Raw genomic sequence first — 57,671 nt, 5'->3', positions numbered from 1 at the left:
GTTTCACATCGGCTATAAATTATTTTTGTTATTTCTGAGTATTCAGCTATATCTATCACAATGTGCCCCTCCCAGCTATTAATTAGTTGCAGGGCTTCTTCCACATCGCAGGCCAACACATAGATTACACCCTTGTATTTAAAGCCTACATGTCCATCAAAGTTAATCTGTTTATCGCCAACAACTGGTAACAGCTGGCTTCTATTAGCAAGCTCGATATATAAAACTGATTGTTTCAATGCCGAGCCTAAGAAATTTGCTATAGCCAAACACATATGTGTTACACCCATTTTTTTTGACGCGCCGATTACTCCAATTCTTTTTTGTTTTCCAATTATTTTTTTATAGCTCTTTTTTTGCCAATGTTTAAAACTTAATATCCTTTTCATTTTGCAATAATGTTTGAATAATCCTTTCCTCTTCCTTTGATAAATCACCTGAACATTTTGAAGGCGGATACATATAAACCTTCTTTTTCAGTTCCTTTGCCAGCCTTATGGATGCTATCTTTGTAGACATATTCGCTACCAACAAAACAGACTTATCCCGTATCCATTTTGGATAGCGCACCCTTTGCCATGGCGCAGTTCCTGTAATCATAATGATTAAATCGCTATTGATAGCCTGATTTAGGTCTATCCCGCAATCAACAATGTATAATCCAATAGGAGGCATATATTTTTCTACTGCATCTCCATAATTTAAGATGCCCTTGAAATAATCGTGGTATAAAATTCCATCCTTTATTTTTGTGCCAGATAAATTCTCCAAAAGATTATGGACAACATCATCCTTTTCATTTTTGTAATATGCACTTAATCCCCTTTTATTTAGGAACCTGCATATATTTATTGCTATTTTTGTGGTCCCAACAGCATGTGCTGCTCCAACCACTGCTATTCTTTTGCAAAGATGCCTTACTTCCGTTGTGTTCTTAGCTTTATTTCCTTGCAAATCAAGCAAGCCTTGTTTTAATTCACTTATAGACTTTATTCTATTTTCAATATTTTCCTCAGTTGCCTGACTTACTAGCTTTTTTATTCTAAAATCATCTCTTGCATTACTGTTTTTCTGCATAAATTCAATAATCTTGCCGACACCATAAACGTCGCATCGCTCGTCTAAGAAACCGGCCTTAAGTTGCTCTGGTGCAGCCCAATTTATTGTGCCTAGGGGCCTTGCCTTTGCTGCTTCAGACTTCCTTACAGATATGCCAAAATCTATTAGACGAACAGTATTTTCCTGCAATATTACATGCTCAGGCTTCATATCGCGATAAAGAATTGGTCCTCCATCGGCATTATGTAAAGCCTCTATAACATCGCATAGACTAATAGCTATTTTTATCAGTTTTTCTTTTGAGATTATTGTATCTAGCAAATACTCACGCAGAGATTGTCCTTCTACGTATTCCTCAACTAGGTAGTTCATCTCATTTGTATCTTCTACACTAAAAATTGTGGGTACTTGGGATGATTTAATCCCCTGTAAAAGATGTGCTTCGGATAGGATGCTGTGTGCATCAGGATGGGCACTGTGAACCGCCTTTAGAACCCTTAATGCTCCTATCTTTCTGTAATTGACAAGTAATACTGCTGTAGCTGCTGTTTCTTGCAGTATTTGAACTATGTCATACCTGTCTTCTATATCTTCAGGTATCATATTACTCTGCTCCTTCCTTTCGGAAAGGCATCTTGCAGATAAGTTTATATCACATGTAAAATTATATTGCAATACCCAATTTGAAAATAAATATTTTTCTATAACACCAATATTTTATAAAAATTTTATAATTTTATCACGATTTATATGGCTTCTCGCCTTTACTTTCCGATATAATATATATATAATTCGAATAAGAAATTTGCTTTAGTCGCATCTTATTTCGATTCGGGAGGTGATTTTTATGAAGATTGAAAGAATCAACGAGAACCAGATCAGATGCACTCTATCGAGAGAAGATTTAATAAGCCGCCACATCAAGCTTTCAGAGCTTGCTTACGGCTCAGCCAAAGCCAGAGCACTGTTTAAGGAGCTTATGGAACAGGCTGCATACCAGTACGGTTTCGAAGCAGAAGATATTCCGCTTATGATAGAAGCTATACCGCTTTCATCAGAATCTATTATTCTTGTAGTTACAAAGGTTGAAAATCCTGACGAATTAGATACTCGTTTCTCTAGATTTTCAGAGGACGATGATGATTATGATGATGACGATATGGATGCTAACGATGCACCAGCCAAGCCATTCAATGAATCAGCGGCTGATGATATCTTAAATATCTTTAATAGCCTTATTGAAAAGGCACAGGCCGCAATCGCAGCTTCCCCAGAGGAAGCAGCTAAAAAGGGTTTACCTGTAGACATTACCAAAATGTTCGTTTTCGACAATCTGGATGATGTACTTAGATTATCAGGTATCCTGGCTACGTTTTACACTGGAAAGAATTCTCTCTACAAGAGTCCATTTGACGACAAATACTATTTAGTAGTTAGCAAATCAGAAGACTCAGCCGAGACCTACAACAAAGTGTGCAATATTCTTTCAGAATATAGCAACCAGCAGAACTATGTAGTTGGAACAGACCAATATATGGCTGAACACTACGAAATAATGGCTGAAGGCGATGCAATTCAAAAGCTCGCCACAATTTAAGCAACAAAAAAGACCAGCAAAACTGGTCTTTTTTATTTGCTCATTAAGCCTTTGAATCTAAGAATGTATTAATCTCTTCTACAAGATCGTCAGCATCGATACCGTGTACCATAGCTGCCTCCTCAATTGTTTCCATCTGAGATGATGGACATCCGAGACAGTGCATGCCGATATTAAGTAAAATAGGTGCTACGTCAGCATCAATCTGAAGAAGCTCACCAATCATTGTTGCCTTTGATACTCTTGCCATTTCAAATACTTCCTTTCTTTATTTGATTTCAATTGATAATACCATGTATTTCGATTTTTCGCAATTGATTATAAGCATTGTTAATACATACTTAATAAATAGGTTAGTTTGATATTAACTAAGTTGTGTACACAATTTAAACTCATGTTAGCCTAAATCAACAGAAGTTAGTTTATGTGAACCGCTTTATCCCTTGATTTTAGCTATATTTTTAAAAATTTAATTTTGTCCTTGATTTAGACACAATTTAGTTGTATTATAGTCTCATCAACTCGTAATTGATAATTTTTATTAATTATATTTAAGGAGGAATTTTATTATGGCATACGTAATTTCTGATTCATGTGTATCATGTGGTACATGCGAGCCTGAGTGCCCAGTAGGTGCTATCTCTCAGGGAGATTCACAGTTCAACATCGATGCAGGTGCATGTGTTGATTGTGGTACTTGCGCAGGTGTTTGCCCAACAGGAGCTATCTCTCAGGGCTAATCATTAAGTAATAACTTAATCAAGAAAACCGGTTAAGAAGTGTTGCGTTGCAGCACTTCTTTTTTTGCATAAAAAAAAGCCTTCTCCCAATGGGAGAAGGTGGCTGCGAAGCAGACGGATGAGGGTCATTTGTAATTATCCCCTCATCAGTCACCTGCGGTGACAGCTTCTCCACCAGGGAGAAGCCTTACTCATGATTTGATTGGCCACTGTGGTCTCTATTAGCAAATCTTGTGTATTCTGGTAACCAAGTAAGCTCGATGGTTCCGATAGGACCGTTACGTTGCTTAGCTACGATGATTTCAGATACACCCTTAAGCTCTGTATCGTGGTTATAGTAATCATCACGGTAGATGAACATAACCACGTCGGCATCCTGCTCGATGGCACCTGATTCACGAAGGTCAGACATCATTGGACGATGATCTGGACGCTGCTCAACGGCACGGGAAAGCTGCGACAGTGCAATAACTGGTACATTCAGCTCTCTGGCAAGACCTTTTAGTGAACGAGAAATCTCTGAGATTTCCTGCTGTCTACTTTCTGATTTTCCATTACCTGACATCAACTGCAAGTAGTCGATGATGATAATAGAAAGGCCAAATTCCATTTTAAATTTTCTACATTTACTACGAAGCTCTCCGATTGAGATACCTGGTGTATCATCAATAATAAGCTTTGAATTACCGATTTTACCAGCACCTTCGATAAGGTTTTCCCAATCTGCTTCCTGCAGATTACCGGTACGAAGCTTCTGGGCATCTACTCTTGATTCTAGGGCGAATAGACGGTTAACCAGCTGCTCCTTTGACATTTCCAGTGAGAATATGGCTGCGCATAAATGCTCATGGATAGTGATATGCTGTGCCAGGTTAAGAACGAAGGCTGTTTTACCCATTGATGGACGGGCCGCAATAAGAATAAGGTCAGATGGCTGCAAGCCTGCAGTCTGTCTGTCCAAATCAATAAAGCCTGTTGGAATACCAGTAACTACGCCTCGCTGCTTTGATGCCTGCTCAATCTTTGCAATGGCATTCATAACAACCTGCTTGATTGGCACATAATCTGTGTTTCCACGATTCTGCACCAGGGCGAATATGTCATGCTCAGTCTGATTAAGGATGGTATCAACCTCTTCAGAACCTTCAAAGCACATGTTCTCGATATTCTGATTTACCTTAATGATATTTCGAAGTACTGCCTTATCCTTTACGATATTGGCATAGCTTTTTGCATTTACTGTTGTAGGTACACCCAATACCAATTCCTGTATGAACTCAAGGGAAGCGAATTCTGGTGGAACTCCCTTTTCCTTAAGCTTGTTCTGCAAGGTTACCTCATCTACAGGCTCGCCAGCGTTGTAAAGCTCAACGATGGCTTCGAAAAGCATTCCATACTGTTGGTGGTAGAAATCATCCTTAATAAGGATTTCGGAACATTCCACAATAACGTCCCTATCTACAATCATCGAACCAATAACAGACTGCTCTGCCTCTAGAGAATTAGGCATTTGTCGTTTGATTACGTCTTCCATTAATTATTCCCCTAATTTTATTGTTCTGACACGTGAACACGAAGTGTAGCTGTTACCTTTGGATGAAGCTTAACCTTTACCTCGTAAGTGCCAAGACCTCTGATTGGATCATCAAGAACGATTTTCTTTTTATCGATTTCCTTGCCGTACTGCTTCTTTGCAGCTTCAGCTATTTCCTTTGTAGATACTGAACCGAAGGTACGTCCGCCTTCTCCTGTCTTGATTTTGGTCTCAACCTTCCACTCAGCAATTTCCTTTTCAAATGCTAAAGCGGCCTCATAATTTTCCTGAGCCACCTTTTCATCGTGCTTATTCTGAAGCTTAAGGTCGTTAAGTGCTGCGTTTGTAGCCTCTACACCAAGCTTTTTCTTGAAAAGCATGTTTCTAGCATATCCTTCACTTACTTCTACAACCTCACCTTTTTTTCCAAGTGATTTTACATCTGCAAGTAATATTACTTTCATAGTCTAATTTCTCCTTCTTCTAGCATTTTATCTATTGTGGCCTCAAGATCCTCGCGAACCTCTTCTAGGGTTCTGTTTTGAATCTGAGCGCCTGCGATGTTTACATGTCCACCACCACCAAGGCGTGCCATAATACTCTGCACATCAATTTCATCGATTGAACGAGAGCTTATGAATATCTTATCCATAAATTTTGTAAGAACAAAGGAAGCCTTGATTCCTACGATATTAAGAAGCTCATTGGCTGCCTGAGCGCCTACAACTGTAGGACTTTCAAGATTGCCATCTGGCTCACATTCTGCTATAGCAAATGCATCTCTGTAAACTCTAGCGTTTCTAACGATTTCAGCACGTGCCTTGTAGGTTTCCATATTTTCACGAAGCATCTTTCGAACACGAGTAACCTCGGCGCCATTACGGCGAAGGAAAGCTGCTGCTTCAAATGTACGGACACCCGTTTTTGTCATAAAGTTGTTTGTATCGATAAGTATACCTGCGTAAATACAATCAGCCTCTGTTGGGTTGATATTAATCTTATCCGCAAAATACTGTAAAACCTCGGCAATCATCTCACTTGCTGATGATGCATAAGGCTCGATGTATGAAAGAATTGGATTCTCTATTACTTCATCCACCTGCCTGTGGTGGTCAATTACAACAATATTTTTGTTCTTATTAAGTAGGTTTGGACATTCTACATAGCTTGGTCTATTTGTATCAACAACCATTATAAGTGTGTTGTCGTTGCACAGGTTCAGGGCTTGCTCACTGGTAATAAACATATCATCTGGATATTCACCCTTTTCTGTGAAAGACTCTACCACCGGTCTCATTGAGCTGGTGATTGTATCAATTACGATATTTACTGGCTTGCCAATCTCTCGGCCTGCACAGTACACGCCGACAGAAGCGCCAAGGCAATCTGCATCGGAAAGATTGTGTCCCATTACGATGATTCGCTCTCGAGTCTCCATTAGCTCTCGAAGAGCCTGGGCCTTAACTCTCGCTTTAACACGTGTGGTACGCTCTACTTCCTTACCATGTGTACCATAATATGATACGTTCTGGCCATTCTTAACAACTACCTGGCAACCACCGCGGGCAAGTGCAAGATCGATTGCCACATGAGCATACTGTGCCTTTTGCGTATAGCTGTCACTACCTAAGCCAACACCGATACTTACTGTAATATCCTTGTCATTTCCCATCTTAATAGTGGTGATATCTTCCACAATTGAGAATTTATCTTCTTCAAACTGCTTAAGATACTTGTGTTGGAAGATGATTAAATACTTATCCTTTTCCAAACGTCTTACAATGGCATTTCCTTCGCCAAAGTATTTATTAATCTTTCTGTCTAATAGGGCTAAAAGCATTGAGCGTTTAGCATTTTCAACCTGTTCGAATACCTCATCGTAATTATCAACATAAAGAAGGGCCATTACCATCGACTGGTCATTAATCTTTGCCTTTGTAGCCTGAATATCTGTTTCGTCAAAAAGGATTACTGCAACCAGGCCATCTGATGAATCTTCCATATTTATAGAAATATTTCCACCAGAAAGAGGCTCCGACATATCAAGTCTTTGCAAGCAGGCTAAGTATTTTCTATCGTTATATTCAATGTGAATATCGAAATTATCATCCTTAGCGTGGTCAATGCCTTCACGAGTAATCTCTGAAAAGATGCTGGTAATTGACTTGTTATATGTCTTGTTTTTATCCACAAGCTCTCTAAACTCATCATTCATCCAAATAATCTTGCCAGATGAATCCAAAAGCACATAAGGCAAGCGGAAGTTTTTGATGAGCTCCTTTTGTACAGTGCCATAGTGCACTGCGTAATCAATAATGGTATTTTTGAATGATTTCAGATTAGCTCTGTAATATATGAAACAAATAACTCCATACACAAATACAAAGGCAGTCATAATGCCTGCCACTTTTGTATCTACAAAACTAACTGCGATACATCCTATTAAAAAGATAATAAGCATGTATAGAGGGAATCGCAGATAACGATTTAAGCGATTCCTATATTTTGCTGATTCCATAATAACAATCTCCCTAATGTTATTAATATATACACTCCTATGTATTATACCACACTAACCGTTCTTTTATACATATTATATATTGAACTATAGTGTATGTGCTCAATTTAAGACTTATGGTTTTGTGCATTTTTCACATGTGGTTGTCAAAATAACGAAAGGATTTTGTATTTTTTGGTTATTCTAACATTGTTCACAATTTCTCCATTTTTTATAATCGTAGATAGTTAAGGGAGATTCCCAAATAGATTTAAAAAAAAGAGAGGATTTTTACAATGGCAGACATTCAATTAAAAAACATTAATAAGAAATATCCTAACGGTTTCCACGCTGTTAAGGATTTCAATCTTGACATTAAGGATCAGGAATTCATCATCTTCGTAGGACCTTCTGGTTGTGGTAAGTCTACAACACTTCGTATGATTGCTGGTCTTGAAGAGATTTCAGACGGTGAGCTTCTCATCGATGGAAAGCTTATGAACGACGTAGAGCCTAAGGACAGAGATATCGCAATGGTATTCCAGAACTACGCTCTTTACCCACATATGACAGTTTACGATAACATGGCATTTGGTCTTAAGTTACGTAAGGTACCAAAGGACGAAATCGATAAGAAGGTACGTGAGGCAGCTAGAATCCTTGACCTTGAGAAGCTTCTTGACAGAAAGCCAAAGGCTCTTTCAGGTGGTCAGAGACAGCGTGTTGCTATGGGTCGTGCAATCGTTCGTAACCCTAAGGTATTCCTTATGGATGAGCCTCTTTCAAACCTTGATGCAAAGCTTCGTGTTCAGATGAGAACTGAGATTTCTAAGCTTCATGATTCACTTGGAGCAACAATGATCTACGTTACACACGATCAGACAGAGGCTATGACACTTGGTACAAGAATCGTAGTTATGAAGGACGGTGTTGTTCAGCAGATTGATACACCAGCTAACCTTTACCAGAAGCCATGCAACCTCTTCGTTGCTGGATTCATCGGATCACCTCAGATGAACTTCCTTGAGGGAACACTTAATGCTGATTGCTCAGCTATCCAGGTTAACGGTGCTAGCCTTCAGATTCCACCTGCAAAGACAAAGGCTCTTTCAGATGCTGGTTATGCTAACAAGTCTGTAATCCTTGGTATCCGTCCAGAGGATATTCATGATTCACAGATCTTCGTTGATACACAGTCTGCTTCAGTTATCGAAGCTAAGATTTCTGTATACGAGCTTCTTGGTGCAGAAGTTTACTTATACTTCGATTATGCTGGAACTCAGGTTACAGCAAGAGTTGACCCACGTACAACAGCTAGAGGCGGCGACACAGTTAAGTTTGCTCTTGATATGGAGAAGGCTCACTTCTTCGATAAGGATACAGAGCTTACAATTGCTAACTAATACTTAGCCATATAAAAAAAGACTGGATGCACTCGCATCCAGTTTTTTTATGCTATAATGTTGCTATCTTTTTATTGGGGTATTGAAATGAATTTTGAAGAAAAAAAGCAAAAATTATTAGAGCAATTATCAAAGGCTACTGGAATTAATTTTGAAATATCTGATTCTGAACTTTCAGATGATGAAACTATTAATAAGCTTAAGGAAATGGTTGTTAGATTCAATGTTCTTGATTCTAAAAGCTCCTTCTACAGGGCTTTCCTTACCAGAGAGCTTTCTTATTCAGACGCAGCAGCCTACATTCATCGCTTCCATATAGATGAAAACGCTGTTCGCATGGTTTTCTACCTGGAAAGCCAGACTGATTACACAAAGGAAGCTGTATCACTGTTAAAGAGCCTTCTTCCAGATTCGCAGGATGCCTTGGTTCAGATTGATTCTAAGCATATTGCATTGATTGTACACTTTGAAAAGACTCCTGATTCCGAAGAGATTAATCAGTACTGTATGGAATTTTTGGATATGCTTGAGTCCGAAGCCTTCATGTCTTTTAAGGTTTCTTACGATTTACCTACTAACAATTTTACAGACCTGCCTTCTTCCTACAAGGATGTTGTTATTGCTATGCACATCGGCAATATCTTTAACAGTTCAGGTCATATTTATTCATACAATACCCTTGGGCTAGGCCGATTGCTTTACAATATACCTGCCGATGAAGTTGAGACATATTTAAACAACCATATCAATTTCGACATTTTATCTGGTCTTGACGTGGAAACTTTGAACCTTTTAGAGGCATTTTTCGATAATGACTTATCTTTGGCCGAAACCAGCCGTAAGATGTTTATTCACCGAAATACTCTTATCTACCGTCTTGATAAATTTGCTGATTTAACTGGATATGATGTAAGAAAATTCTCAGATGCAATCACCGTAAAGCTCTCGCTCATGCTTTACAATTATATAAGAGCCACCAAATGATGGTGGCTCTTTTTCTACATAAACATCAACATAAATATCGGCATTGAAATTATTTTATCTGATTTGCCAATATTTACAGATGCCATCTTATATCCCTTTTTAAGGTGTGAGCTATTCTCTAGGATGTTCTTTAGAGAATTAGCCTGCTTCCTGCCTGCTTTAATTTCGATTGGGATTATCTCATCTTCTTTCATTATTACAAATTCAATTTCGCTGGTATTTTTTTCATGCTTAAAGAAGAACAGTTTATTGTAGCCCCTTTTGTGAAGCATATCTGCTGCAAGCGCCTCATATAGAGCTCCTTTTGCAGTTCCTAAGATTAATCCACTTGCTTTTTCTTCGATGCTGTTATCTTCAAGCAGAGCCTTTTTTAATCCCTCATCAAACATGCCTACTAGGATGCCTATGTCTGTTGGATATATTCTAAAGTTCGTTTCATCTGCATAAGATTCTAATGGAAATTCTATCCTCTTAAGATTCTGCACCTGCACAGTTAATAGCTGATTATTTAGCCATGCAATACTTGAGCCAAATTTGTTTGCGGTAGCTTTTGACTCCACCTTTGAATATTGAAATTTATGATTTTCCTTTGTCAATTGGTACGGAATAGATTCATAGCATTCCTGCGCCTTAATTCTCATATTTGCATCAGCAAATCTGGCTATATCAGCTTTATAATCTCTTATTAATCGACCTTGCAATTCGTGAACTGCATGTAAATCCTTTGTATCGATGTAAGTAGATACTACTTCTGGCATGCCGCCTATCACCATATACCTGCGAAGATAGCTTGTCATAGTACCTATCAACGAGCCAGGCATTTTTTCTATATTATCAAAATACTTCCTAATACCTTCTATTACAGTTTTATCCATTCCTTCTGCCCAAAGGAATTCTTCAAAGTCTAGGGAGTGCATAGATAAATATTCTACCTTACCTACAGGATATGAAATCTCACTCATGTAGTTCATACCTAATGATGAACCCATACCAATCACATCGTATCTTCCATCCTCTGTCCAAAACTTCAGAGAAGCTATGGCATTTGGACATTCCTGTATCTCATCTAGTAATAACAATGTATTTCCGTCTATAAACTTTGTTCCAGGTCTTCTTGCTGAGATATTAAGCTTTAATGTATCTATATCAAGGTCACCTGAGAATTCTCCTATCATAGATGGTTCTTCAATGAAATTGATATAAATATATGATTCATAGTCCTTTGAAAACATCTGATCCACAACATAAGTCTTTCCTACCTGACGCTGTCCTGTGACTATCAAGCTTTTATGGCCTTTTCTTTTTCTCCACTCTCTCAGACTGTAAAGTATCTTTCTCTCTAGCATAATGATACCTCCTCTGATATTATTCTATAGAAAAATATGTGTTATGTAAATATTTTTCTATAGAATAATATTGATAAGGCGTATATTTTTCCATAGAAAAAAGGCTTCTTCCATGATATGGTAGAAGCCTTTTACTATTTAGAAATCAAATTCGTAATTCATATCGCTATCGCCTGTTTCGATTACTCTGTTATTACCATTTTCCCAAACGACATTTCCATTATCATCCATTTTAATAGCCTTGAATTCGATTCTCTTATTCTTTGGAAGTTTTACATTTACCTCCCATGTTGGATAATTAGGGCACTTTCCTGGTCCTACTGCTTCCTTTGTGTTCCAGTTACCAAACTCGTCGCAATCCCCTACAAGATAAACGTTCTGTCCCCAGTAAGTATCGGCATTCTTAATTTTGAAGGATACCTCTACTGTCTCTTTATCAGGGTTTTCGCCCTTTTCAACTCTATATATCTTATTTGAGTTTCCATTTACTGAAACCTCTACCTTACTGTCCTTAGAAACAGTAACTCTATCGTTAGAATCGAAAACATTTACAAGCACATCACCAGGCTTAATTGAGCTTTCTTTTCTAATCTGCATATTGTTCGTGATTGTGTATCCAGCATTATTGAATGCACAGATGACTTCCTCGCCTTCTCTTTCTCCAGAATCAATTCTTCTAGAGAATGCATAGTAATGCTCTGCTGTCCACATCTCGCGCTGAGTACCATACTGAAGAGCTGGGTTTTCCTGTCGTACCTTGTTAAGCTTTGCAATAAGCTTATATGTATCAGTATCTGTATTAAAGTAATCTGTAATTACATTTCCATTGATGTCCTTCTTTACCATGCTCCATCTATTCCAGGTGTCAGCAATTCCGTTGATAATCTGACCATTTGCATTACCCTTGTTCTGCTCTGTACCCTGGAATACTACAGGAACGCCACGGCATGTAAAGATGAATGTTAATGCATTCTGCATTTTCGCAACATTACCACCTGCTTCTGTAAGGAATCTGTTTCTGTCATGGTTATCAATGAAGGTAACCATATTATTTGCTCTACCTCCATAAACTCCATCACTATCAAATACCTTCTGAATTGAAAGTTCTGATGTATTGTTGAAGTTCTGTCCGTATGCAAAATCATTTACAATTGCCTGGAACAATGGGAAGTCAAGCATTCCATCCTCTGCATTGCTTCCTACCCACTGTGACACAAACTCAGGGCACATATCAAAGTTCTCGCCAAATGATGTTACCCCGCATCTAGACTGAAGCTCATGGATATCTGATGGCTTCATACACTTCGCTGCATCAACGCGAATTGCATCTGCGCCTGTTGTCTTTATCCAATATTCAATAGAATTAAACATTGCGCTTTTAGCTGCATAATTATCTAAATCAACATCATCCAATCCACCTAAATCATGGTCCTCAAGATATGCTGTTTTCCAAGGCTCGTGTGGGTGCTCAAAGCTAAAATCTATGTCACCATTATTATGATAGTAAGAAATGTTATCAAATGGTGCAGCCGGTTTAATCTGTGTACCTTCCTTTAGATTTCCACCTGAAATATAGTGAGCATTTCCACCTGTACCTTGGATGTAATCACCTACATGGTTTGGAACCACATCAATTATTACCTTGAGCCCATTAGCATGGCATACATTTACAAGCTCCTTTAGCTTATTTTCACTTTCCTCGGCATTGCTTGCTCCAAAATATCTACTTGCTCTGTTTGGATCATAAACATTGTAGCCATGATATGCTGTAGGCCACTGCTTTCCTGTTGAATCTGGCATACCCCAAAGCTGTGGGTCTGCAACGGGGCTAATCCAGATTGCTGTATATCCCATTCCCTTTATATAATCAATTTTATCAATGATTCCCTGCCAATCACCGCCGTGCATATATCGGAAATCATCTTCTATATATTCCGCTGTTCTAAATGCTTCCCCTTTAGCATTGTTTGATGGATCTCCATCGTAAAATCTGTCTACCATAATCTGATAAACACTTTCCCCCTGCAGGGAATCTGCTGCTTCTGCCTTAGTATCCTTCACAATTAATCCGCTGGAAACTGTGCAAACACTAAGTAAAATTGCTAATACTCTTTTTGCTTTCATTTCTTCTCCTCTTTTTGCTGTTAACTAGTTCCCTTTTTTAATTAATATCAAAGCTGTTCTTCCCTCAACACCTATTTGTTTTCCTGCTTCCTCCTTCCCTGACAATGCATTTATCCAGCCTTGATCTAAATAATTTGGAATTGATACCTCTTCCGCATTATTTCCCATATTAAAAATGATGAGTGCTGTTTCGTCTTCATATGTCCTTGAAAACATGTACAGCTTCTTTTCATCATCACATAGGACTGTTTTGTAGTTTCCCTTTTGAAGGGCTTTAGTGCTTCGTCGAATTTGCAATAACTGTCTATAATAATCTTCCAGCTCTGTTTCCTTTTCCCATGCCATTGGGCTACGATATTCTGGCTCTGTTGTACCCTCGATTCCCTTTTCATCTCCATAAAATACTGATGGGATACCAACAGCACATACCATGTAGGCAAGGGCCAACTTCAGCCTTTCTTCATCCGAATTGCAGGCCGATTTAAAGCGCTGCACATCATGTGTATCCAAAAAATTCATTTGCGCCAGTGCTACCTGCCTTGGATATCTGCGATTCATCTTATGAATTCTGGCGTCAAAGGTTGATACACTTATTTCTTCTGTTCCGAAGAAATCCTTACAGATATTTGTAAAGGTATAATTCATAGTTGAATCAAACTGGTCACCTTGGAGCCATATAGTAGAATCCTCCCAGATTTCCCCAATTAAAAAGCTTTCTGGATTTTCCTCCTTTATAGCCTTTCTGAAGGCCCTAAAGAAATCATGGTTGATTTCATTGGCTACATCCATTCTCCAGCCATCAATTCCACATTCTTTAATCCAGAATCTGCCCACATCACAGCAGTATTTCTCCACCTCTGGATTTCCTGTATTCAGCTTTGGCATAGCTGCCACGTATGCAAATGCTTCGTAGTTTGGAATAGGCTTTGTCTCGATTGGAAATCTCAGCTTATAAAACCAATCTACATATTTTGATTTCTCTCCATTTTTTAGAACATCCTTAAAGGCAAAGAAATCTGGGCCGCAATGATTGAATACGCCGTCTAATATCACCTTAATATCCTTGCTATGACAGGCTTTTACAAGCTCCTTAAAATCCTCAATTGTGCCAAAACATGGATCAATATCCATATAGTCTACAGTGTCATACTTGTGATATGAATTTGCCTTAAATATAGGATTTATATATATGCAATTTGCTCCTAGTGAAGCAATATAATCTAGATTTTCCTCAATACCCTTAATGGTTCCACCTAAATTTGAGTGATACTGGATATCGCCCTCCTGTATATTTTTTCCTTCACAAGATATACTTCTTTTTCCATCTGCAAAGCTATCTGGAAATATATGATACATAACAATTCCATTTACCCATTCAGGAATTGAAATCATATCCTCCTTTCTTAGATAAGGGAATTGAAAATATTGAGTTCTGTTAGTACTTATGCACTGTGAAAAACCATATTCATCATAAAATAGCTTCTCACCTGCAAAATCTGTAAGCTCAAAGTAATAGCATACCCTTGTATAATCTGTCTTTATCTCACATTCAAAGTAATCGTTTACCATATCTGAAGCTACAAGCTCCATCTCAACTTTGAATACATCTATTGGATCCTTCTGACATACTCTGTCGCCAAAATATAAATCTACTTTTGCTAAATCTCCCTTTTCTGCTTTTATCGATACTACAAGACTATCTTCTGCAACCATGTACGCATCCTTAGATAAAGGTGCATGACTTATACCACTTAATATCAAAATACATATTCCTTTCGCATATATTTTAGGAAACTTTTTCCTTACTCGTTGATTATTTATCTTTCATGACATAGAATTTAATTCACAAGATATGTATTTTCAATGTTTATTAGGATATTTTCTTTTCCTTTTGTAGGAAAACGCTATCCTTATTTTTTTAATTTGTGCATTTTTACGGGAGGTTTTTATGAGTGTAACTATAAAAGATGTTGCAAACGAAGCTGGGGTTTCCATCTCTACTGTTTCGAAAATCATTAATGGGAAGGGTTCTATCTCACAAGATACTATTAACAGAGTGCAAGAAACCATTAGAAGGCTGAACTACACCCCAAATTCCAGGGCTGTGAGTTTTGCAAAACAGAATACTAAAAACATTATTTTTCTTACATCAATGAAGAAAAATGAGCCATATCTTAATCCTCACATGTTTGAAATCATGGATGGCTCCTATAGCGCCTTGTCTGGCCTTGATTACACATTAAGTCTTATGGATATATCAATGAAGGATGGACAGGAATCCCCTGTTATTCAAGCTATACAATCGGGCTGTGCAGATGGAATACTTGTACATGGTTCCGCTGTGACTGAGGAAACTGCTAAATATATCATCGATTCAAATTTTCCTCATGTGATTATCGGTAGTCCAAGCATGGATAATCAGCTGTGTTGGATTGATACAAATCACGTTTTAGCTGGCCAGTGTGCTGCAGAGCATTTGCTTGAATGTGGATACATGAATATTGTTTTCATTGGAGAAAAAAGAACTGATTTTATTTCAAATCAACGCCTAAAGGGTGTTAAGAAAGCATTTATCAACCATGGCTTACATTTGGCGGCCGAAAATATATATAGTATTTCCTCTAATATTTCTAACGCTAGAAGCTTAACCAAAGAAATACTTACGGATAATCCTAAAATACAGGCTATTATATGTGAAAATAACACCATTGCTTTTGGGGTTTCCGCAGGAATTTTAGATTTGAAGCTTGATGTTCCTAATGATATTGCCTTTATCACATTTGATAGCTATCCCTACGCAAATATTATCGAGCCTAAGCCTACTGTAGTCGACATTGATATGTTTGATTTAGGATTCCAAGCCGCTCAAACCCTCATACGTAAAATTGATAATCCCCTGTTACTAGCGCAGGGTTATTCTACCTTACCTATCTTAAAGCAAGGATTGACAACAAAAAAGGGGCTGTAAAAAGCCCCTTTGGTTTATGCAATTCTCTTTGCGCCATCGCCGATATCTACTACGTAGAACTCAGCATCTAAATCAAATTTCTCTTTGTAAGCCTTGCCTACAACTTCTTTAAAGTTCTCAACAGCCTCATCCTTTACGATTGCTACTGTACAGCCTCCGAAGCCGCCGCCTGTGATACGAGCTCCGATTACGCCTGGAACTGACCACTCTGTTTCTACAAGGAAATCTACTTCTTCACATGATACTTCGTAGTCGTCTCGAAGTGAAACGTGGCTAGCGTTCATAAGCTTACCAAATGTTTCAATATCGTTCTTATTAAGAGCATCTACAGCCTTGATTGTACGCTGGTTCTCAGCTACTGCATGCTTTGCTCTGCGGTAGTTAACCTCATCCTTAATAGCACTGCCATACTTTTCGAATTCCTCGTCTGTAAGATCACCAAGAGTGCTGATGCCGCATACTGTCTGAAGATCTGCAAGAGCCTGAGCGCTCTCATTTCTTCTGTCGTTATATGCGCTGTCTACAAGCGAGTGCTTTACCTTAGAATTTGTAATAACAATCTTAGCTCCTTCAAGCTTTACGCTGGCATATTTATAGGATAAATCTGCACAGTCAAGGAAAATGGCGTGGTCTTTTTGTCCCATTGCTACCGCAAATTGGTCCATTATACCACAGTTACATCCATTGAAATTGTTCTCTGAATACTGTCCGATAAGGGCTAAATCAATCATTGTCTTGTCTAAGCCAAACATATCGTTAAGCATTGTGCCTGTAAGTACCTCAAGTGAAGCAGATGATGAAAGGCCTGAACCGTTGGGAATATTGCCCCAAACTACCATTTCAAATCCTGATTTAATTTCTGCACCCTTCTCGATTAAGGCCCAAACAACACCAAGTGGATAGTTTGCCCAGTTGTATTCATCCTTGTTTGTAAGATCATCAAGTGAGCTTTCGATAACGCCTACTCTTTCGATGTTTGCTGAGTAAAGCTTTATTACCTTATCCTCGCGCTTTCTTGCTACTGCGTATGTTCCAATTGTAAGTGCGCATGGAAATACGTGGCCACCATTGTAATCTGTGTGTTCACCGATAAGATTTACTCGGCCTGGAGCGAAATATGTGCGGATATCGCCAGCTTCGCCGAATTTTGATTCGAATATTTGCTTTAGTTCTTGTACGTTCATTTGATTCTCCTTTTACCCTCATCCGTCAGCTACGCTGACACCTTCCCCCAGAGGGGGAAGGCTTTAGAGATATATGTCGTGTTTGTTGTATTTAGCCATTGCTTTGAGCAACTTCTCTGAAGGTGTGAATATTACTTTGAAATCGTTGCCTTTTGCCTCGCTGTGAGCCACTAAGATGTAATCTTTTTGCTCTGAATCATGGGCGCTGCAATCATAAGTTTTAAGCTGTACATGGTCGTATTTAAGTGATTCATTAGTATCTGTTGCTGCAACCATCTTTACTTCGCTCGATTCAACAGTAACAACCTTTTTTCTCTTCTCGTTGTTAATGATTTTAGCAATTTCAAGGCTACCATTTGTGTAGTCATATTCATATTCTATGTTTTTGTTCGAGTATAATATTATCGTATATATAGCCATAGCAATGAGCAAAATCGCCATAATAATTGTCAAAAACCCTCGTGAATAGGTAACAAGACTGACTAATAATATTAAAGTTATTACAGAAGCAGCTGTTTTCTTTGTTTTATCCTGAGCTGTCTCAATTACTTTTACTGCCTCTTCTACGAATGTGTCATTAGATTCAAACATAATTATCCCTCAACTTTCCTTCTAGTTTAAGCAAGTATTTGCTTTTAAAAAATGCCGGCCACACCTTTGCAGCCGACATTCATTATACCATATATATTATGCCTTAAATACCCCTGAAACTAAAGGAAATTGCCATGTCCTTGCTGTTATCAAGCATGAATTCTGGGTGGGTTTTAGCGCCCCATGTATCATCTCCTGCAATGCCCATTTGCTTACCTATTCGCACATGAGTGAAATGCACTGGAGGAAGCTCCGTAGGGTGCATTGCCTCATCAATTTCATGCACTGTGTATGGCAATGCTGAAAATCCATTACCCTCAGCTAAAAACAATACTCCATTTCCTCTTTCATCTGTGAGCTTTGCATAGCGTACATCCTCATGATTTCCGCATTCCTGAGGAACTAAGTATTTGGCCATGTTGTCAGCTACCTTATTTCTAAATATTCCTAGCTTTGCGTGGCATTTATCGTTGTAGGTTTCCTCTGGTCCTCTTCCGTACCATTCCAGGTTTTCTAAGCTGCTATCAAGTGCAAATGCCATTGAAAGCTCTGGTAATTCACCTATTTCTGTTGATATAGGAAGACGCAGTGTACAATCTACCAAACCATCAGCATGAACGATATATTCTACCTGGCATTTACCAGCTGGCCTTGTAGCCAGATGATATGTGTATACCACCTTTACGCTGTCCTCTGAAACCTCTACATGTGGAACCTCATTAATTCCATCATCCATACGGTTTGTAGCGATATATTTGCTGGCTAGCTTCCACTGACCTGCTCTAAAAGGCAGCTGATTAGCTAAATCATTTTCTGTCATTGGGCGCCAGAAGTTTGGCATTACAAAGCGCTTTAATAACTCCCTGCCGTGATATTTATATGAGCTTAAACCCTTTACACCAACGAACAATACCTCAAAATCATCGCCCTTTACACCAAGGTTATGGAAGCCTTGTGTAACAGTCAGCTTCTGAGCCTGTCCGCGCTCAAATGTAAATCTGCCTACTGTGGTCTGCCCAAAAGCTACCTCATGGCCTTTTCTAGCCCACAGAGTATCTTCCTTAAGCACAAACGAAAGTGTAACTATATATTCGTCATCCCTTGGTAAATCAAGCTCTAGAGCATACTCTGTTGTTGTAAGAGGTGGGCAATCGATAGTAAGCTCCTCCTCTGCGATCAAATCTCCAAGACGCTCTACTGTAAGAATAGCTGTATATTCGTTTGTATTTGTAAACAGATTTCTATTTTCAATTATGGCCTTGTTTGCCTCAAAGGTAATCTTGATATTCTGGTAATCGTGTTTTACCTCCTGCATCTTTGGGCTAGGCTCTCTGTTTTTGCTGTAGCAGATGCCATCGCCTGAGAAGCTGCCATCATTTGGTCTATCATCAAAATCACCACCGTAGGCTTCAAATTCTACGCCGTGATTATCCTTGATAGTAATGGCCTGGTCGATATAATCCCAGATAAATCCGCCCTGGAACAATGGCTCTTCGTATGCAAGCTCGGTGTACTTGCTCATTGCGCCACAGCTGTTACCCATTGCATGCATATATTCGCAGTTGATATAAGGCTTATCCTTGTGATTCTTTAACCACTCCTTGATAGCCTTAACTGGTGCGTACATTGTGGATTCCATATCAGAAAGATCCACACGTCTATCATTAAATACTCCCTCATAATGCACCAAACGTGTGCTGTCCCACTCATGAATTTTATCCTGCATCTTGCGAAGATTGGTACCGCCATAGCTTTCATTTCCAAGAGACCATATAAGAATACATGGATGATTCTTATCTCTCTCAAACATACTGTGGGCTCTGTCGATTACATTGTCTGTAAATTCCGGTCTATCGCCAGGAACAGCATAGCTGTCATCCTTTAGCTTCATAATTTGGATTGGTGTCTGCCAGGTTCCATGAGTCTCTAAGTTTGTTTCATCTATAACATATAAACCAAAAATATCGCATAATCTGTAGAAATATGTCTGATTAGGATAGTGGCTTGTACGAATTGCATTTATGTTGTTCTGCTTGATTGTGATTATATCCTTTAAGATATCTTCCTCTGACAGAACACGTCCTGTGGATGAAGAAAATTCGTGGCGATTAACGCCCTTGAAAACGATGCGTTTCCCGTTAATGTGCATCATTCCATCCTTCATCTCAAAGCGTCTAAAGCCAACCTTTTCCTTAATTACCTCTGAAAGTCTTCCAGTTTCGCCAAATACATTTAGCTGTAAATCAAACAGATATGGCTTTTCAGCACTCCAAAGCTCTGGCTCCCTCACATGTACTTCCATGTGATTCATGCCTTCCTCTACTGCAATCTTGTTAAGGATATCTGCATCATCATCGGAAAGTGTCATCTGAACTAGTCCACTTCCCACAACATCCATGTCGATTACTAAGGTTGCATCCTTGTAATCATCATCAAGAAGTGTCTGTATTCGCAAATCTCTAATATGAGTCTTTGGAACTGTATATAGATAAACTTCTCTGAAGATTCCAGAAAATCTGAAGAAATCCTGGTCTTCGCACCAGCTACCAGATGTCCATTTGAACACCTGAACTGCCAACTTGTTTTCTCCCTCCTTAATATAAGGAGTAAGATCAAACTCGCTTGGTGTAAAAGAGTCCTCGCTGTAGCCTACATATTCACCATTGAGCCAAATTGCAAAGCCGCTTTCCACACCCTGAAATGAAATATACACAGGTCCCTCCTTCATAAAAGAAGGGACTGTGAAATACTTTACATAATTACCTACTGGATTTTCCTTTGTAGGAATCTCTCCTGGCTCAATAGCTTCGTGGCCATCCCATGGATACTGGGTATTCACGTACATTATCTTGTCGTAGCCCTCCAGCTGAATATGAGCAGGAACCTTTATATCATCAAAGCTTTTACAATCTCTATCTGCCTTGTAGAAATCCTTATCACACACCTCATAGTTCTTGGCATATTCAAATTTCCAGGTTCCATTTAGAGAATATTTAAAGTTTGACTTTTCCCCGTAGGCATAGGCCTCACTGTCATAATATTCATGGTCTGAGTGAGCCTTTAATCTATTTTGTTCAAATACTTTTGGGTCCTTTACAATTTCATAATTGAAATTTTTCATCTTATTTTACCGATCCTGTAATTCCTTCTGCAAACTGCTTCTGAAGTACGAAGAATACTATCATTGTAGGAAGTGAGCAGAATAATACGCCTAGCATTGTCATACCGTAATCTACTGTGTAACCGCTTGAAATGTTTGCAATGAACATTGGCATTGTCTGAGCACGGTTGTCGCTCATTACTACCTTTGGCCACATATATGCGTTCCAAGCGTTCATAAATGTAATAACTGCAGCTGCTGCATAGATTGATTTCTGAATAGGAACATACATCTTGAAGAAGATTTTCCATTCAGGTAGGCCATCAATACGTGCTGCCTCCATGATGTCAGGTGGGAAATTACGAGAATTCTGTCTGAACATCATAATCATAAATGGTGTTGAAATACCAGGAAGAATGAAAGCCCATACTGTGTTAAGGAGCTTTGCCTTAGAAACAAGCCCGTACAAAGGAACCATTGTTGCTACTGCTGGTACCATCATTGCAAGAAGAAGAACTCCAAATAGTTTATCCTTTCCCTTGTCATGATATAGCTCAAATCCATAGCCTGCTATTGAACATACGAAAAGTGTTACTACTGTCTGCACGATTGAGTAAAGGAAGGAATTTCCCATACTGCTCCAAAGTGTGCCCTGTACTGCTGTTTTCAAATGCTCAAAGTTAATAAACAATTGATTACCAAATCCTATAGAACCTCTTGCTACGTTTATTGAAGCATTTGTTGCTGCTGCAATCATCCAGTAAAGTGGAAATACCGAAATGAATGAGCAAATAATTAAGAAAATGTATGTAGGAATCAGTCTGCGCTGAATCATTGATCTGTTTTTCTTCTTAGTCACGTGTATCACCTACTTTCAGATTGATAAATGCAAGTATTGCAACCATTATAAATACTACAAATGACATTGCTGATGTGTAGCCTAGGTTTCCTACACCCTGTCCAAATGCCTGGTTGTAAATGTAGTGAGACATTGTGATTGTTGAGTTTGCAGGTCCACCACTTGTTAAGTTTACTGACTCATCGAAGAGCTGTAATGTACCGTTTATAGACATGATAGCTGTCATAACGATTGTTGGCTTAAGAAGTGGCACTGTGATGTACCAGAATGTCTTCCATCCGTTTGCACCATCGATTTTAGCTGCTTCATATACTGAATATTCAATGTTCTGAAGACCAGCAAGGTAAAATACCATGTTATATCCTGTCCATCTCCAGATAAGGGCAATGATGATGATTGCTCTTGCTGTTGATGCTGTTCCAAGGAAATTGATATTCTCATGTGTAAGACCAATGTTCTGAAGAACTGTGTTGATAAGGCCCTGTGTAGCAAACATTGACTTGAAAATCAATGAGTATGATACAAGAGATGTTGCACATGGTAAGAATATGCATGTTCTAAAAATACCTTTAAACTTAAGGTCCTTGTTGTTAAGAAGCTGAGCTAATAAGATAGCCAAAATTAACATCACAGGAACCTCTACTATTAAATAAAGGAATGTATTTTTCATTGATGTTTTGAAAATTACATCCTGTAGCATTCGTTGATAATTGTATGTTAGTGGATCTGCGAACTTGATGTTTACGCCCTTTCCACTCTTAAATGATGTGATAAAAGCCTGTACGATTGGATAAAAACTCATTATAAAAATAAGTATTGTAGCTGGTGTAAGGAACAACCAGCCAGCTGCTAATTGCTTTTTTGCAAGTGTCATTCCCTTTTTCTTCTTCTCCACGATGTCTACCCTTTCTTTTAAAAATGGGAAGTGGGGTGAACCACTTCCCATTAAATACATTATCTAATTGAATTAAAGTCCCATATCAAATTTAAGATTTGATTCAGCCTCCTCAAGAGCCTGCTCTGTTGTGTATCCGTTATCAAGAACGTTCTGAAGTGCAGTACCAAGGTGTGTTCTTGCCTGATAGTGGTAATCTGACTGCTCTACTGTTGCTACGTTCTGTGTGTACTCTACGATGTCAGCGTAGATTGGCTGTCCGTTGAAGAAATCAACGCCCTGCTGATATACATCTGACTCTGCAGCTGCTGCACATGTTCCGATAACACCACCGTTAAGAAGTGCCTCATCGTATGTTGTAGACTGTCCGTCTTCAGCTGAACGACCACCAAATGTGTAAGCTAAGAAATCCTTAGCAAGGTCTGCCTTCTTGCAGTTAGCTGTGATATAGAGTGAAGAACCACCGTTTGAAGCGTATCCTGGCTTACCTGTAAGTGTTGGAGCTGGAACGATTTCCCACTTTCCTGAGTTCTCAGAAACCTGCTTCATTGTTGGGATAATCCAGTTACCATTGAATACACCAGCAACCATGTCGCCCTGAATTGCCTGATCTGTGTAATCAGACCAATCATTTGCAAGGTAAAGAACGTTATCCTTTGCAAGTGTTGCAACAACATCAAATACCTTTACAAGTGTTTCGTTATCCTTGATGTATGGCTTTCCGTCCTTGAACTGTGAAACGCCTTCCTCCTGAAGCATCATGTAGAATAAATCGTTTCCTGATCCATCCATGCAAAGGAGGTACTTACCTGTCTTAGCCTGAACATCTTTACCAATCTTATCGAATTCGTCCCAAGTAATACCTGTTACATCATCAATTGTGTAGCCTGCCTGCTCAAGAAGGTCTGTTCTGTAAGCGAAGATTGCTGTACCTGCATCTACAGGGAAACCATAGTGCTTGCCATCGATTGTAGAGTATGAAAGCTTTTCAGCTCCAAGTCCGTTCCAATCGCAATCAGCATCGCTAGCATCCTGCCATGCATCTGGATAGTTTGTAACGTACTGCTGGAAATAGTGATCCTGGAAAAGCACGATATCTGGTAATGTGCTATAGTCACCAGCTTCTGCTGCAAGTGTTACTGCCTGCTCAACATCTGAAGACTGTGACTGTGTAATAACCTCGAGCTTGAAATCTGGATTAACATCCTGATAATCCTTTTCAGCCGCCTTAAGTGCTGGAATGTTGAAGTTTTCATCCCAAGCATAAACTGTTAATGTGTTCTCGTCATCTGACTGAACTGCTTCTGTAGCAGCTCCATCTGTTGTTGCATCTGTTGATGCGTTGTCTGTTGTGTCAGCACTGCTTCCGCAAGCTACCATTGATGCAGCCATTGTGCCAACAAGCATGAGTGAAAGTAACTTTCTCTTCATTCTCCATTCTCCTTATTGTTTGTAAAAATTTTCGCGGGTGTATTGTGCATCTTGCACAACAATATGTTTTATACCCGCCCCTCATATGGTCATAATACTAGTTTTGCGCAACAGTTAGTCCTATATATTTGCGCTAGAAATGTGCAAATTCAACTATTTGAGATTGTTAAATAATTGTTTTTCTACGTAAATTTGACGAAAATATGAAAAAAGGATGATAATTTGCTGTAGCAAATTACCATCCTTTTTTTGCACTAATTTGATAATTCTTTTTTGAAATTCCTAAGATATTTTCTTCCTTCTTCCACTGATATGGAGTCTTTCCAGTCAGCTTTTTAAAGTTTCTGTTGAAGGTAGATGGAGTCTGATAACCCACTCTAAATCCAACCTCTTCCATGGCATAATCCTTATTTTGTATTATCTCGCAGGCCTTATCGATACGTACCATATTAAGATAATCCAAAGGCTTCATGCTCATGCTTTCCTCAAAAATACGTCTAAAATGACTTTCAGAAAGACCACATTCATCTGCAACATCTGACATTTTTATTTCTTCAGCATAATGCTCCGCAATGTAATTAACGCTTCTTTCAATGTAGCTGTTAAGTCTCTTTTCTTCCAGCGTCAAGGATGAGCTCATATCCTCGTTAATTCGAAGCAGCTCTACCACAAATGCCCTTAAATAGCCCTTTACCGCCTCTTTGTAATAAGGCTTAGCCTCTCGATATTCCTCGATTATATTTCTAACAATCGTGGTCATTACTTTATTCTGATTCCACTGAATTACATAGCCATGATTATTAAGACGCTTTATTACCTCCTCAGGAAGCATTCGCTTAAACTGCATCTCATTTCTAATAAAGCTGTCTATATCGATATACAGATACTCCCACTTACAAACACCATGATTATGACTTTTAGTCTCATGTGGGATGTTCTCTGGAATAATTGTAATTAAGCCACCTTTATAGGGCACATTAGACTCCTCGATGGTAAGCTGACCATTGCCCCAGTAGCAATAGCCAATCTCCATGTAGTTGTGAAAGTGCAAAAGATTTTCCTGTTCTGCACCATAACTACGTACCCAGGTCTCACCTAAAAGGGCCATTACATAATGTCCATCTGGTATCTCATAATATCTATATTCAATCTGTTTCTTTTGTTTTGCCATAAATCTTCCTAGTGTCTACGATCTTTACTATCCTGATAATACTGTGCTTTATCGTCATACATTAATTGGTCTGCCATATTGATTAATTCTTCGATGCTTGAGAATCTATCCTTCCAAATTGAACCTATAGCCATAGGTATCTTTTTTCTTTTTTTGCGAAGCTTCTCTGTAAGCTCTACAAATACTTCCTTCTCAATCTGAGGAATTATTGCTATAAATTCATCTCCACCAATTCTATAACAATACTTTTTCTTGAACACAGATGCCACAGCACTTGACACTTCTTTGATCAGAATATCACCTGCTTCATGTCCCTTTGTATCATTAACCTCTTTAAGGCCATTAATATCCACAAAGCACACGCCTACCGGTAATTTCATGCCATCTAATAGATTAAGTGTAGTGTTGAATGCCTGTCTGTTTCCTAAATCTGTTAGCACATCATGTGTGCTCATATATATCATCTCTTTAGCCATGTTGAAGTTTCTAAGCTCCTCAGCTAAAAAGATGGCAACTGTCTCCATTACCTCTCTTAGATTCACGTCTAAGTTCAGTGTGTAATTATCCACAATAAGGTAACCTATTGTTTCTGTCCTATCGTGCAATGCGGCGATTGCATAACGAGATACCCTACCAACAAGTACATTTTCATAAACCTCTTTGTTTATATTTCTTATTACTGCAGTATCGTCTACGATTATTACCTTGTTATCTGCAAGGTGTCTCTCCCACATTGTGAAAAAATCATATTTTTCAAAGTCCTTTTTGGATGGCAAGCCTCTACCACTCTTTCTATCCATCCATTCATAAATCTCACCTGGCTCACCGTGCTTGGCCTCGACTATATATACTCTATCAGCCTTAAGCTCATTTCCCAGGATTTTTAGAGCTGCCTTTACTCCCTTTTTGAAATCATTAGTAGATAAAACCTTAGCGCAATCGATTATAAGATTATTTGAATTGCTGATAATTTCTCTAGTCTCTTCCTTGCGCTTTTCGGCTGTTACATCATGGATTATGAATGCGCAATATCCCTTCTTATAAACTGGTACAGCCCAAAATTCAAACCATTTACTGAATTGGGTGTTAAAGGTCCTATTGATAACAGACTGACGCATAAATGCAGCCTGATATGTAAGTCTAATCCAGTCCTCATCCCTGTTGCTTACAGTAGTGTAGTAGGTTGCTCCTATCAACTCTGCTGATGGCTTACCTACCAACGATGAGTATTTCTCATTAACAAACAAAAACTGCATATCATTTACTGTCCCAAAAGGATCAGTCACAACCTTAAATACACAGCATGCATCTGGTAACTCCTTTAGCATCTGTAGAATTTCCCCAGCGGAAAAATCCTTAAACTCCTCAATCCTTGTGCCCATTTGCTTGTCTGCCAAAACTAACTCCTCCCATACTTTAAAATTTCCCCTAAATATAATATATTCTTTAGAGCCTATTTTTACAAGGTTTTAGGGTGGTATAACTAGGAAATAATCATTGCTCTCACAAATCCTGCCAAGCCATAATCACGCTTGCCGCTTCCCATGCCTACCTTCTCGATTAAAAACTCCTTTGGAAGCTTATCTTCAGTCCTGAGTGCAGCCACTGTAGCTGCTCCTGTTGGGGTTACAAGCTCCCCCTTTACATCTATTATCTCCAAGCTGATTTGATGGTCAGCCACGATATTTGTCACTGCCGGAACTGGTACTGGCAGAATTCCATGCTGGCATCTAACGGTACCATGGCCCTCGTATAGCTTTGGTACGATTACTTTATCAATATCAAGATTATCTATGCACACTGCAATTGCTATTACATCAACTATGGAATCCACTGCACCCACCTCGTGGAAATGAACCTCTTCAACTGGCACACCATGAGCCTTGGATTCTGCATCTGCAAGGATTTTAAAGATTCGCTTTGCTATATCCTTTGCCCTATCAGTCATTTTCGCGTTATCTATGATTTCAGTAATCTCCTTCAAGCCTCTATGTGCGTGATGATGCTCATGTTCATGATTTCCATGATGGTGATGATGCTCGTGGCTATCCTCATGCTCATGAAGATGACCATACAGATATTCCATATCGTGGTCATGACCATCATGCTCTTTGTCTAATACCACATCAAAATCCTGGCAATCCAAACCAGAGCGTTTTACTCTACTGTATTTTATTTCAAAGCCTTCCGCCTGAACTGTTTTTAGCACAGCATCTAATACATCCCTGTCTGCGCCTAAATCAAGCAATGCTCCAACCGTCATATCCCCGCTTATTCCCGAATTGCATTCCAGATACAGTGTCTTTCCCATCTTGTTCTCCTATATTTATCCTAGATTAGTTGCTATATGTTTAATATAGCCAATTAATCAATTTTGCACAATACAATTATATAAGTAAAAGGCTGATTTCTCAGCCTTTTAATCTTCATCAATATTAATTTGTATACTTAAATCAATAGGTGTTGATTTAAGCTTATCTTTATTAATGTTCCTCTGAGCTTCATGAAGAATATCCCGGATTTTTTCCAAATCTTCTATAGCATCCTCAGATGAATATGGCTTACTCTCATCATCATAATTAAAATCCATAATGCTACCTCTTCCGCTGTATGGGTAGTCTACCAAATCATTTTGAAGAATTAATGAAGCAATGTGGAACAATTATTTAATTATTTTTTTCCATAAGATTGTTCATAATCTTTGTTAATGGCTCATCGTTATCAAAGGAGAATACATAGCCATGAAGAGACTTAGCTTTTTGCATCAAATTCTTTGAATTTGCCCAAACAAAAATTGCTGAACGGCCCTTTCCGTTTTTAGCTTCCTGAATAAGGTTAGCTGCAGCACTATTACCATCAAAAGCTACCACTGCTGAAGGTCTACGCTCGAAAATCTCGTAATTTATACTCTTGTAGATAGCCATTCCCTCTGTTTCTATTGAAACTCTAACCTTTACATTTGATGACTTGATTTTATCTATTTCCTTCTTGCTCATAAGTGCTGGAACAAAGGAGTAGATTCTAAAGCCCTTTTTATTATTGGCAAGCAGATATTTTTCATAGCCACTAAGCTTATGACCAATTACAAAACACACTTCCTCTGGATTTAGGAATTCCATTAATTCATCCAGCTGCTTAGTAGCATTTTCGCTGACCTTAGTTGTTCTGTTTTCTGTGTTAAAGCTTCCACCCAGCAATACAACTGGCAGTCTATCCCATGTGATTTCTTCTATCTGGTCCTTTAATTCTGTATTAGCATCAAGCTTCGCTTTAGTGCTACCCATGCTGTTTGTTATTTTTACAGCCTGCATCTTCTCTAGGAGCACCTCTTCCATATCCCTGGTTCCCAGAAGCTTTGAAAAGGCTGCTTTCTTCTTTGAATATGCAATCTGACTTTCCTCAATGATTTTTGCCTCAGCCTCACGCATTTGCTTCAACTCTTCATCTGTAAGACCTAGCATCTTGGCAAGTGAAAGCTGCTCATCTATTGAGTTTGTTCCGTAAAGAGCAGCGCCATCTGTTCCCTGCACACATCGAATTCCCTGCTTCAAATATTGCTTTAAAGGGTGATTTTCAAGGGTGTTCAAATTGTTAAGGCGCACGTTACTGGTAATCTGGAATTCCAATACAATATTGTTATCCTTCAGCTCCTTAAGAGCTTCCTTACCCTTCTTCGATGTAGGGCTGTAGGTATAAAGACCATGTCCTAGTCGCATCTTTGGCATCTTCTGACCAGGCTCTAAGGATTCCTTAACACAGGCAATGGAATGTGCAATATTATCCTTTTGGCTATCATTTTCACCTGCATGTACACGAATCACAAAGCTTGGATCAGCCTTTGCAATCTTTACAATCTCCTTAAATGCAGGCTTTAGAGTGATAATATCGTTTATCTCCTCGCCTACGAAATCGCAACCCGCCACATATGGGTCTAATGCGGTTGCCTTTAGCACCTCTAGATTCTGCTCTAGGTAATTGGCTGGTGTAACTGCATCCTTTACAATAGTAAGAGGGATTCGACGCATTGCAGCCAAAAATCTTATCATTACGCCAGTTTCATTGTATATGTGAGGCATAACCTCATGCACCTGGCGAAGCATTTCGATAGATTCATACTTCTTTACAAGGGTGGTATCACTGATTTCTGCGTAAGATACGCCCTGCTTCTTATAGCTTCTTGCAATCCAAAGCAGCTTATCTTGGAAGATTGTGTTATTACAATAAGCTGGATTCTCTCTATCCCTTAGCATCTGACGAAGTGTTAATCGCACATCTTCATCTGGGATTGAATCCACCTTAGATAAATCTATCTTATCTTCACTTTCCTTGCCCTTGCAAAAGACATATCTGTACAGATATACCTTTTCAAGATTAGTGAAAACAGCCTGGCCATCCTTGATTACTGCCAGGGAATTTCTAATTTTGACAATGTTAAGCTCAGCATTGTCCAGGTTGTTTAAGATTAAATCAGCAAAATTTATGAAGGTATTGTCGTTGATTCTTCTGTCCAGGTACTTTCCCTTCAGGTCAGAAGATATAAACTGGCGGGCTACCTTCTCTCTTTGGGCGTTAACCAGCTTCCACTGCTCCTCAGTAAGCTCCAATTCCAGCTTTTTTACATAATACAATGGGTATCTAATCTGATGAGCTATTCCTAAAGCAATCAGCACATCTCCTGTAAGATTACCGTTCATGTGAGTGTGCAAATCTGCCTTAAACTTCAACTCTTTGCGTATGAAGGTTTTGAATATAGTCTTTTCAGATTCCAGCTTGAAATCCTTTGTCTGGCTCATAAGAGTTTTTGCTATGGCTGGAATAGTTGCCTTTACATCTACAGCACCATTAGGACTTATGCTGGCTATTTCAGTATCGCCAAGCATAAATATATAGCTTTCCTGATTATTTCCATCTATAAAACATGGCACTTCTCCATTTATAATCAGCATACCATTCTCATCTTCTGATAATGGCAATTGGCATGTTTTAGCAATATTACGTATCAGATTACCTGTACTGTGATTTGGTGTTTTCAGCACATAAAACAGCCTATCCAAATCCTTGTATAGGTTTACGATGATGTCTTTTTCGTTATCTAAAAAGAAACAGGTTAAATATGTCATTACATCTCCTTAACTGGCGTTTTTACTATATTACTTACTTTCTAAATCTATTACTCATTTTTATCGGCAAGAAGCAATGCCAATATGTGAGAAGCTTGTGGGAATTCCCCTGATGATATCATATTATCAATCTCTTCTCTAGTATAAAGATGAACATTCAAAAATTCTGTCTCATCTAAGCTTTGTCCGCTAACCTTCCTACAGTTTTTTGCTACGAAGATATTAGCGTAGTTATCAGCCATTGTTGCATTGGATGGAACTGATAAAAGGAATTTCCAATCATCACTTTCATAGCCTGTTTCTTCCATAAGCTCGCGCTTTGCAGCTTCTAGGGCATCCTCGGCACTGGCTACATCACTACGGTTTCCATATTCCTTACCATCGCTTCTTTCAATTCCACCTGCGCAAAATTCTGTTGTAACTCGCTTGATGCCATGACGATATTGCCTTACACAGATATAATTGCCTGCCTCATCTGTGGCCACAATAACAACATAATCCCTACGGCTATAGCTGTAATATGGCTCAAATTCTCTTCCATCTGGAAATCTGTATTTGCTCTTTCTAAAATCAATCCATTCATCATTTATTATGTGCTCGCATGAGATTTCTTCCCATTCTAGCTTTTCATTCTCGCCCATCAATCCGTCTCCTTTTGCCTAACCAATTATCCACATTCTATACACTAACACCAAATGCAAAATTAAAATACCTGGCATTCCAAGCACAAAATACCAATGCTTTGTCTTATGATGAAACGTGTACATTCCTGCCCATGTTCCTATGCTTCCACCCACAAGGCTGCATAAGAATAAAGTTTTCTCAGGTATTCGCCACATTCCTTTAATGGCTCTTCTTTTGTCCTCGCCCATTATTAAGAAGCCTACTATATTAGCTATTATCAAATATATTAAAAGAAATCTATCCATTATCCACCCTTTAACAAAAAGACGCCAAGTTATCCACCTGACGCCCTTTACATCCATGTCTTTTACACAATTTCTATTATTTTTGCGTACTTTATTTACATAATTCAGCAACAATCATGTTGATAGCCTTACCATCAGCCTTGCCCTTAAGTGCAGGCATAACCTCTTTCATGATTGCACCCTTATTCTTTGTTGCTATTACCTCTGCAAAATTCTCATTTAAGAATGCTCTGATTTCATCATCAGACATCATTGCAGGAGCGTACTCCTTAATTACATCATATCTGAACTGATACTCCTCTTTAAGATCTGTTCTATCAGCTGGGCAAGTATCAAGCTGCTCCTTAGCTGTCTTAAGCGATTTAAGGATAACCTGATCTACCAATTCATCAGCGATGTTATCGCGTGTGCCAGCATCAATTGCTGCCTTCTTTACATCTGATACAAGTGATGAAATAGCGTCCTTTCTAGCCTTGTCTCTAGCCTTCATTGCTGCAACCATATCTTTTTGTAATGTTTCAAATTGCATTATAATACCCTTCTTTCCATAATCATTCTGAAAATATTTTACCACATTCTATGTGTACTGCATCTAATTTATAATTTCTAATAAATCTTTTTCTACATGGCATTGCAAAAATAGTACTTCTACTCCTGCATCCCTTGCCTCATTAAGGGCTATGCCGAATTCAGGATGAGTCTCTATATTAGGGCGAACTTCTGTAACTCCATCAACCTGAATTACAAAAGCTATCATGGCCTTATACCCTAGTTTTGTGGCCTTTGCCAGCTCTCTTAAGTGCTTCACACCTCGCTCAGTTGGAGCATCTGGGAAATAGCCTACCCCATCCTTTATCAGGGTGCAGCCTTTTACCTCCAGCAAATACTCTTCTTCATCCTTTTTCATGAAAAAATCTATTCTGGAGTCTCCGTATTTATGCTCAGGGTCGATATAATCATAATCCTGCTTTTCAAGCCACTCCTTCACCACTGCATTTGGCGCCTGAGAATCTATATTGATTATTCCTATTGGCGTGTCTACTGCTATCAGGTCATAAGGTGTCTTTCGGTCTGGATTTGTTGCTTTTTCTAGGTATACCGTTCTTCCTGTTAGAAGTAGTTCCTTGCAACGACCAGTATTTTTCACGTGCACAGTTACTGCCTGCCCATCAATTTCCACCTGCGCTATAAAGCGATTAGGCCTGGATATGAATTTAGCTTCTACAATATTGCTATATCTCATAGGACAATTAATCCTCTCCAACTAATGTAACTATCCTTGGTTCGTAGCCTACCGCTGGAAGATACACATCAAAAATATCTTTTGCTGATATCTTCATGCTTGATGTATTTACGCATGGATGACAGCCAATAAACTCGCTGTTTTTCACATCTTCATCTACTAGAAGCTGCACCACATGGTCTTTATCATTCATCAGCCCCATTACACTTACAGAACCTGGCTCGATATCCAAATACTTGAGCATATCCTCTGGGTCAGCAAATGACAGCCTTGCTGAATTTATCTGCTTTGAAAGCTCCTTAGTTTTGAACTTTTTATCTCCTGGAATCATCAATAAATAAAAGTTTGTCTTCTGTCTGTTACACAAAAATAGATTTTTGCAGATTAATGCACCAAGGGATTTATCTATCTCGGCGCAAACTTCCATTGTGTCTGCGGGTGCATGGTCTATACGCTTGTACTCTATTCCAAGGTTATCCAAATAGTCGTATACTCTGACTTCCCTGTCTAATCGTCCTGTTGTGTCCGCTGGTCTTCCTGTTTGTAATTCTGTCATGTTTTTCCTCGCAATTTGTTATTAAACTAGATTCTTGCTTTTAAGATACAGCTTCAAAGAAGCAGCAATTTCCTCATGATTATTCCACTCAGTTTTCTCGACTTCATCAAGATACTTTTGTGCCTCTTCATAATTTCCTTCTGCTATATCTATCTCTGCTTTCAGCAAATAGTATTCTAAGCATCCGCTCTTATCGCAGAACCAACATACAGGGTTCATCATCATTAGCAATAATGTGTTTTTTGCATCCTCGATTTTACCCATGTATAGATATGCTGTTCCAAGGGCAGCAATATCAATTCGATTACTGATTCTTGCTACCTTACATGCTTCATCAAAACTTACCTTTTTATCTATGCAATACTTTTTATCATTTATCAAATTGAGATACGATTTTGCATAAGCCTTTGATTCATTATCCTTTTGCATAAATGCACAAATGCGCATGAGATTTTTGTAGTACATATCACGATAGTATTCTGTTGCATTTGCAAACATCTTCTTCATAAATTTCGAGTTGATAATTTTATATAATCTCTCGTAATCAGTAGTAATTGCTGGTGAATAATGAATTGCATGGCCAACAAAAGGAATCATTACATCCATTTCATCCAGATTTAATTCAACTACTTTTTCTATAAACTCGAGAAGGTCATTTATTGACTTTTCTCTCTCCTCCTGAGTGAATATTTCTGGAATTTCTACTAAGGTTACCAGCACATCTCTCAATCTATCCACCTCAGGATTAATATTGATGCGTTTGAATTCATTTAGATTTTCTGCTGTAACCATCTTGTCAGATTCGTAATCATGATACTGACTAAGGTCGATTGATTTTATATCCTTTAAGATACACTCTCTAGCCTTTGCATAATCTTTTTTCGAAACATATAAACGGCCTGTCAGGCGATTTATAGTGTCAGAAAGCGCTTCCTTTGTATCCTCATCCATTTTTGATTCAGCTTCAGTCAAAAACTGAATTCCCTCATCATATTCCCCAAGAAGCCTATAGCAAGTATAAAGGTTTTCCAATGTACAACCTTGCGTATCCAACTCATTTCTTGCCATAGATTCTTCAAATGTCTGCTTCAAGTTTTCAGCTGCCTCTCTTGTCTTTTCTTTATCTAGTGGCATACAGAAATGATCTTCTCGCTTCAAAAGCATATTTTTTCCAATAAGCCATTTAAATACAAGATCTGGATTCATTGCCGCATCGTCTTCATCCAACTCTACATCTTTTAGTTTCTCGATTGCTTCCTCGGCAACCTTGATTGCATTATCGTTGTCACCAATATACATTCTCATATTGATATCACGATATTCCATTCTCCAATCAAACTCACCAAGACTTCTTGCTTTTTCAGCATATTCAATAGATTTGGTTGCATCTTCCATTCCACCATGGCCATCATCTGTAACCAAATCATAATAGAGCTTTTCAAGATCCTTATTTAAAACAGGATACTTGTCTACAACTTCTTCTAGACAGTCGATTGCATCCCGATATTGATTATACAAAGCATATGCCCTTGCATTTCTTGCATAAACCTCAGGATTATCTGTATTTAAATCGATTGCAGCATATCCTATTCCAACAACATCCTTATACCACTCAAGATACTCGCATGCTTCCTGCCAGATTTCTAATACCTTTACATTCTGATTATCCTTCTCATAATAGTTGTGGCAAAGTTCCGCTACTGTATAATAATCCTCACGGTTAAACCAGATATAGATTTCATACAAATCCCAATCCATAAAATTAGGATCCATTTCGCGCCCTGTCTCCATGTAGCCCAAAGCTTCGTCATAATTTGCAGCCTTAAGTGCAACCTCAGCTAGTGTAAAATAATAGCCTGCATTTTTTTCCATTGTTAAAACTCCCTTATATAACTAATTTTAGCTCCTATTATACAACTTCATGCTTTAGACGTACATTAGTGTTATTATCTAATCCTTATCAAAAAAACAGAAAGGAAGCCGATGCTGGCCTCCTCTCTAGCTCCATTCTTCATAAAAAGTTCTCATATATCTTTAATTACCACATTTTCTATTTTTATTCTGAACTTGATAATAAAGATTCCAGTAGCTCAACGTATTCTTTAAACTGTTTTCTTCCAAATTCAGTAAGTGTATAAGTGGTTTGGGGTTTATTATTTACAAATGCTTTTTCAATCGTTAAATATTCCATTTCACTTAATTTATTAAGCTGTATACCTAAGTTTCCGTCAGTGGCTGAGGTTATAGTTTTCAATTCTTTGAAACTCTTTGTACCAGTCAGCAGAGCAGATAAGACCGCTAATCTAAGCTTCGTTTGAAAAGCTTCTGGTATTGTATTTATTTCCATGATTCTTTGCTCCTATCCTAAAAAACAGCCCTAATGCAACCATTCCGAAAATCATTACTACCCTGATACTAAAGCTACTAACTGAAATCAAAGTACCTTTTCCACCTATTGTCCCGAAAGGCATCTCTTTCATACTCATAAACAAAATCAGATACAATACACTATAGCATGCTGCGCAAATTGTTATTAGTTTTCTTTGTGTAAGTATACCTGTCATAAATAAGGCAAATATAATCGGCAAAATCTCTAATAATTCTTTACATCTCCATAGAGTAACAATTTGATCATTATTGCCCATAGGAATCAAATTCATATACAAGATAATAAATACGTATGAACCAATCAAAAAAATTCCCCATATTTTTAGCATACCATTGCTGATTTCGTTATTTGTGATTTTTAGTTTTCGTGAAAAGTAAAGAAAAAGAATAATATATCCTATAATTTTAATCAAATAATAGCCCACTCCAAATATCCGAACTAGGCTTGAACCATATCCAATAGTATTTCTACAAAAATACATCAATTGTTCTACAATGGCTGCGATTCCATTAATCATCCCCACGCCTATAAAGAAAGGTGCGATTTTAGAAAAATCTTGTTGTGTACGTTCAATTACTGTTTTGATTAGTGAAATATCATCTAATGCAAGTGCTACATTCTTATCCATAATTACCCTCCTAATTTATACTTTATATTATAGAGTTCTCTATGAACTGATAATATAACATATAAATTCTTTTTGCAACTATAGAATATAAAACCTTCACAAATAAAAAAGCACTACTATCACAATAGCAATGCTTTTAATATTCTAGAAAACAAATATATATCTATAATAGAAAATTCTAGAAATACCGTTTCTCAAATCTCAAAATTGTTGATTTTCAGGCAATTCTCACATCAAAAATTCTAGAAATGATATTTCTAGAATCATAAAAAATTCTAGAAATAATAATTATCCTTCCTCTAAAGCTCCCTCTACGAGTTTCCTTAATTCTGCCTCATCAGGTAAATATAATTCGTATTTAGAAACAAATAAATTAGTATCCATCCCATAGGTAGCATACTTTACCATCAGTTCATCTTTTTCACGCGCCAAAATGAGTCCAATCGGTGGATTATCATCTGGTTCGTTTATTTCTTCAGCAAAATAACCCATATACATGTTCATTTGGCCTATATCTCTGTGTTCTACCTCGTCTATCTTCAAATCAACTAAGAAAAAACACTTTAAAATCCTATGATAAAATACCAAATCACATTTATATGTTTTATTATTAATACGCAACGGATACTGTTCTCCTACGAACGTAAACCCTTTTCCCAATTCTAAAAAGAAGTAGCCTAACTGTTTCATAAGTCGAGCTTCTAAATCACTTTCATCTTTGAGTGAATCTGAAGATATATTCAAAAAATCTAGTGTGTAAACATCTTTTACAACATCTTCTGGTTTTTCTATAGAAATACCATTTTTCGCTAGTTTTAATATTTCATTTTTATCTTTATTTGCAGCAAGTCTTAAAAATAGTGCACTCTTCTTTTGTCTTTTTAAGGAAGTAACATCCCATTTCTCTTCTATACATTGCCTCTGATAAAATTCTCTTTCTAGTGGATTATCAATTCTCATTAAAATGCATACATGAGACCATGTTAATGACAATAGCTCTTCGTATCCATTGTTGTATACTTGATAAAACTGTCTCATATTGTATAAATTTGGAACACTGTATCCTTTTCCATATCGCAAGGTTAAGTCCTTTGATAATGATTTTAATAACTGTTCTCCATATTCTGCATGAGCTTGACCATCCTGTTCATATTCGACAATATACTGCCCCATATCCCAATAAGTACCAAGCATGCTTTTTATCAAAGCCGAAGCAATCTCTTTCTTACCTTTAGAAATTCGTTGCTCGATTCTATATAACAGTTTCTCATATTCTTTATTTTTACTTTTAATTAGATTTTCCATATAATCCTCCGAAATGCCGCCTATTATTTGAATACACAAATTTAAAGACGTTATATTTAATTTTATTAGAAAGCTCATATTTAAGCAAATCTTTTCATAAATTTCCTAGACACTCTACTTTATTCACCATTACTAGAGATTTAATCTGCTCTAATGCCACTTTCTACAATTCTGGCGATAATCCTTCCATTATCTGTACCACCTGATTAATAGTTTCATTCTCTTCCTTCTCTCCATTTAATAGGTAATCAATTGAAGTTTCCAATACTCTAGCCATTTCACTAAGGATATCTTCAGATGGCATTCTAATGTTATTCTCATAGGAAGATGTTGTAGCTTTATTTTCAGTATCTTTGCAGCCTTATCGATTGTGATTTCCTGACGATGTGCTTCATAAAAGCTTTTCCTTTTGTAAATGACAAATAAAAAAGACACCATTCGGATTTGAATCCAAATAGTGTCATGAGATGATGCTCTGATAAAACATTGCCCAGCTCATTCTTAAAATGAAACCGCTCATTCCATCTTATTCATTTTTCCTCCCATGTAACTCCTGTAATTAATTACAAGGTTATTATATTGAATAAATTTTTAGTTCCAAGATGGTAAATCTTTAAGAATTGATTAAGAATCTCTCGCACAGGTAAATAAATGCTGGTAAGGTCAAAAGCATGATAATCGTATTTTGCATAATTGTTGTGGTAGCATATTTTACATCTGCATCATACTTGCGTCCTATGATTACATTAAGTGAGCCTGATGGCATTGCTGTCAACAGAACCATTGTCATAGCAAGTGACTTTTCCACATGTAAAAAAAACAAAACCACAAGTGTAATAGCTGGCACCAAAATCATTCTAAAGAAGGATGTAATGTAAGCCACCTTATCTTTTAGTACTTCGTCAGGCTTAATAGTATAAAGCTCCGCACCAATAATCATCATTGAAACAGGAAGCATACATCCGCCTAACACATCTACTGTCTCTGTTAAAACCACTGGGAAACGATATGGAATCACATAAAGAATAATTGCAGCGATAGCAATCCATATGATTACATTCTTCATGATAGCGTAAATAGAAATCTTTTCCTTCTCGCTCTGCAAAAGCATTACGCCTATAGAAAAATACACTACATCAAAAATGCAATTATATACTGCTGCATATAAAAGACCCGAGCCAGCCACAGTTTCTCTAATAATAGACATGCCAATAAAGCCAGTATTGGCAAATGCGATAAGCAAAGCAAACATTCCACTTTTGGTTTTATCCTTAAAGAAAGGGCGACTGCCTAAATAACATAATGAAATAACAATAGCATAGTACACTAGCGTAAATACGATAGTATAACCAATTCCTATCATCTGCCTAATAGAAAAATCTGCCTGCGATGATACAAACAAATTAGCTGGAAGAAAGATGTATATCAACATTTCTGATAATCCTTTCTTCACAGCCTCATCCATAATTTTAAAATGTGCAGCAAAAAATCCTGCCGCCATCAAAACAAAAATTTTTAATGTAATTGAAACTAATACACTCATCTTACCTAACTAATTCAGTAATCTCCTCATTTTTTCCAGCAAGGAAATATCCGAGATTCGCCCCACTGATTCTTTGTAGTTTCTCGATAGACTCCTGACTGTAGAACGCACTGTGAGGTGTTATGATTACATTTTTTCGGCGAAGCAAACTACATATATTTAAATCTGGATTCTCTTCTTCAAGAACATCTATGCCCGCGCCTCTAATCAATCCCCTATTCAGAGCATTTACAAGAGCCTGTTCATCAACGCTGCCTCCACGCCCTACATTAATAAATATCGGTCTACGCTTCATTTTAACAAAAGCATCCTCATTAAAAAAGTGTCTGTTTTCCTCGGTAAGATTCATATGATTAGTAATAATGTCAGCTCTGGAGAATGCCTCCTTTTTGTTCACAAACTCCACTCCAGCCACATCATACTCACTGGCAGCGTTTGGATCCACCGCCAAAACCTTCATTCCAAGGGCAATAGCTATTGTTGCCACACGTCTGCCAATTTTCCCAAATCCAAATATAGCCAGTGTCTGACTGCATAAATTGGGATTTCCATCTATGGAATAATACTTCCACTCCCTCTTATCATTGATTTGTCTGTCATAGAATTTCAGATTACGATTCAGGGCACACATCAGTGCAATGGCATGTTCTGCCACCTCCTGCGTACAATATTCCTGAATATGGCACACTGCCACATTGTTCTGCTTAGCGCTCTCAAGATTGATATTTGAATATCCCACACCACTAACTGAAATACATTTTAAGCTTGGACATGCGGCCAGTATCTCTTCATCAGTCTCAATAAATCCAGTGACCAGCCCATCTGCATCCTGCAATACCTTGATAAAATCATCCTTGTCCTTATAGGCATGCACTACCGTATCAACTGGCTCTCCAAGTGCCTCTTCAATGCTTTCAATTGTGATGGAATAATCCTCTTCCAGTGCGCTTTCATAATCCGCAATTACGATTTTTTTCAAACCTTTACCTCCGCTAAAATCTCCTTGATTGCAATAAGTACAACAGCCATTTCCTGTTCTGTTCCAATGGTGATTCGAAGATATTTATCTAGTTTTTTATCAGCAAAGTGACGAGTGAGAATCCCTTCTTCTTTCAGCTTCTCACAAAGCTCCGATGAAGAAATTGCATCATGATAACAAAATACAAAGTTTGCCTTTGATGGAATAACATGAAATCCCAGCTTCTCCAAATCTGATTTGAACTGCTCTCGATTGGTTACAATTCTGTTAATGCATTTATCCAGATAATAAGTATCCTTCACTGCTGCAATTCCAGCTGCCATAGTAACAGAATTAAGATTAAATGGATTAAAAGAAAACTTTATGCTATTCATATCAGCAATAATTTCTTTTGACGCTATGGCAAAACCAATATGTGTTCCCGCCATATTTCTAGATTTTGAGAAGGTACGAACAACAACAAGATTTGGATATTTTGTAGCGAGCGGCAAACATGTCTCCCCCCAGTAATCTGCATATGCCTCATCCACTATTACCATTCTCTTAGGATTCTTTTTAACAAGCTTTTCAATATCCGTTATTGGAATTGCTTTTCCCGTAGGATTATTAGGATTTGCAAAAATAATATCTCCTTCCAAATCCATGTAATCATTTATGTCGATTGAAAAGTCATCCTTAACTGGAATCTCCTCCATATCAAGTCCATAGGTCTTTGCATAGGTACGATAGAAACCGTATGTAATATCTGGGAAATAAATCTTCATTCCTCTTCTGAAGAAGCTCATAAGTACAAAGGATAGTACCTCATCTGCTCCGTTACCTACAAAAACCTCTTCTTCTGTCACTCCATATACAGATGCAACTGCTTTACGAAATTCATGACAATGTGGATCGGCATAATAGCTCATATTCCAAATTTCACTTTTTGAAATTGCCTCAAATACCTTCGGTGAAGGTGGCAGCGAGGTCTCATTTGCATTTAATTTAATGTATAACTTATCCTTTGGCTGTTCCCCTGGAACATAAGGCTCCATCTCTTTATATTCATCTACTAAAAAAATACTCATTACTATAGTGTCCCTTCATAATTATTTATATACGCACAAGCGGAAATGTCATGCAGTGTGGTCCGCCGCCTGCCTTTAAAATTTCGGTAATGTCCATCTCTATTACCTTCATGCCTCTTTTTACCAATTCCTCATTAACCTTTTTATTCTGCTTAAGCGATAGTACGGTATGATTCCCAAGAGCCTGTAAATTACAGCCATGTAAAAAGATTGCCTCCTCGGGAACAGGTATTAATTCCACTCCTCTTTCTTTCAAAAGCTCCTTGAAATCCTCTGGCAAGCCATCTACATATGCCACAGCCAAATGATCATCTACCAAGTTAAAACACATATCTAAATGTAAATATTCTTTCTTAAGAGGAACTCCAGTCACTTCATATCCAAGCGGCTCCAATATAGCTTTCAGCTCCTTTAGACCTTCCTCATCCGTTCTGTCAGCCATACCTACCGCTACCCATTTTTCACTCATAAACATGAAGTCGCCCCCCTCAAAGAGTCCCTTCTTCACTTCTCCTATTTTGGGAATACCAAGCTCAGCCATACGCTTCTCATAATCAACATGTTCCTTGTAGCGCATGTCCAGCTTGAAGTTTCCAAGGATATATCCTTCCTTTACACACCCACCAAAATCTCTTGCAAACACTGAGTTTGGGCGCTCATCATCTGCGTCTAGAAACTCCACCTCAATACCAGCATCCTCATAGCTTTTTACAAGCTCCTCATGTTCACGAAGCATAACCTCCACATCCATAGTGGTATCCTTCCACTTTTTAGCTATTTCATTTATTGGCGCTGGCTTTAAATACTCAGGTCTTGAAACCAAAACCTTCTTTAATTCCCCCGTACCATTTTTAACAAACATTTAAAAATACCTCCGTAGTTTTCATAATCAGATTTGGTAACACTCCAAAGCTATATGGTATCTGTAATCTTTCTGTGCTTTTATGAGCATCTTTTCCGTAGACTCCAAAATTAACAGCTTTAATATTCAGCTTTTTAATCTGTTCCAAAGGCAATGGATATAGCTGCTGCATCTGTGGAAAATTTTGTTTAAGTGTAGCAATTGATTCCATGGAATCATCCAGTGATAAATAGCTGCTATCTGACAGACTCGGAAAAAATCCATCCATCTTATATGTGATGTTATATTCTTTTTCCACAGTCTTAAGAATTTCTCCAAGCTTATCCACTGTTTCATCATCCTTTTTCAAGGTATTATGTGGACAATAAGGAGTTGCATAGTAAAGCACTACAACTGGATGATAAATATTTGCCCTTGCAAGCAAAATTTGTATATACGATACAGGAATCTCCCTTTTATCCACTCCAGCCTCCTGTAACTTTACAGTCTCCTCAGCAAGAATTTTATCTATGTATTCATCCTGATTCTTTACCATCTGATATAGATCTTCATATGACATAACAGACCAGCTGTTTTTTATCTGCTGAAAATCTTTTCCCGACTTTTCACAATAGGCTTTGTACTTAATATTCAAATCTGCTGTAGCTCTTCTAACAGCCTTATCACCAGCAGTCACAAGCTTTTTAGTTATGTCACGAACATCTGAATTCAAAACAAAATAATTAAAATATACCAAAGCTTCCTTGGCTGTCTGCACATTATACCAGCCCTTCAAATCCTTACTTTTCAAAAGTGTAGGAGGCAGAGCATATTCCCCCTCGTAGGAATCCGAATACTCAGGATTCAAATTTAATTCCTTTATTAACTCCGCCATTACTGTGGTAGGATCATAACCTTCGAAGCACTGTCCCACATGTGTTTCACGTCCCTGAATATAAAAGCATGGAAGAAGCTTTCCGCCTACACCAGTGTATATATAATGATGCTTGTCCCCTGGATACATAGGGCAAGTGTAGTCATTATTTATCGCCAATATGTACTCTAAGTCATATTCTTTTTTCAGATTTTCAATTACTTCTATTCCCTCAATAATTCCAGTATGAAGATTTTCTTCAACAGGATTCAAGGAAAGAAGAATATTACCAGACAAATTATCTACATGCTCAGATAGTTCCTTAAGCAAAATCATGAATACTGCATCACCGCTTTTCATGTCACAGGCACCGCGACCAAATAAATATTCACCTGACTCCAAATCCTTTTTGGCTTCTTCTGACAATTCAATCTGCTTTAACTGTTCTGCCAAACCATCACAATCAAAGGCATATCCAGAAAGCGCTCCATAATCTTCCACCCCAACGGTATCTGTGTGACCATGGAAAATTATGGTTTTACTATTTTTATCCTTCTGGCCAAGCAACAGTGCAAACACATTTCTTCGTTCCAACTTATCGTTCTTAAGTGTCTGCACAATAACCTGCTTAGGATGTTCTTTAAAATATGGTATTGCTCTTAAATATTCTTCAATGAAGAGCCCTATATCCTTTTCTCCCTTTGTAGTATTTACACTACTTACAGCTACCATATCTTTTGTCAGCTGTAACATTTCTTCATTTATTTTCAACATTTTTCCAAAATAAAAAGGCACTACATCACTATGAATGTAAAGCGCCTTTGCTTTCTCCTATATTACTTTGTCTAAAAATGTTTTAAGTCTTTCTGACTGTGGATGCTCAAAAATCTGCTCTGGTGTTCCCTGCTCAATCAACTGACCTGCATCCATGAAAACTACCTTGTCTGCTACTTCCCTTGCAAAGCCCATCTCATGGGTAACAACCACCATGCTCATTCCCTGTGCAGCCAGCTCCTTCATTACATCTAAAACCTCTCCTACCATTTCTGGATCGAGGGCTGATGTGGGCTCATCAAATAACATAATCTTAGGATTCATGCAAAGGGCTCTGACAATTGCGATACGTTGCTTTTGACCACCTGACAGTTGGCTTGGGAAAGCCGTCGCCCTATCCGCCAAACCTACTCTTTCCAAAAGCTCCATTGCATATTCCGTTGCCTCGTCATTTGACTTTCCCAAAAGTCTTGTTGGTGCAATTGTAAGGTTCTTCAAGATATTCATGTTAGGGAATAGATTAAAATGCTGGAACACCATTCCCATTTTTTGACGATGCTTGTTGATATCTGTCTTAGGGTCTGTAATTAAAACATCATCTACAAATATATTTCCCTCTGTTGGAATCTCTAAGAGGTTCAGCGAGCGTAAAAGTGTTGATTTTCCCGAACCAGAAGGTCCGATAATTACAACAACCTCTCCCTCATCTACATTAATTGAAATATTATCAAGAGCCTTTATGGTTCCACCCTTATAATATTTCTTCAGGTTTTCCACTCGAATGATTTTGTTATCTTTCATTAGCACGTAACCTCCTTTCCAGTTTTCCAACAAGATATGTCAATACAAGTACTAAAAGAAGGTAGATAGCTGCCACTCCAAACAGCGGAAGGAATGCCGAAAATGTACGTCCTCGAATTAAATCTCCTGCCTTTGTTAAATCCGTAATTCCGATATAACCTGCAATTGATGTTTCCTTTATCAGCACAATGAACTCATTACAAAGAGCAGGTAAAACATTCTTTACCATCTGCGGAATGATTATATGAAACATTGTCTGAAGGTAATTAAATCCAAGTGAGCGACCTGCCTCAAACTGTCCCTCTGGCACTGCCATAATTCCTGCTCGAATTATTTCTGCCACATATGCACCTGAGTTAATTCCAAAGGCAAACACTGCTATCTGAACATCATTGTTTGATGTAGCAAATACTATGAAATAGGCAATTAACAGCTGTACTACTGTTGGCGTACCTCTAATTACTGTTAGATATATTTTGCAAATTACATTGCAAACACATAATACGTAGTATCCTAAATTTTTTCTTTTCTTCAGACTTTCAATGTTCTTATCATAGGTTGAACGAATGGATGCCACTACAGTACCAAGAGCTATACCAATCAACACTGCAAACAATGTGATTTCCAGTGTTACAAATAATCCTTCGATGATTAGCTTATATCGTTCGCTCTCTAAAAAAACAAATTTGAAATCTGAAATAAAATTACTGAGCCACATCATCTTTAATCCTCAGCAGAAATATATTTGCTAACAATCTCATCTATAGTTCCATCTGATTTAAGCTTAGTCAAAGCTGTATTAATCTTTTCAAGAAGCTCATCGTTTCCCTTTGCTACACAGATTGCATACTCCTCCTCTGCATATGCTGACTCAAGCAACTCGAGTCCATCATTTGCTGCCACATAAGCCTTTGCTGGCTCCTTATCGATGATTACGCAATCAACTTTGCCTGACGCCAAAGCCTGAACGGCATCTGGACCTGCCTTGTAACGAACAATTGCTTCATCGCCATAATCGTCTGTAGCATAGATATCACCTGTTGTATCCTGCTGCACACCAATCTTTGTATCAGCTGAAATATCATCAATGGATTTGATATCAGAACCTGCTGGTACTATAACTGACTGAACTGCTACCGCATATGTCTCAGAAAAGTTTACACTCTCTTTTCTCTCATCTGTGACTGTCATTCCAGCCATTCCCATATCGTATTTACCACTCTCAACACCTGCTATGATAGAACCAAACTCCACGTCCTCAATAACAAGCTCAAGATTTAATTCCTCTGCTATCTTTCCTGCTATTTCAACATCTATTCCCTCATACTCACCATTCTCAACAAACTCGTATGGAGGGAATGTCGCGTTAGTAGCCATAATCAGCTCTCCCTCATATTCTCCTTTTTTTGAGCTTGAGCTGGCACCACAACCTGTAATCATAGCCATGGCAACAACCATTGTCATAATAAGTGCTACTAATTTTTTTCGTTCCATCATACCATTACCTTCCTTTTCCTTTATTAACGTAAATGCGCTTTTGAATATAAAAAAAGAGGCACATGTCAATCGACATATGCCCCTTTGCACATTCACGCTTTATTTATGTGCAAAATTATATCCATCCTTTATTTTGTTTGTCAACAAGAATGTTTATAACACAATTATGCATATTTATACTATATTAAAAATCTATTGCGGGCAAATAAATAAGGTCTAGTCCACCAATCCATTTTGAAATCTTGATAAGTGTTCAAATGGTAAAATCTGTCGTCCCCTAAATAACCCACAGCCATCATTTATCAAGCTGTTATTTACTGCAGTAAACATATTTACATCAAGCTTTGCCAAATCTAAATTTTCCAAGGATACAACCCTCTCATAAGCCTCATCAAAGAATACACATTCCCCTTCCGGTATCTCTAATCTTCTGTTTTTCTGCTGCTCCTGAGACTCCACATATCTCAGATGATTAGACTCTCCAATTTCAGCACTATCATCCATAGATTTCGTTCTAAGCTGCACCTCAACGTGGCACCTTGCCTGATCATCAAACAAGGTTAAATGTAAGGATCTATATCCAACACTGGTTGGATTATGAACATAATCTCTATAGGTATCCCACAAACTTTTATCCAACAATTCCGAGCATTCACGCCCTTCCAAATTTGCCTTAACAACTGTAAACCCCTGGGATTCCAAGAACACAGGCATTTTATTTGCTATTTCATATAAAAGCTTAATCTCTTCCTCTTCTAAATCCTGTCCCTTTTTTAAATGACACTTAGGTAAAGAGATAACGATTCGATAGGCGAGTACATCCCTAAAACAACTTAATTTTTCCTTTATCTCCTGGGTTGCCGGGAAATGATGGTACTTCTGATAGTATTCATATATGAAGTCCACAATATATCTATTAAACTTTTCTTCCGCCCGGATAATAGATTTAATTCGCCCCTTAAAGGTGAATGCCAAATATGGATATGCTACTACCATATATTTATAGAACTCACGAATTCTTTGAGACTGAGAGGTTAAAAATTCGTTGTGCTCTAAAAGCTCATATATAGTGTCAAGAAATGCGCAGTGCACTAAGTCCACCTGATTATGAGTTGATAATGCGTTTTCCTCCAGATCATCTATATATTTCTGTAATATCCTAAAAATTGTCTCTCCATCATACAAATAATCGTTTAGTTTTACCATGATATCTTCCACCCCCTAACATTTATCTGCTTATTAAATTATCTCAATTTCTTTCATCCAAAGATTTACAGCCGCATCACTTGGCATTCTAAAATCTCCTCTTGGAGATAAGGTTACTGTACCAACCTTGGGACCATCTGGCATACAGCTTCTCTTGAACTGCTGAGTGAAGAATCTCCAGTAGAACTTCTTCAACCATTTAAGGATTTCTTCACGACTGTAGTCACCATCAAAGGATTTTTGTGCCAGCCTGAATATCTTTGATGGTGAAAATCCAAAACGGAGCATGTAATACAAAAAGTAATCGTGAAGCTCGTATGGTCCCACCAAGTCTTCTGTCCTCTGTGAAATCTTTCCATCCTCATCAGGTGGAAGAAGCTCTGGACTGACTGGTGTGTCAAAAATATCTTTAAGTGTACTGCTGAGAATTCCATCTGTACGGTTTGCCTCATATTCCACAAGCCATCTTACAAGGGTCTTTGGAATAGACGAATTAACAGCATACATTGACATATGGTCCCCATTATAGGTAGCCCATCCCAGGGCAAGCTCCGATAAATCACCCGTACCAATTACAATTCCACCAAGCATGTTTGCCTTATCCATAAGAATCTGGGTGCGCTCTCTTGCCTGACCATTCTCGTAGGTAACATCATGATTGTTACTATCCTGACCAATGTCTTCAAAGTGCTGGCTGACACTAGCCTTAATATTAATCTCCTCAAGGGTTGTGCCATATGCTTCTGCCAGTCTGCAGGCATTGGTGTAGGTTCTGTCGGTAGTACCAAAGCATGGCATTGTAATGCAGTGAATTCCCTTTTTATCGAGCCCCAGTCGGTCATAGGCATGAACTGTAACAATAAGAGCAAGTGTAGAATCAAGGCCTCCGGACAAACCAATAACCACATTCTTGCAACCAATATATCTGATTCTTGTCATGAGCCCTACTGCCTGCATGGTAAGAATTTCCTCACATCTACTATCCAAATCATATTTTACAGTAGGAACGAATGGTGTCTTTGTTGGAGCAAATGTTATCTTTGTCTCCACTGGCTTTAATGAAAACTCTGACTGATGACTTTCACAATCCGTATTAACGATAAATGTATTCATGCGTCTACGTTCGTGAACTAGTCTGTCCACATCTACATCTGCTATTATCATCTCATTATCAAAGATTTTGGATTCCGCATATACGGTGCCATTTTCTGCAATGATATTATGACCTGCAAAAACCATATCCTGTGTGGACTCTCCTACACCTGCATCTGCATAAGCATAGGCGCAAAGAAGACTTCCTGATTTTGCCTTAATTAGATTTCTTCTGTAATCAGCCTTTCCAATCACCTCATCACTGGCTGAAAGGTTGAAAATAATAGTAGCCCCGCTTTTTGCCAATTTTACTGATGGAGTATCTGCTACCCAAAGATCCTCGCAAATCTCTATACCAAATTTCAGATTGGCTATTTCTTTGCAGGCGAATACGTGATTGCTACAAAGCATTGCAGATCCTGCAGCGCCAAAGCTAATTTCTTCCATAAGGCTGTCATCTGCAGGAGTGAAATGTCTCAGCTCATAAAACTCACTGTAGTTTGGAATGTTCTTTTTAGCTGTAGCTCCAATCACCTTCCCGCCTTTAATCACTGCTGCAATATTATAAAGCTTACCTTTTACCTGATATGGCAATCCAACAATAGCTACTATATCCAAACCTGCAGTGGCACCAGCAATATCTGTCACGGCATTCACTGCTCCTTTTAGCAGTACGTCCTGCAAGAATAAATCTCCGCAGGTGTATCCGGTTATACCTAATTCTGGGAAACAAATAATCTTTACACCTTTCCCATTTGCTTCCCTGATTAATCTAATTATCTCATCTGCATTATGCTCAGTATCAGCCACCTTAATATCAGGTGTAGCACAAGCAATTTTTATAAATCCGTCTTTCACTTTAGTGTTCCTTCCCGAAAAAAAATAAAAGACGCCCGCTAAAAAGCAGACGTCTTTGTCTTTTCAAATTTTAAATCTTTTTATCGGATTTGGCAACATTGCGATATGCTGGCAAACGGAATTCTATTTAGATGTTTAAACATAAAAAAAAGCACTCTCTAGGTTTCCCTAGAAAGTGCTTTGTAATCATTTCAAGAATTAATCCTGTACGTATGGCATAAGTGCAACGTGACGAGCACGCTTGATAGCTACTGTAAGAGCTCTCTGGTGCTTAGCACATGTGCCTGTGATACGACGTGGAAGAATCTTTCCACGCTCAGAAATGTACTTCTTAAGCTTTGCTGTATCCTTGTAGTCGATAACGTTATCTTTACCACAGAAAACACAGACTTTCTTTCTTCTATGCATTGGTCTTCTTCTCTGCTGACCATCGCTTGTCTTATTAAAAGCCATGATTTAACCTCCTATAGATGTTAGTCAAAGCTTTCGTTGCCTTGACTTAGTTGAACGGTAATTCCTCGTCAATTCCATCAGGGATGTTCATAAATCCGTCGCCTGCATCAGAGCTTGGTGCGAAGTTGCTGCCACCGTCAAAGCCACCGCTTACTGCACCACCATTACTCTGAGAATTCTTGCTCTCTGCGAACTCGACATTCTCGCAAACTACATCAGTAGTGTAAACCTTCTGACCTTCCTTGTTTGTATAGCTGCCTGTCTGAATACGACCTTCAACTACAAACTTTGTGCCCTTGCGAGCATACTTCTCAAGGAACTCAGCTGTCTTGCCAAATGCAACACAGTTAATAAAATCAGCTGTCTGCTCATCTCCATCACGCTTGAATCTACGATCTACAGCAAGTGAAAATCTTGCAACAGCGCTGTTGTTTGCTCCACCGTAACGAACCTCTGGGTCTCTTGTGAGACGTCCCATAAGAATAACTTTATTCATAATTAATCTCCTTGTCTTACACTATTAAGCCTCGTCAGCTCTAACGCATAAGAAACGAAGAACGTTGTCCATGATGCGAACATTCTCTTCGATCTGTGCAGGTACGCCTGCTTCAGCATCGAAATGGATGAAGTAATAGAAACCTTCATTCATCTTCTGAATATCGTAAGCAAGTCTCTTCTTGCCCCAATCATCGACGTCTGTAATCTGTCCACCAAAGCGAGTGATGTACTCCTTTGCCTTTTCAACTGTGGCAGTTCTTGCATCGTCTTCGATCTTCGCATTAACAACGAGTGCTAATTCATACTTATTCATGCTTTCTACCTCCTTTTGGTCTATTGGCCAAGCTATTATTTGAAATAGCCTAGCAAGGATATAATAAATTTTATACCACGAATTAAGATAATAGCATGAACGGTTGCGTTTTTCAAGGCTTTAATAGTATTTCTTTAATATTTTTCTTCTAAACTAAGGTATTTCCTACAATTCTATCCCTTGTAGCTTGGCAAGCTCCGTGAATACTTCACCGATTCTCTCTCGAATAATCAATGTGTTTTCTGCCTTTCTAACGGCTAAATCACTTTGATTAATGATTACCAAATACTTGCCTCTGAAATAATTAACAAATGATGCCGCAGGATACACAGTAAGTGATGTGCCACCGATTATCATCATATCAGCAGATGAAATAGCACTGATTGCACCTTCCACCTGATCCTCTGGCAATCCCTCTTCATATAATGTAATGTCTGCACGAACTGTGCCGCCACAATAATCACATTTTGGGATTTCATCTTCAGAATCAAAAATATAATCCACAGGGTAGCTGGTTCCACAATTCATACAGTAATTTCTAAGTGCACTACCGTGAATCTCATAAACCTTTTTGCTGCCAGCCTTTTGGTGTAAACCATCGATATTTTGTGTAACCACACCTATCAGCTTTCCCATCTCTTCAAGCTTTGCCAGATACTTATGAGCATTGTTGGGCTCAATATTTCTGGTGTCCATCTTCTGACGATGGAATTCGAAATAAACCTTTGGCTCACGCATCAAACAAGAATGGCTAAGCAAATACTCTGGCTGATACATATCAAACCTTACGTCATGCTGGTTATAAAGACCATCTTTACTACGAAAATCTGGAATTCCACTTTCAGTAGATACTCCAGCCCCGCCAAAAAACACTATTTTGGACGATTCATCAATCATCTCTTTTAATGCTTTTATGCTTTCCATATTTTCCAATACTTTTCCCCCTTTCCTTCGCTTAAGCAAATCATTTATCTATAACCACTACTAGAATGGTAAATGATACACAACAACAGCACATACTATTCCAAGCACCATTCCTGCAACAAGCTCTGGAATTGTGTGACCAAGCTTCTCCTTGAATTTGATAATATCAAGAGGCTGCTTGCCCTCTTCCTGACGTTCATCATTAAGATTGTTCAAGGCCTTACCCTGGCGCTGAGTCTCGTAGCGAACGCCTCGCGCATCATATATAACAATAAAAGCAAAAAACAGAGCCATTGTAAATTCAAAGGATGCACCACCATACAAAATTGCTGTTATAACAACAAGGCCTGTAACTGTAGCAGCATGTGAGCTTGGCATTCCGCCGCCACCGATTAAACGCTCCTTGCAAAAGCCTGATTTTACAGTATCAATAACCACTTTTAATATCTGTGCTAAGAACCAAGCCGATGCTGGTGCAAGAAAAATCTTGTTAGTAAACAAATCTGTAATAAAATACATTTTTTCTCCTTTAATCTAAAAGCGCGTTATAAATATCACGCTTGCTAACTCCCCTATCCTTTGCAACTGCCTTCATAGCTTCTTTTTTATCCATGCCCTGGTCTAAGTACATCTGCATGTGTTCCTCTATGGACATTTCATCAAAAGCTGCTCTGGCTTCTTCTATTACCTCGGCCTTTGATTTGCCAGCAATAACAAGCACATATTCGCCTCTTGGCTCTTTAGTTTCGTAAGACTTAAGTGCTCCGCCGATTGTAGTCTTTTCTTTTTCCTCATGCTTTTTGGTGAGCTCTCTACAAAGGGTGATTCCTCTATCCTCACCAAGTACATCTCTAAGCTCCTTTAGGGTACCAATCAAATGATGTGGTGCCTCATAAATGATAATTGTTCTAGTTTCATTTTTTGTCTCTTCTAAGACTCTTCGACGCTCTTTTTTGTCTTTTGGTAAAAATGCCTCAAATGCAAAGCGTCTGCAGGCCTGTCCCGACATTGTTACCGCAGTGATACATGCAGCTGGGCCAGGAACCGATGTGACCTCAATTCCTTCCTCGTAGCACATCTTTACCAACTCTTCGCCTGGGTCAGATATGCCTGGTGTTCCGGCATCCGTAATGACCGCAATGTTTTGTCCCTCTTTAAGCTTTTCAATAAGAGTGATTGCTTTATCTACCTTATTGAATTCATGATAGCTGGTCATTGGTGTATCTATCTCAAAATGATTTAATAGCTTTATTGAATTTCTAGTATCTTCTGCCGCAATCAAATCAACCTCTTTAAGGATTCGTACTGCACGAAAGGTCATATCCTCAAGGTTTCCGATTGGAGTTGCAACTAAATATAATATTCCACTCATTTACACCTCATCCACCGCTCTCGCGGTCCCCCTTCCCCTCAAGGGGAAGGCTTCTTATTTCATTCCATATATTTCTAATATTTCCTCAGTGTACTTGCCTGGTGCATCGTACACAATAAGTGGCGCTTCAACTGTTAGCTGTGGTCCGCCACCTCTAACGCCTTCCACAAGCACCATGTTTGGCTCTTTATCCACGTATGGATATACAAGCCTCATTCTCTTTGGCTCAAGCTTATACTTTCGCATAGCTTCGAATATCTCTACCAATCTTGATGGTCTATGCACAAAATAAGCTCTTCCTCTAGGCTTCAACACAGCTGACGACTCTCTGACTACATCATCTAATGAACATAGCAGTTCATGTCTCGCTATCGCCTTTGCATCATTTGGGTTTTTAAGCCCGTGGTGATTTGTCATGTATGGAGGATTGCTTGTAACCACATCCATTGAAGCCTTTCCAAATATCTTACTGGCCTCTTTAATATCACCTTCTATTATATCAATTCTGTCCTGCAAATCGTTATACAAAACTGAACGTCTTGCCATTTCAGCGCTTTCAGGCTGAATTTCCAATCCAGTATAGTGCTCACCTGAATTTTTTGCCTCAAGTAATATTGGCAGTATTCCTGTTCCAGTGCCTAAATCTAAAGCCTTCTCACCTTCATTTACTGAAGCAAATCCTGATAGCAAGACAGCATCCATGCCAAAACAGAATTTGTCAGGATGCTGTATAATTTTATATCCTTTTATTTGCAAGTCATCTAGACGCTCATCTGCGTGTATCCGACTATCCATTAATCTCTATCCTCCAAGTCAGCAAGCTCTTTAGCCTCTTCCTTAGACACCTGTACCTTACGCTTTCTAGGCTTGAACTTAAGCTCTGTAGTAGGATAATCCTTAACTTCCTTTAAGTCTCCATCCTCAAAAAGCACGCGCACAGTCTGACGAAGTACATTTACAGACTGTACTATTCCCTTGATTCCTTCAGGTGTAATTACTGTATCGTTTATTCCAGGCAAGCGACTGTTAAGGTATTCATAAGTCTCCTGCTCATTCTTAAGGCAGCACATAAGTCTGCCACAAAGACCTGATATTTTGGTTGGGTTAAGTGAAAGATTTTGCTCCTTAGCCATCTTAATTGATACTGGAACGAAATCTCCAAGCCAACTCTTACAGCAAAGCTCTCTTCCACAGATTCCAATACCACCCATGAGCTTTGTCTCGTCTCTAACGCCAATCTGACGAAGCTCGATACGTGTGTGGAATACAGCTGCAAGGTCCTTAACTAGCTCTCTAAAATCGATTCTTCCATCAGCTGTAAAATAAAATATAAGCTTATTGTTATCAAATGTGTATTCTGCCCCAACAAGCTTCATTTCTAGCTCTCTCTTTGCGATTTTTTCCTCGCAAATCTTCATGGCCTCTTTTTCTTTTTCGATATTTTTCTCGGCCTTCTTAATGTCATCCTCTGTAGCCTTACGGATGATTTTCTTGATTGGACCTGGAACCTCATCATCTGAGATTTCCTTATCAACAAGTAAAACTGTTCCGATTTCAACACCGCGAACTGTTTCAACTATAACCTGATCGTCACGTTTGAATTCAACTTCGTTTGGATCAAAATAATATACTTTTCCGCCCCCTCTGAAGCGTACTCCAATAACCTTTATCATTTAGTGTTCTCCTTAATTGCATTTATAAGAAGCATAATAGTCAATTCGAAATTGACATTAGCATTTAGTCTGGCTCTAGTTTCTGATATTGCTTCTATTATCTCATTTAAGCCGTGGTAAGAGCAGTTATTTGCTTGCTCATGTATATCAAACGAATCCTCTTTAAAAAGCATAAGATTATCATTCAATGTCGCTTTATATAATAGCACATCTTTAAACCAAAGGGTGATTAAATCTAGCATTTGGTCCATAAATCCTTCAAATTTTTCAGGATTATCATTCTTTTTATCAGACTCATTTTCTTCCTTTATGGCTTTTACCTCATCGGCAATTTGGGCCTCTTCCATTCTTCCTGCCTTCTTACACAAGGCTACTGCACGATTTTTCACATCGTTAAAGCTTGAATCTGTAGCAAGAGCTATGGCTTTTCCCACATTGCCTTGTGCAAAAGATGCTACCATATTAGCCTGGTAATCCACAGTTTCATATCTGTTTTTTAGAATACTTTTTATGCTGTCAGTATCCACGGATTTCATCTGAATAAGAACGCATCTTGAAAGAATTGTTTGCAAGAACGCATTATGATTTGCAGTAAGCAGAATGATTATCGCATATTCCGGTGGCTCCTCAATTGTCTTCAAGATAGCATTCTGGGCCTGCTGATTCATTCGTTCTGCTTCATCGACAATATAGATTTTATATTTATTGCTATAGGGCTTAATGTCCACATCATTTACGATTCTTTCACGCACTACATCTACGCTGATGTTGGCCTTTCCCTCTTCTCTTCTAACATAGATTATATCTGGGTTGTTTCTGGAAATAGATTGCTTACAAGAATGGCACTGCAGACACGCATCATCAGCTGGATTTTCACACTGAAGCATGGTTGCGAACGCCTCTGCTAGCATCATTTTGCCAGAGCCCTTTTCTCCGCTGAAAATATAGGCATGACTATGATTTCCTGATTTTACTGCATTCTTCAGGAGGTTCTTAGCATCCTCCTGCCCTATAATTTCTGCAAAGCTCATCTAACAAAATTCTCCTAATCTAGGTGATGATATCTAATAGTAATCCTCTGATTTCATCTACCTTGTTTAAAATATCTAAATGGTCTTTCTCATCCTGCACTAAAGCTGAGGCTAGCTCATCCATTTGCTCATCCACAAGCTTTATCATGCCATAAACTCTGTGACGACCACGTCTGTCGAGGAAGTTTTCTCTGGAAAACTTATGGCTACGATTTACTACTTCATTTAGGAAATCCTTTACCAGTCCTCTGTAACGCTTCATATCTCTGATATCCATATGCTCAGACAGAAGCTTTCCCTGGGTTGTTATATCATTCAATAGATTGGTAAGCTTTTCCTGCAAATCTGCATCATTTACTGCCGCTGCAAGTGTAAATTTAAAAGTATCATCCACAGGAGCAGTTTGCTTTGCACCTTCTGTTGGTTGAACCTGACTTACATCACTTACTCGTATATCCATGCTAACCCCTTCTCTTTTTTATAAACTCAGCGATTTTTTCACTAGTCTTTATGCTGTCATCATCATTGTTGAAACGATTTGACACCCTTGCTGCCTTCAGCTTTTCCTCTGAAAAATCCTGCTGGTCAGCTAAAAATCGCCTACACATCTCCTCGTATTTTGGACTTGATTGCTGCCTTTCTCGCTCTAATGCTCGTGAAAGTCTTAAGCCATCATCTACTTCTATATATATCGGCAAAACAACGTCCTCACCGTAGTAATCCCTAATTTTTACGAAGCTTTCAACTGTCCCGATAAGAAGATAATCATTGTTTTGTAAATCGATTTTTCCATCATCTACAGTGAAATAGAACCATGGTCCATGTACTGTATCGTATTTTCTGATTTCAATCACTTTTCCCTCTTCTATGAGGCTATCCTTTTTTTCGATTGAAACGTAATTATATTCTTCACCAGGCTTTTCATTATCTCTGATTGGCCTTGTTGTATAAGAAACGATTCGCTTTAATTGTAAATCGTCCCTTCCAAGCAAAAGCTTAAATATTGTGTCCTTACCTGATGAGCTTTTGCCCATTATGCAATAAATACTTCCCATATCGTCCTCTTTATAATTTACTAATTCAAGTATAATTCACGCAGTGCTAATTGACAACGCAGATTCTTCCTTTATTCAATCCTGTCACGTGTATTCCTGTTTTCAATGCGTTGTTGATTATTTCTATAGATTGATTTGATATTTCTTCACCTGGCACTATCACAGGAGCGCCTGGTGGATATAGACATACCATAGTACTACTTATTCTACCAAGAGCCTCTTCCAAAGGTATTTCAATAACGGCTGATGTTTTTGCCTCCCATAGCTCCATCTTTTTATTTGGAGTTACAGCATTTAATATAGGCACCTTTATTTCGCCAACTGTGATAGCTTTATCTATTTCCAGTAAAGCTTCCTTTAATCGTTCAAATCCCTCTTTTGTATCCATAAAGCTAGTCATTGCCAACACGTAGGAAAAGCTTGATAATTCTGTTTCGATTTCGTATTTTTCTCTTAAGATTTTGGCCAGCTCAACCCCAGATAGTTTTGTGTGTTTTGTGGATATTACAAGCTTTCCAATATCCTTTTTATCAGCTTCTTCACTAATAACTTCTAAGTGTTTCAATTTTCCACGGATCTTATAGAAATCATTTAGGTTATCCACATATTTATCATAGTAATCCCTGTTATCCTCCATTACATCTATGCACTGACTAATGGAATTCATCAGCACATAGCTTGGAGAGCTTGTTTCAAATATATCTAGCGCCTCTCTAAAGCCTGTGATATCCACTCTATTTGTAGATATCAACAGTGCTGCCGTTTGTGTTAGACATGGTAATGTCTTATGCAGACTTGTAATTACTACATCTGCCTTGCCAGCTGCCTGATGAGGAAAACTCTCATGAAATCCTAAATGTGCTCCATGTGCTTCATCAACAATCAAAATTATATTTTCACTTCTGCAATATTCTGCAATCTTTTCTATATTGCAATAATATCCCTCATAGGTTGGAGATGTGATTACTATTGCCTTTGGTTTTGTTTTAGCAGCTGCCACGCTCTCCTTAATTTCCTCTAAGGTTGCAGCTTTATATATTCCATTTTCATCCAACTTTGGGTTTATGTATCCTACCTTTAAATGCCTAATGGTCGCGCCATTATAGACGCTTTTATGTGAATTTCTTTGTATTAAAACATAATCGTTTTCCATTAAGCAGGCATAGA

56 protein-coding genes and 1 pseudogene (2 of these 57 cut by a window edge) are annotated in these 57,671 nt (G+C 38.3%); 5 read left to right on the top strand and 52 right to left on the bottom strand.

Features of this window, described 5'->3' with window-relative positions:
• A protein-coding gene (locus BM097_RS06490) for a hypothetical protein (protein ID WP_090547135.1) crosses the window boundary here: on the bottom strand, positions 1–389 show its 5' portion. It extends 244 nt beyond the left edge of the window; 389 of the gene's 633 nt are visible here — the first part of the coding sequence; the start codon lies at positions 387–389; its stop codon lies beyond the left edge, outside the window.
• Positions 367–1,662, bottom strand: a complete 1,296-nt coding sequence (locus BM097_RS06485; RefSeq protein ID WP_090547133.1) for a serine/threonine-protein kinase — start codon at positions 1,660–1,662, stop codon at positions 367–369. The genes BM097_RS06490 and BM097_RS06485 overlap by 23 nt, the downstream gene beginning before the upstream one ends.
• Positions 1,663–1,906: 244 nt before the next feature.
• Here BM097_RS06485 and BM097_RS06480 point away from each other — a divergent pair, with 244 nt between their 5' ends.
• Positions 1,907–2,656 carry an adaptor protein MecA gene (locus BM097_RS06480; RefSeq protein ID WP_090547130.1) on the top strand — a complete coding sequence of 250 codons (750 nt, stop codon included), beginning with the start codon at positions 1,907–1,909 and terminating at the stop codon, positions 2,654–2,656.
• 43 nt (positions 2,657–2,699) lie between these two features.
• Here BM097_RS06480 and BM097_RS06475 read toward each other — a convergent pair whose 3' ends face one another.
• Positions 2,700–2,906: a DUF1858 domain-containing protein gene (locus BM097_RS06475; RefSeq protein ID WP_015550586.1), complete on the bottom strand. Its 207-nt coding sequence runs from the start codon at positions 2,904–2,906 to the stop codon at positions 2,700–2,702.
• A gap of 319 nt (positions 2,907–3,225) precedes the next feature.
• Here BM097_RS06475 and BM097_RS06470 point away from each other — a divergent pair, with 319 nt between their 5' ends.
• Positions 3,226–3,396 carry a DUF362 domain-containing protein gene (locus BM097_RS06470; protein ID WP_090153072.1) on the top strand — a complete coding sequence of 57 codons (171 nt, stop codon included), beginning with the start codon at positions 3,226–3,228 and terminating at the stop codon, positions 3,394–3,396.
• Between the two features lie 187 nt (positions 3,397–3,583).
• Here BM097_RS06470 and dnaB read toward each other — a convergent pair whose 3' ends face one another.
• The 3 genes from dnaB to BM097_RS06455 are packed head-to-tail and all read right to left on the bottom strand — an operon-like array spanning position 3,584 to position 7,448.
• A complete protein-coding gene (dnaB, locus tag BM097_RS06465; protein ID WP_090547127.1) occupies positions 3,584–4,930 on the bottom strand; it encodes a replicative DNA helicase in 1,347 nt (448 codons plus the stop codon).
• Between the two features lie 17 nt (positions 4,931–4,947).
• Positions 4,948–5,394 carry a 50S ribosomal protein L9 gene (gene rplI, locus BM097_RS06460; RefSeq protein ID WP_090547126.1) on the bottom strand — a complete coding sequence of 149 codons (447 nt, stop codon included), beginning with the start codon at positions 5,392–5,394 and terminating at the stop codon, positions 4,948–4,950.
• A complete protein-coding gene (locus BM097_RS06455; RefSeq protein WP_090547124.1) occupies positions 5,391–7,448 on the bottom strand; it encodes a GGDEF domain-containing protein in 2,058 nt (685 codons plus the stop codon). Before BM097_RS06455 ends, rplI begins: the two co-directional genes overlap by 4 nt.
• Positions 7,449–7,723: 275 nt before the next feature.
• On the opposite strand from BM097_RS06455, the gene BM097_RS06450 reads away from it, so the two are divergent.
• Positions 7,724–8,830 (top strand): ABC transporter ATP-binding protein, encoded by a 1,107-nt coding sequence (locus tag BM097_RS06450; RefSeq protein ID WP_090547122.1) that lies wholly within the window; start codon positions 7,724–7,726, stop codon positions 8,828–8,830.
• 87 nt (positions 8,831–8,917) lie between these two features.
• Complete coding sequence (locus tag BM097_RS06445; protein WP_177197392.1) at positions 8,918–9,814, top strand: PucR family transcriptional regulator; 897 nt, start codon at positions 8,918–8,920, stop codon at positions 9,812–9,814.
• A 14-nt stretch (positions 9,815–9,828) separates the two neighbouring features.
• Here BM097_RS06445 and BM097_RS06440 read toward each other — a convergent pair whose 3' ends face one another.
• From BM097_RS06440 to BM097_RS06430, 3 genes are all read right to left on the bottom strand, one after another.
• The gene (locus BM097_RS06440; RefSeq protein WP_090547117.1) at positions 9,829–11,160 is read right to left on the bottom strand and encodes an ATP-binding protein; all 1,332 of its coding nucleotides are present in this window, start codon (positions 11,158–11,160) and stop codon (positions 9,829–9,831) included.
• 138 nt (positions 11,161–11,298) lie between these two features.
• Positions 11,299–13,284: an alpha-amylase family glycosyl hydrolase gene (locus tag BM097_RS06435; RefSeq protein ID WP_090547114.1), complete on the bottom strand. Its 1,986-nt coding sequence runs from the start codon at positions 13,282–13,284 to the stop codon at positions 11,299–11,301.
• Between the two features lie 24 nt (positions 13,285–13,308).
• Positions 13,309–15,045, bottom strand: coding sequence for a glycoside hydrolase family 13 protein (locus BM097_RS06430; protein WP_255406627.1), 1,737 nt, complete (start codon positions 15,043–15,045; stop codon positions 13,309–13,311).
• Positions 15,046–15,232: 187 nt separating this feature from the next.
• Between BM097_RS06430 and BM097_RS06425 the strand changes: the two genes are divergently transcribed.
• Positions 15,233–16,252 (top strand): LacI family DNA-binding transcriptional regulator, encoded by a 1,020-nt coding sequence (locus BM097_RS06425; protein ID WP_090547109.1) that lies wholly within the window; start codon positions 15,233–15,235, stop codon positions 16,250–16,252.
• Between the two features lie 14 nt (positions 16,253–16,266).
• On the opposite strand, the gene BM097_RS06420 is transcribed toward BM097_RS06425, so the two are convergent.
• The 43 genes and pseudogenes from BM097_RS06420 to BM097_RS06220 form a co-directional block, all read right to left on the bottom strand.
• The gene (locus BM097_RS06420; RefSeq protein ID WP_090547107.1) at positions 16,267–17,436 is read right to left on the bottom strand and encodes a galactokinase; all 1,170 of its coding nucleotides are present in this window, start codon (positions 17,434–17,436) and stop codon (positions 16,267–16,269) included.
• Between the two features lie 63 nt (positions 17,437–17,499).
• On the bottom strand, positions 17,500–18,027 hold the full coding sequence (locus tag BM097_RS06415; protein WP_090547104.1) for a DUF6106 family protein: 528 nt from the start codon (positions 18,025–18,027) through the stop codon (positions 17,500–17,502).
• A 103-nt stretch (positions 18,028–18,130) separates the two neighbouring features.
• A complete protein-coding gene (locus tag BM097_RS06410; protein ID WP_090547101.1) occupies positions 18,131–21,148 on the bottom strand; it encodes a beta-galactosidase, LacZ type in 3,018 nt (1,005 codons plus the stop codon).
• 1 nt (position 21,149) lies between these two features.
• Positions 21,150–21,962 carry a carbohydrate ABC transporter permease gene (locus tag BM097_RS06405; protein WP_090547156.1) on the bottom strand — a complete coding sequence of 271 codons (813 nt, stop codon included), beginning with the start codon at positions 21,960–21,962 and terminating at the stop codon, positions 21,150–21,152.
• 16 nt (positions 21,963–21,978) lie between these two features.
• Positions 21,979–22,860: a carbohydrate ABC transporter permease gene (locus BM097_RS06400; protein ID WP_036948720.1), complete on the bottom strand. Its 882-nt coding sequence runs from the start codon at positions 22,858–22,860 to the stop codon at positions 21,979–21,981.
• A gap of 93 nt (positions 22,861–22,953) precedes the next feature.
• Entirely contained in the window at positions 22,954–24,312 is a 1,359-nt protein-coding gene (locus BM097_RS06395; RefSeq protein WP_090547099.1) for an ABC transporter substrate-binding protein, read from the bottom strand.
• 235 nt (positions 24,313–24,547) lie between these two features.
• On the bottom strand, positions 24,548–25,483 hold the full coding sequence (locus tag BM097_RS06390; protein WP_090547097.1) for an AraC family transcriptional regulator: 936 nt from the start codon (positions 25,481–25,483) through the stop codon (positions 24,548–24,550).
• Between the two features lie 8 nt (positions 25,484–25,491).
• Positions 25,492–26,880: a sensor domain-containing diguanylate cyclase gene (locus tag BM097_RS06385; protein ID WP_242944670.1), complete on the bottom strand. Its 1,389-nt coding sequence runs from the start codon at positions 26,878–26,880 to the stop codon at positions 25,492–25,494.
• Between the two features lie 86 nt (positions 26,881–26,966).
• The gene (locus BM097_RS06380; protein ID WP_090547093.1) at positions 26,967–27,794 is read right to left on the bottom strand and encodes a nickel pincer cofactor biosynthesis protein LarC; all 828 of its coding nucleotides are present in this window, start codon (positions 27,792–27,794) and stop codon (positions 26,967–26,969) included.
• A gap of 108 nt (positions 27,795–27,902) precedes the next feature.
• Complete coding sequence (locus BM097_RS16320; protein ID WP_177197391.1) at positions 27,903–28,073, bottom strand: hypothetical protein; 171 nt, start codon at positions 28,071–28,073, stop codon at positions 27,903–27,905.
• A 76-nt stretch (positions 28,074–28,149) separates the two neighbouring features.
• A complete protein-coding gene (locus BM097_RS06375; RefSeq protein WP_090547090.1) occupies positions 28,150–30,603 on the bottom strand; it encodes an amidohydrolase family protein in 2,454 nt (817 codons plus the stop codon).
• A gap of 50 nt (positions 30,604–30,653) precedes the next feature.
• Positions 30,654–31,244, bottom strand: coding sequence for an NUDIX hydrolase (locus tag BM097_RS06370; protein ID WP_090547088.1), 591 nt, complete (start codon positions 31,242–31,244; stop codon positions 30,654–30,656).
• 18 nt (positions 31,245–31,262) lie between these two features.
• Entirely contained in the window at positions 31,263–31,532 is a 270-nt protein-coding gene (locus BM097_RS06365; protein ID WP_090547154.1) for a DUF1294 domain-containing protein, read from the bottom strand.
• A 91-nt stretch (positions 31,533–31,623) separates the two neighbouring features.
• Positions 31,624–32,061 carry a GatB/YqeY domain-containing protein gene (locus BM097_RS06360; protein WP_028243164.1) on the bottom strand — a complete coding sequence of 146 codons (438 nt, stop codon included), beginning with the start codon at positions 32,059–32,061 and terminating at the stop codon, positions 31,624–31,626.
• A gap of 63 nt (positions 32,062–32,124) precedes the next feature.
• Positions 32,125–32,775, bottom strand: a complete 651-nt coding sequence (gene sfsA / locus BM097_RS06355) for a DNA/RNA nuclease SfsA (protein WP_090547085.1) — start codon at positions 32,773–32,775, stop codon at positions 32,125–32,127.
• 7 nt (positions 32,776–32,782) lie between these two features.
• Positions 32,783–33,331 carry a prolyl-tRNA synthetase associated domain-containing protein gene (locus BM097_RS06350; RefSeq protein WP_090547083.1) on the bottom strand — a complete coding sequence of 183 codons (549 nt, stop codon included), beginning with the start codon at positions 33,329–33,331 and terminating at the stop codon, positions 32,783–32,785.
• A 21-nt stretch (positions 33,332–33,352) separates the two neighbouring features.
• Positions 33,353–35,203, bottom strand: coding sequence for a tetratricopeptide repeat protein (locus tag BM097_RS06345; protein ID WP_090547080.1), 1,851 nt, complete (start codon positions 35,201–35,203; stop codon positions 33,353–33,355).
• Positions 35,204–35,387: 184 nt separating this feature from the next.
• Complete coding sequence (locus BM097_RS06340) at positions 35,388–35,678, bottom strand: transcriptional regulator (protein ID WP_090547077.1); 291 nt, start codon at positions 35,676–35,678, stop codon at positions 35,388–35,390.
• The gene (locus tag BM097_RS06335) at positions 35,635–36,348 is read right to left on the bottom strand and encodes a hypothetical protein (protein ID WP_090547074.1); all 714 of its coding nucleotides are present in this window, start codon (positions 36,346–36,348) and stop codon (positions 35,635–35,637) included. Before BM097_RS06335 ends, BM097_RS06340 begins: the two co-directional genes overlap by 44 nt.
• A gap of 288 nt (positions 36,349–36,636) precedes the next feature.
• Complete coding sequence (locus BM097_RS06330) at positions 36,637–37,653, bottom strand: PDDEXK nuclease domain-containing protein (protein WP_090547072.1); 1,017 nt, start codon at positions 37,651–37,653, stop codon at positions 36,637–36,639.
• 163 nt (positions 37,654–37,816) lie between these two features.
• Positions 37,817–37,969 (bottom strand): annotated as a pseudogene (locus BM097_RS16050) (hypothetical protein); the annotation flags it as partial.
• 297 nt (positions 37,970–38,266) lie between these two features.
• Positions 38,267–39,196: an AEC family transporter gene (locus BM097_RS06325; RefSeq protein WP_090547069.1), complete on the bottom strand. Its 930-nt coding sequence runs from the start codon at positions 39,194–39,196 to the stop codon at positions 38,267–38,269.
• Between the two features lies 1 nt (position 39,197).
• Positions 39,198–40,175 (bottom strand): NAD(P)-dependent oxidoreductase, encoded by a 978-nt coding sequence (locus tag BM097_RS06320; protein ID WP_177197390.1) that lies wholly within the window; start codon positions 40,173–40,175, stop codon positions 39,198–39,200.
• Entirely contained in the window at positions 40,172–41,242 is a 1,071-nt protein-coding gene (gene hisC / locus BM097_RS06315) for a histidinol-phosphate transaminase (RefSeq protein WP_090547065.1), read from the bottom strand. Before hisC ends, BM097_RS06320 begins: the two co-directional genes overlap by 4 nt.
• 25 nt (positions 41,243–41,267) lie before the next feature.
• Positions 41,268–42,104 (bottom strand): dimethylarginine dimethylaminohydrolase family protein, encoded by an 837-nt coding sequence (locus BM097_RS06310; RefSeq protein ID WP_090547063.1) that lies wholly within the window; start codon positions 42,102–42,104, stop codon positions 41,268–41,270.
• Positions 42,094–43,731: a M20/M25/M40 family metallo-hydrolase gene (locus BM097_RS06305; RefSeq protein WP_242944669.1), complete on the bottom strand. Its 1,638-nt coding sequence runs from the start codon at positions 43,729–43,731 to the stop codon at positions 42,094–42,096. Before BM097_RS06305 ends, BM097_RS06310 begins: the two co-directional genes overlap by 11 nt.
• A 57-nt stretch (positions 43,732–43,788) precedes the next feature.
• Positions 43,789–44,532: an amino acid ABC transporter ATP-binding protein gene (locus tag BM097_RS06300; protein WP_090531040.1), complete on the bottom strand. Its 744-nt coding sequence runs from the start codon at positions 44,530–44,532 to the stop codon at positions 43,789–43,791.
• The gene (locus BM097_RS06295; RefSeq protein WP_090547152.1) at positions 44,522–45,250 is read right to left on the bottom strand and encodes an amino acid ABC transporter permease; all 729 of its coding nucleotides are present in this window, start codon (positions 45,248–45,250) and stop codon (positions 44,522–44,524) included. Before BM097_RS06295 ends, BM097_RS06300 begins: the two co-directional genes overlap by 11 nt.
• A gap of 5 nt (positions 45,251–45,255) precedes the next feature.
• Positions 45,256–46,029 (bottom strand): transporter substrate-binding domain-containing protein, encoded by a 774-nt coding sequence (locus BM097_RS06290; protein ID WP_330389578.1) that lies wholly within the window; start codon positions 46,027–46,029, stop codon positions 45,256–45,258.
• 216 nt (positions 46,030–46,245) lie between these two features.
• Positions 46,246–47,235 carry a nucleotidyltransferase family protein gene (locus BM097_RS06285; protein WP_090547060.1) on the bottom strand — a complete coding sequence of 330 codons (990 nt, stop codon included), beginning with the start codon at positions 47,233–47,235 and terminating at the stop codon, positions 46,246–46,248.
• Between the two features lie 33 nt (positions 47,236–47,268).
• Positions 47,269–49,185: an NAD(+) synthase gene (locus BM097_RS06280; protein ID WP_090547058.1), complete on the bottom strand. Its 1,917-nt coding sequence runs from the start codon at positions 49,183–49,185 to the stop codon at positions 47,269–47,271.
• A gap of 198 nt (positions 49,186–49,383) precedes the next feature.
• Positions 49,384–49,638: a 30S ribosomal protein S18 gene (gene rpsR, locus BM097_RS06275; protein ID WP_028243161.1), complete on the bottom strand. Its 255-nt coding sequence runs from the start codon at positions 49,636–49,638 to the stop codon at positions 49,384–49,386.
• Between the two features lie 46 nt (positions 49,639–49,684).
• A complete protein-coding gene (locus BM097_RS06270; protein ID WP_090547056.1) occupies positions 49,685–50,134 on the bottom strand; it encodes a single-stranded DNA-binding protein in 450 nt (149 codons plus the stop codon).
• 24 nt (positions 50,135–50,158) lie between these two features.
• The gene (gene rpsF / locus BM097_RS06265; protein WP_028234188.1) at positions 50,159–50,449 is read right to left on the bottom strand and encodes a 30S ribosomal protein S6; all 291 of its coding nucleotides are present in this window, start codon (positions 50,447–50,449) and stop codon (positions 50,159–50,161) included.
• A 165-nt stretch (positions 50,450–50,614) separates the two neighbouring features.
• The gene (locus tag BM097_RS06260; RefSeq protein WP_090547147.1) at positions 50,615–51,373 is read right to left on the bottom strand and encodes an NAD-dependent protein deacylase; all 759 of its coding nucleotides are present in this window, start codon (positions 51,371–51,373) and stop codon (positions 50,615–50,617) included.
• Between the two features lie 60 nt (positions 51,374–51,433).
• On the bottom strand, positions 51,434–51,892 hold the full coding sequence (locus BM097_RS06255) for a divergent PAP2 family protein (protein WP_090547054.1): 459 nt from the start codon (positions 51,890–51,892) through the stop codon (positions 51,434–51,436).
• 10 nt (positions 51,893–51,902) lie between these two features.
• Positions 51,903–52,745 carry a 16S rRNA (cytidine(1402)-2'-O)-methyltransferase gene (gene rsmI, locus BM097_RS06250; RefSeq protein ID WP_090547051.1) on the bottom strand — a complete coding sequence of 281 codons (843 nt, stop codon included), beginning with the start codon at positions 52,743–52,745 and terminating at the stop codon, positions 51,903–51,905.
• Between the two features lie 54 nt (positions 52,746–52,799).
• Positions 52,800–53,540 carry a tRNA1(Val) (adenine(37)-N6)-methyltransferase gene (locus tag BM097_RS06245; protein WP_090547049.1) on the bottom strand — a complete coding sequence of 247 codons (741 nt, stop codon included), beginning with the start codon at positions 53,538–53,540 and terminating at the stop codon, positions 52,800–52,802.
• On the bottom strand, positions 53,540–54,418 hold the full coding sequence (locus BM097_RS06240; protein WP_090547048.1) for a PSP1 domain-containing protein: 879 nt from the start codon (positions 54,416–54,418) through the stop codon (positions 53,540–53,542). Before BM097_RS06240 ends, BM097_RS06245 begins: the two co-directional genes overlap by 1 nt.
• Positions 54,415–55,449, bottom strand: coding sequence for a DNA polymerase III subunit (locus BM097_RS06235; protein ID WP_090547045.1), 1,035 nt, complete (start codon positions 55,447–55,449; stop codon positions 54,415–54,417). Before BM097_RS06235 ends, BM097_RS06240 begins: the two co-directional genes overlap by 4 nt.
• A gap of 19 nt (positions 55,450–55,468) precedes the next feature.
• Positions 55,469–55,909: a YaaR family protein gene (locus tag BM097_RS06230; RefSeq protein WP_090547043.1), complete on the bottom strand. Its 441-nt coding sequence runs from the start codon at positions 55,907–55,909 to the stop codon at positions 55,469–55,471.
• A 1-nt stretch (position 55,910) separates the two neighbouring features.
• Positions 55,911–56,504 (bottom strand): nucleoside/nucleotide kinase family protein, encoded by a 594-nt coding sequence (locus tag BM097_RS06225; protein ID WP_090547041.1) that lies wholly within the window; start codon positions 56,502–56,504, stop codon positions 55,911–55,913.
• Between the two features lie 46 nt (positions 56,505–56,550).
• Positions 56,551–57,671, bottom strand: partial view of an aminotransferase class I/II-fold pyridoxal phosphate-dependent enzyme gene (locus tag BM097_RS06220; protein WP_177197389.1) — the 3' portion only. Its footprint extends 244 nt past the window's final position; only the last 1,121 of its 1,365 coding nucleotides appear in the window; its start codon lies off the right edge, out of view; the stop codon is at positions 56,551–56,553.

This window comes from Pseudobutyrivibrio sp. OR37, from assembly GCF_900113655.1.
Classification (GTDB): domain Bacteria; phylum Bacillota; class Clostridia; order Lachnospirales; family Lachnospiraceae; genus Pseudobutyrivibrio.
This window is presented reverse-complemented; position numbering and strand designations above follow the sequence as displayed.

Excerpts from the sequence above, each read along its gene's own strand:
- BM097_RS06485 (WP_090547133.1), bottom strand. The coding sequence starts at position 1,662 with ATGATACCTGAAGATATAGAAGACAGGTATGACATAGTTCAAATACTG.
- BM097_RS06480 (WP_090547130.1), top strand. The coding sequence starts at position 1,907 with ATGAAGATTGAAAGAATCAACGAGAACCAGATCAGATGCACTCTATCG.
- BM097_RS06475 (WP_015550586.1), bottom strand. The coding sequence starts at position 2,906 with ATGGCAAGAGTATCAAAGGCAACAATGATTGGTGAGCTTCTTCAGATT.
- BM097_RS06470 (WP_090153072.1), top strand. The coding sequence starts at position 3,226 with ATGGCATACGTAATTTCTGATTCATGTGTATCATGTGGTACATGCGAG.
- dnaB (WP_090547127.1), bottom strand. The coding sequence starts at position 4,930 with ATGGAAGACGTAATCAAACGACAAATGCCTAATTCTCTAGAGGCAGAG.
- rplI (WP_090547126.1), bottom strand. The coding sequence starts at position 5,394 with ATGAAAGTAATATTACTTGCAGATGTAAAATCACTTGGAAAAAAAGGT.
- BM097_RS06455 (WP_090547124.1), bottom strand. The coding sequence starts at position 7,448 with ATGGAATCAGCAAAATATAGGAATCGCTTAAATCGTTATCTGCGATTC.
- BM097_RS06450 (WP_090547122.1), top strand. The coding sequence starts at position 7,724 with ATGGCAGACATTCAATTAAAAAACATTAATAAGAAATATCCTAACGGT.
- BM097_RS06445 (WP_177197392.1), top strand. The coding sequence starts at position 8,918 with ATGAATTTTGAAGAAAAAAAGCAAAAATTATTAGAGCAATTATCAAAG.
- BM097_RS06440 (WP_090547117.1), bottom strand. The coding sequence starts at position 11,160 with ATGCTAGAGAGAAAGATACTTTACAGTCTGAGAGAGTGGAGAAAAAGA.
- BM097_RS06435 (WP_090547114.1), bottom strand. The coding sequence starts at position 13,284 with ATGAAAGCAAAAAGAGTATTAGCAATTTTACTTAGTGTTTGCACAGTT.
- BM097_RS06425 (WP_090547109.1), top strand. The coding sequence starts at position 15,233 with ATGAGTGTAACTATAAAAGATGTTGCAAACGAAGCTGGGGTTTCCATC.
- BM097_RS06420 (WP_090547107.1), bottom strand. The coding sequence starts at position 17,436 with ATGAACGTACAAGAACTAAAGCAAATATTCGAATCAAAATTCGGCGAA.
- BM097_RS06415 (WP_090547104.1), bottom strand. The coding sequence starts at position 18,027 with ATGTTTGAATCTAATGACACATTCGTAGAAGAGGCAGTAAAAGTAATT.
- BM097_RS06410 (WP_090547101.1), bottom strand. The coding sequence starts at position 21,148 with ATGAAAAATTTCAATTATGAAATTGTAAAGGACCCAAAAGTATTTGAA.
- BM097_RS06405 (WP_090547156.1), bottom strand. The coding sequence starts at position 21,962 with ATGATTCAGCGCAGACTGATTCCTACATACATTTTCTTAATTATTTGC.
- BM097_RS06400 (WP_036948720.1), bottom strand. The coding sequence starts at position 22,860 with ATGACACTTGCAAAAAAGCAATTAGCAGCTGGCTGGTTGTTCCTTACA.
- BM097_RS06395 (WP_090547099.1), bottom strand. The coding sequence starts at position 24,312 with ATGAAGAGAAAGTTACTTTCACTCATGCTTGTTGGCACAATGGCTGCA.
- BM097_RS06390 (WP_090547097.1), bottom strand. The coding sequence starts at position 25,483 with ATGGCAAAACAAAAGAAACAGATTGAATATAGATATTATGAGATACCA.
- BM097_RS06380 (WP_090547093.1), bottom strand. The coding sequence starts at position 27,794 with ATGGGAAAGACACTGTATCTGGAATGCAATTCGGGAATAAGCGGGGAT.
- BM097_RS16320 (WP_177197391.1), bottom strand. The coding sequence starts at position 28,073 with ATGGATTTTAATTATGATGATGAGAGTAAGCCATATTCATCTGAGGAT.
- BM097_RS06375 (WP_090547090.1), bottom strand. The coding sequence starts at position 30,603 with ATGACATATTTAACCTGTTTCTTTTTAGATAACGAAAAAGACATCATC.
- BM097_RS06370 (WP_090547088.1), bottom strand. The coding sequence starts at position 31,244 with ATGGGCGAGAATGAAAAGCTAGAATGGGAAGAAATCTCATGCGAGCAC.
- BM097_RS06365 (WP_090547154.1), bottom strand. The coding sequence starts at position 31,532 with ATGGATAGATTTCTTTTAATATATTTGATAATAGCTAATATAGTAGGC.
- BM097_RS06360 (WP_028243164.1), bottom strand. The coding sequence starts at position 32,061 with ATGCAATTTGAAACATTACAAAAAGATATGGTTGCAGCAATGAAGGCT.
- sfsA (WP_090547085.1), bottom strand. The coding sequence starts at position 32,775 with ATGAGATATAGCAATATTGTAGAAGCTAAATTCATATCCAGGCCTAAT.
- BM097_RS06350 (WP_090547083.1), bottom strand. The coding sequence starts at position 33,331 with ATGACAGAATTACAAACAGGAAGACCAGCGGACACAACAGGACGATTA.
- BM097_RS06345 (WP_090547080.1), bottom strand. The coding sequence starts at position 35,203 with ATGGAAAAAAATGCAGGCTATTATTTTACACTAGCTGAGGTTGCACTT.
- BM097_RS06340 (WP_090547077.1), bottom strand. The coding sequence starts at position 35,678 with ATGGAAATAAATACAATACCAGAAGCTTTTCAAACGAAGCTTAGATTA.
- BM097_RS06335 (WP_090547074.1), bottom strand. The coding sequence starts at position 36,348 with ATGGATAAGAATGTAGCACTTGCATTAGATGATATTTCACTAATCAAA.
- BM097_RS06330 (WP_090547072.1), bottom strand. The coding sequence starts at position 37,653 with ATGGAAAATCTAATTAAAAGTAAAAATAAAGAATATGAGAAACTGTTA.
- BM097_RS06325 (WP_090547069.1), bottom strand. The coding sequence starts at position 39,196 with ATGAGTGTATTAGTTTCAATTACATTAAAAATTTTTGTTTTGATGGCG.
- hisC (WP_090547065.1), bottom strand. The coding sequence starts at position 41,242 with ATGAGTATTTTTTTAGTAGATGAATATAAAGAGATGGAGCCTTATGTT.
- BM097_RS06310 (WP_090547063.1), bottom strand. The coding sequence starts at position 42,104 with ATGTTTGTTAAAAATGGTACGGGGGAATTAAAGAAGGTTTTGGTTTCA.
- BM097_RS06305 (WP_242944669.1), bottom strand. The coding sequence starts at position 43,731 with ATGTTGAAAATAAATGAAGAAATGTTACAGCTGACAAAAGATATGGTA.
- BM097_RS06300 (WP_090531040.1), bottom strand. The coding sequence starts at position 44,532 with ATGAAAGATAACAAAATCATTCGAGTGGAAAACCTGAAGAAATATTAT.
- BM097_RS06295 (WP_090547152.1), bottom strand. The coding sequence starts at position 45,250 with ATGTGGCTCAGTAATTTTATTTCAGATTTCAAATTTGTTTTTTTAGAG.
- BM097_RS06290 (WP_330389578.1), bottom strand. The coding sequence starts at position 46,029 with ATGATGGAACGAAAAAAATTAGTAGCACTTATTATGACAATGGTTGTT.
- BM097_RS06285 (WP_090547060.1), bottom strand. The coding sequence starts at position 47,235 with ATGGTAAAACTAAACGATTATTTGTATGATGGAGAGACAATTTTTAGG.
- rpsR (WP_028243161.1), bottom strand. The coding sequence starts at position 49,638 with ATGGCTTTTAATAAGACAAGCGATGGTCAGCAGAGAAGAAGACCAATG.
- BM097_RS06270 (WP_090547056.1), bottom strand. The coding sequence starts at position 50,134 with ATGAATAAAGTTATTCTTATGGGACGTCTCACAAGAGACCCAGAGGTT.
- rpsF (WP_028234188.1), bottom strand. The coding sequence starts at position 50,449 with ATGAATAAGTATGAATTAGCACTCGTTGTTAATGCGAAGATCGAAGAC.
- BM097_RS06260 (WP_090547147.1), bottom strand. The coding sequence starts at position 51,373 with ATGGAAAGCATAAAAGCATTAAAAGAGATGATTGATGAATCGTCCAAA.
- BM097_RS06255 (WP_090547054.1), bottom strand. The coding sequence starts at position 51,892 with ATGTATTTTATTACAGATTTGTTTACTAACAAGATTTTTCTTGCACCA.
- rsmI (WP_090547051.1), bottom strand. The coding sequence starts at position 52,745 with ATGAGTGGAATATTATATTTAGTTGCAACTCCAATCGGAAACCTTGAG.
- BM097_RS06245 (WP_090547049.1), bottom strand. The coding sequence starts at position 53,540 with ATGGATAGTCGGATACACGCAGATGAGCGTCTAGATGACTTGCAAATA.
- BM097_RS06240 (WP_090547048.1), bottom strand. The coding sequence starts at position 54,418 with ATGATAAAGGTTATTGGAGTACGCTTCAGAGGGGGCGGAAAAGTATAT.
- BM097_RS06235 (WP_090547045.1), bottom strand. The coding sequence starts at position 55,449 with ATGAGCTTTGCAGAAATTATAGGGCAGGAGGATGCTAAGAACCTCCTG.
- BM097_RS06230 (WP_090547043.1), bottom strand. The coding sequence starts at position 55,909 with ATGGATATACGAGTAAGTGATGTAAGTCAGGTTCAACCAACAGAAGGT.
- BM097_RS06225 (WP_090547041.1), bottom strand. The coding sequence starts at position 56,504 with ATGGGAAGTATTTATTGCATAATGGGCAAAAGCTCATCAGGTAAGGAC.